This is a genomic window from Embleya sp. NPDC020630 (assembly GCF_044334985.1).
In the GTDB taxonomy this organism is placed as follows: Bacteria; Actinomycetota; Actinomycetes; order Streptomycetales; family Streptomycetaceae; genus Embleya.
On the sequence record NZ_JBIRUB010000006.1, the window covers coordinates 1 to 56184 of the forward strand.

Genomic DNA, 56184 nt, shown 5'->3' on the forward strand with positions numbered 1-56184 from the left:
CGCAGCGAACACCGGGAACGCGTCCAGCAGCTCCGCACCCATCCCCACCCACTGCGACCCCTGCCCCGGAAACACCAACACCGTCCGCCCCGAAGAGCGAGCCGAGCCCGATACCACGCCGGGAAGGGGCTTCTCCGCGCTCAACGCCGCCAACCCGGCGACCAGTTCGGCCCGGTCCGAGGCCAGTACGACGCCCCGGCGGGCCAGCAGCGATCGCGATGTGATCAGCGCCGACGCCAAGTCGGCCAACCCGAGCTCGGGTTCGTCCCCGACGAACCGCGCCAGTCGGGCCGCCTGCGCCCGCAGACCGTCACGGCCGTGCCCGGACAGCACGAAGGGGAGCAGCGCGCCCGTACGCGAATCGGGCGGTGGCACCGCCTGCACGCTCTCGGCCGCCGCCTGTTCGACGATCACGTGCGCGTTGGTCCCGCTGATCCCGAACGACGAGATCCCGGCCCTGCGCGGACGGCCCGCCTCGGGCCACTCCCGGGCCCGGGTCAGCAACTCCACCGCACCCGCCGACCAGTCGATGTGCGGGGACGGCTCGTCGGCGTGCAGGGTCTGCGGCAGTACGCCCGCACGCATCGCCATGACCATCTTGATCACCCCGGCCACACCCGCGGCGGCCTGGGCGTGGCCGATGTTCGACTTCAACGACCCCAGGTACAGCGGCTGTTCGCCGTCCCGGTCCCGGCCGTAGGTGGCGATCAGCGCGTGCGCCTCGATCGGGTCGCCGAGCGTGGTGCCGGTGCCGTGTGCCTCGACCGCGTCGACGTCGGCGGCCGAGAGTCCCGCGTTCGCCAGCGCCTGCCGGATGACCCGCTGTTGCGACGAACCGTTGGGCGCCGTCAGGCCGTTGCTCGCGCCGTCCTGGTTGATCGCCGTCCCGCGCACCGTCGCCAGCACCCGATGCCCGTGCCGCCGGGCGTCGGACAACCGCTCCACGAGCAGTACGCCGACGCCCTCGGACCAGCCGGTACCGTCCGCGGCAGCCGAGAACGCCTTGCACCGGCCGTCCGGCGCCAGCCCCCGCTGTCGACCGAACTCGACGAACATGCCCGGGGTCGACATCACCGTCACCCCGGCCGCCAACGCCATCGAGCACTCGCCGGCACGCAGGGCCTGCGCCGCGAGATGCAGGCCGACCAGCGACGACGAGCATGCCGTATCGACCGTGACGGCCGGGCCCTCGAAGCCGAACGTGTAGGCGAGCCGTCCGGACAGGACGCCGGCGGCGCTGCCGGTGAGTCGGTAGCCCTCGGAACCGTCGGCGGCGGCGTCGAGCCCGGCGCCGTAGTCCTGGCCCATCGCGCCGACGAACACCCCGGTCCGGCTGCCCTTCAAGGCCGCCGGGTCGATGCCGGCCCGCTCGAAGACCTCCCACGAGGTCTCCAGCAACAACCGCTGCTGCGGATCCATCGCGGACGCCTCGCGCGGCGAGATCCCGAAGAAGTCCGCGTCGAAGTCGGCGGCGCCGGCCAGGAAGCCGCCGTGTTGGACGTGGCCGGTGCTCCCGACGCCGGAATCCGGGTCGTGGAGCGCCGCCGGGTCCCATCCCCTGTCGTCGGGGAAGGGGGTGACGGCGTCGCCGCCCGCGGCCACGAGTCGCCACAGGTCCTCGGGAGAGGCGATGCCGCCGGGCAGGCGGCAGGCCATGCCGACGATGGCGATCGGGTCGGTGTCGGTCGGCTGTTCCGCCGCCGTGTCGAACGCGGGCCGCCGGTCGTCGGGGGCCGTGTCGAGGAGCAGGCCGGCCAGATGCCGTGCGACCGCGACCGGCGTGGGGTGGTCGTAGGCTAGCGTCGTGGGCAGCCGGAGCCCGGTGCCGGTGTTGATCCGGTTGCGCAGTTCGACGGCGCCCGGGGAGTCCAGGCCCAGGGCCCGGAACGTCTGCTCGCCGTCGGCCGCGTTCAGCGCGGGCCGGTCCAGCACCGTCGCAGCGTGCGCGAACACCAGTTCGCATACGGCCTGTTCCCGCTCCGCACGGGAGAGCCCGGCCACCCGATCGGCCCATGCGGACCGCGCCCGCCGAGGGGTCCCGGCGGGTGCGTCGGCCGTACCGCCGACCCTGAAGCGCTCGCGCTGGAACGCGTACGTGGGCAGGTCGACCCGCCGCGCTCCGGGCGCCCGGAGCGGGTTCCAGTCGACCGTGACGCCGCAGGCGTACGCCTGCGCGAGCGCGGTGCGGAAGCGCTCGGGGCCGCCCTGACCGCGGCGCAGCGTGCCGAGCGCCGCGGCGTCCGCGCCGGCGTCCTCGATCGTCTCCAGGACGCTGGTGGTGAGCACGGGGTGTGCGCTGGATTCGATGAAGACGTCGTGCCCTCGGCCCAGGAGGGTCCGGACGGCCTGCTCGAAGCGCACGGTCCGGCGCAGGTTGGCGTACCAGTACTCGGCGTCGAGGGTGGTGGTGTCCACCGGCGCACCGGTCACCGACGAGCAGAACGGGATGCGGGACGGGCGCGGCCGGATGTCCGTCAGGTCGCGGAGCAGCGCGGCGCGGATCCCGGTGACCTGGGTGGAGTGCGAGGCGTAGTCGATCGGGACCCGCCGGGCCCGAATCCCCCCGGCCGCGCAGGCGACGAGGAGTTCGTCGAGTACGTCCGGCTCGCCCGAGACGACGACGGACGCCGGGCTGTTGACCGCCGCCACCGACAAACGTCCGTCGAAGGGGGCGATCAGCGCGGTGATCCGCTCGGCCGAGACGCCCACCGAGACCATGCCGCCGCGGCCGGACAGGTCGAGGAGGATACGGCCGCGCAGCGCCACGACCTTCGCGCCGTCGGCGAGGGTGAGCGCGCCCGAGACGCACGCGGCGGCGATCTCGCCCTGGGAGTGGCCGAGCACGGCGGCGGGTCGTACGCCGAAGGAGGCCCACAACTTCGCGAGCGAGACCATGACCGCCCAGAGCACGGGTTGTACGACGTCGGCCCGCTCCAGCCAGTCGGCGGACGCCGAGCGCAGCGTCGAGACCACCGAACGGTCGACGTACGGCGCGAGCGCCGCGTCGCAGTCCGCGATCCGTGCCGCGAACACCGGTGCGGAGTCGAGGAGTCCGGCGGCCATGCCGAGCCATTGCGACCCCTGGCCGGGGAAGACCAGCACCGTGCGCCCGGCGGTTCGGGCCCGCCCGGACACCACACCCGGCACCGGCTCGCCGGCGGCGAGCGCCCGCAGACCCGCGACCGCGTCGGTGCGACCGGCGGCGATCACCACACCCCGGTGCTCGAACGCCGACCGCGTCGACAGGAGCGAGTGCGCGATGTCGGGCAGGCCGAGTTCCGGCCGGTCGCCGACGAAGCGGGCGAGCCGGGCCGCCTGGGCACGCAGCGCCTGGTCGGTATGGCCGGAGACGACCAGGGGCGACACGCCGGGGGCGACCGAAGCCGGGCCGCCGGCGGCGTGGGGCTCGGTCTCCGACCTGCTCTGGGGCGCGAACTCCGCCTCCGAGAGCACCACATGGCAATTGGTCCCACCCATGCCGAACGAACTCACCCCGGCGATCCGCGGCCCCGTCGACTCCACCGAATCCACGGAGTGCACCGGCCTCGGCCACGCCGTCGACTGCGTCGCCACCGCCAACCGCAGCTCGGCGAACGGGATCTCCGGATTCGGCTCCGCGTGGTTCAGACTCGCCGGAATCTCCCCATGGGAGATCACCAGCGCCGCCTTCACCAACCCGATCACCCCGGCCGCCGCCTCCAGGTGACCGACATTGGTCTTCACCGACCCCACCGGCAGCGCCCGGTCCGCATCGCGTCCGGCGCCGAGCACGGCGCCCAGCGCGGCGGCCTCGACCGGGTCGCCGAGCCTGGTTCCCGTTCCGTGCAACTCGACGTAGCCGACCCGGGCCGGGTCCACGTCCGCGTGCTCGTACGCCCGGCGCAGCACGTCCTGTTGCCCGCTCGCGTCGGGTGCGGTCAGTGTCCGGCCGCCCCCGTCGTTGTTGACGGCGCTGCCGCGCACGAGGCAGTGGATCCGGTCGCCGTCCGCGAGGGCGCGCCGCAGCGGCTTGAGCACCACGACGGCGCCGCCCTCGCCGCGGACGTAACCGTTGGCTCCGGCGGCGAAGGTGTGGCAGCGGCCGTCCGGGGACAGTGCGCCGAAACGCTCCAGGCGATCGGTGGATCGTGCGGTCAGGATCAGGTTGACCCCGCCGGCCAGGGCCGTCTCGGATTCGCCGGAGCGCAGGCTTTCGCAGGCCGTGTGCACGGCGACCAAAGACGAGGACTGGCCGGTGTCCACGGTCAGACTGGGGCCGCCGACGCGCAGGAAGTAGGAGACCCGGTTGGCGACCATGCTGCGGTGCTGACCCGTGACGGCATGCGCGGTGGCCGGGGTCGGATCCTCGGCCCCGAGCAGCAGCGCGTAGTCGTCGGAACCGGCGGCGACGAACACGCCGGTGCGGGTGCCGGCCAGGGTGTCGGCGACGATGCCCGCGTCCTCCAGTGCCTCCCAGCCCAGTTCGAGCATCAGCCGCTGATGGGGGTCCATCGTGGCGGCCTCGCGCTCGGAGATGCCGAAGAAGGCCGGGTCGAAGCCGTCGATCGAGGCGAGGAAGGATCCGCGACCCGACACCCCGCCGAGGCCCGGACGGTCCGCGGGCGGCGGTCCGATGGTGTCCCCGCCCGCGCGCAGCAGCCGCCACAGGTCCGCCGGACCGTGCACGCCGGGCAGCCGGCACGCCATGCCGACGACGGCGATCGGCTCGTGCCGGCGCGGACCGGAGTCCCGGTTCGCGGACGGGTCGTTGCCCGGGCGGTCCGCACGTACCATGTCAAGCCTTTCGGTTCTCGGCCGAGGTGGTCCGCGATCGGGGTCCGGCGACCGACCCGGTCGGGCACGCCGGCTCCCGCCGGAAAGGCGGTCTCACGGTCGACCAAGTCTTTGATCGCTCCCGTGGCCGGCAACACCCCTGTTTCCAACCCCTGCACACCCCGACGCCCGCCCCGCCGGGCAACGAACGCGCACTGGAACGGTTTTCGGGCCGCCGTCAGGCTTGCGTCGGGGATTCTCCAACGGCCCCGAGTTCCCTGTTAACGTGACCGATGCCAACCGTTTTGCGAGCCGGCGGATCCCGATGCGGGAGTCCGCGGCCGGTCGCACGGTCGGACCGGGACGTCGGTGCCACCGCGTGGCACCCGTCGACGTTTTCGTGTCCCCATCACTGGTGCGAAGGAAGGTACATGGAGACCATCGAGCGCCATCACCGTCAGCCGAGCATGTCCACCGAGTGCACGCCGCCCCCGTTCGCGGGAGCGCCACCCCGGCGACTACCCCATCGCCCGGAACCGGCCGGCGTCCGGTACGACGCGAGCGGCACATGAACGCGCGGGATCGTTCGCAAGCGAGCGCCGCACTGGCCGAACTCCTCGACGACGCGCTCGCGGGAAAAAGCGCGATCGCCGTCGTCGGCGGCTCCGTGGCCATGGGCAAGACCACACTGCTGGCCACGTTCAGCCATTCGGTACGAGCGGCCGGCGGCCTGGTCCGGTCGGCCGTGGGGTCCGAGGCGGAGGCCGGCGTCGTGCTCGGCGTGGTGGCCCAACTGCTGGGCGAGGCAACGCCGTCCGTCCCGGACGGCACGGGCGTGGACCGACTGCTCGCGATCGCCCGGGCGCATCTGGCGGCCTCGCCGCACGGGGCGTCGGGCAGGTTGTCCGCGGTGGACGTCGAGATCGTGGAGTCGTTGTGTGCGGTCCTGCTCGGTCCGGCCGGGCCACGTCCCCTCGCCGTCGTGGTCGACGACATCCATCATGCCGATCCGGCCTCGCTCGCGTGTCTGGCCTATCTGGCCCGCCGTATGCACACCGCCCCGCTGGTGGCGGTGTTCGGTCATGCCGACGGGACGAACGAGCAAAGTGCCGACTTCGTCGAGCAGTTGTTGCGGCTGCCGCACGTGCGCGGTGTGCGCCTGGCACCGCTCGACCCGGATCAGGTGCGGGTCGCGGCGACGGCGGCCGGGCTCGGCGCGGACCGGGCGGAGCAGGTCGCGGTTCGAGCGCAGCGGTTGAGCGGAGGCAACCCGCTGCTGCTCGACGGAATCCTCGACGATTTCCGGCGCGGCGAACACGCGTCGTCGCCGGGATACTCGCGAGCGATGCTCTCGTGCCTGCACCGGAGCCCGACGCCCACGGCGGCGGTGGCGCAGGCGCTGGCCGTCCTGGCCGGTCCGGAGTCGATCGGCCGGCTCCTGGGTCTGGCGGCGGATGCGGTGGCGCGGTGTCTGAGCGTGCTCGACGCCTCGGGTGTGCTGGAACGGGGCCGGTTCCGGCATCCGGTGGCGGCAGCGGCGGTCCTGGCGGACCTGGGCCCCGAAGGCACGGCCGCGCTGCACCGGGGCGCGGCGGAACTGACGTACGCGGACGGCGCGGACGCGACCGTGGTGGCCGAGCATCTGCTCGCGGGCCGTGGAGTGCGGGCGCCCTGGGCGGTGCGCGTACTGGACGACGCCGCGTCGTCCGCGCTGGCCGAGGGCCAAGGTGCCCGGGCCGTCGACTGTCTGCGTCTGGCCTGTGCGTTGAGCGAGGACGGGGGCGAACTGGCCCGGACCACGGTGGCGCTGCTCCGGGTGGAGCGGCGGATGGAACCCGGGATTCCGGATCGACGGATTCCGGCTCTGCTTCGGGCGGTAGGTACCGGTGGCCCGACGGGCGGCCCGGACAACGGTCCGGACAGTGGTGAAATCCTGGCCGTGGTCCGGGCGTTGGTGTGGGCTGGGCACTTCGAGGCAGCCGGCGAGGTGGTACGGAGCCTGGCCGCATCGGGTCGGGTGTCAACCCCCGAGGCGGCGCCGGAGTTGCGCGCCGCCCGGATGTGGATCCGTTGCGCGTATCCTCCACTGCTCGAACTGCTGCCCGAGGTCGAGGAGTTCGACACGGCGTCGGCCGGCCTGCCCGGCACGACCGAAAGTCGGCGTCACCACGACGCCGCAGCGGTGCTCGACTCGGTGCTGACCAGGGGTTTCAGCGACGGCGCGGTGCATACCGCCGAAAGGATTTTGCACGGTGTCCGGCTGCACGGCACCGATCTGGACACCGTCGAGTGCGCGCTGCTCGCGCTGACCTACGCCGAGCGTCCCGCGTCGGCGCTGCCGTACTGCGACGAACTGATCGCCGCCGCGCTGCAGCGGGGCGAATCGGGCAGCCAGGCCCGGCTGCACGCGGTGCGCGCGGAGATCTGCGTCCGTCTCGGCGACCTTCCCGGGGCCGCGCTGCACGCGACCACGGCGTTCGACCTGGTCCCGATCGGCGCGTGGGGCGCGGCGGTCGGCGCGCCGCTGTCCTGCCTGTTGAACGCGCTCACCTCGATGGGTCGTCGGGACGAGGCGGCCGAACTGCTGTACCTGCCGGTCCCGGAGCGTATGCTCCACAGCCGCCCCGGCCTGCACTACCTGCACGCGCGGGGTCGGTACGGCATGGCCGTCGGGGACTGGGAGGGTGCGCTGGCGGATTTCCGGGGCTGTGGCGAGTTGATGGTCCGCTGGGGCATGGACGTGCCGGGGCTGATCGCGTGGCGCAACGACGCCGGCGAGGCGTGGTTGCGAATGGGCGAGCGGGACCGGGCCCGGGCCGTCTTGGAGGAGGAGGCGAGCCGCAGCGAGCACGGTGGTTCGCCGCGCACTCGCGGCGCGACGTTGCGCCTGTTGGCGGCGACCCACGAACCGCACCGGCGGCCGGCCCTGTTGCGCCAGGCCGTCGACGCGTTGCAGGAGAGCGGAGACCGCTACGAGTTGGCCCGCGCGCTGGCCGACCTCACCGACATGTACAACGCGGTCGGCGAGACCCGGCGGGCCCGGGTGATCGGCTCCCAGGCCAGAATCATCGCGGACACGTGCCGGGCGGAGCCACTGAGCAGGCTGCTTCCCGCCGACCGGGACCGTCCCGACGCCGAGTCCAAGGCCCCATCGGCGCTGCTCACCGACGCGGAGCAGCGCGTCGCCGACCTGGTGGCGCTCGGCCACACGAACAGCGAGATCGCCAAACTCCTCTACATCACGGTCAGTACGGTCGAACAACATCTGACGCGTATGTACCGCAAGGTCGGCGTCAACGACCGCGCGCAACTGGCCTCGGCTCTGTTCACCGGACCACATACGCAGGCAATCGGCGCCTGAGCCGGCAACACGGGCCACCGACGCGGCGGCGCTGTCGCCGAGTGCCCGACCGCTTCCGTACGGTGACCGAATCGGGCGTGCGCCGGTGCCGTTTCCCGTCTGCCTCACGGGGCAGCCATGGACCATAAGGCAAACATCGTTTCATGGCATTCGCACGATATGACCGCTGCTGTGTCGTCGTGCGAGCGTCGGCGGGAGGCAGGCATGTTCAGAGCCATCGGTGACGTCCTGGGCAAGATCGGGAGCGCCATCGCGACCGTTGTCACGTTGCCGTTCCGCGCCCTGGCCCGCCTGTTCGGCGGCGCCTCGGACTCCGCCCACGGGCGGCACTGAGCCGCCGCCGGCACGCCCATCCGCCGCCGAGCACCGCGCACGCCCCGATCGTCACCAGCCCACCCGCGAGGAACGTGCCGCGCACGCCGGCGAACGGCAGGATCAGGCCGCCGAGCGCGGCGCCGGCCGCGATACCGGCGTTGTAGGCACCGGAGTTCGCCGCGAGTGCGATGTCGGTACGCCCCGGGGCGCACAACAACATCGCGTTTTGCGCCGCCATGAACACCGGTCCGAGCGCACCACCCATCAGCACCAGGGACACCACCGCCGCCACCGGATGGGCACCGAAGGCGTACAGCCCGAGCAGGCCCACCGCCTGCGTGCCCATCGCCGAGGCGAGCGCGGCATACGGAAAACGGTCGAGCAGTGCCCCGGTGATGCCCACCCCGACCAGACACGCGACCCCGAACACCACCAGGAGCATGCCGACCGTGCTCGGCGCGAACCCGCTCACCTCGCCCAGGAACTTCACGATGTAGGTGAATCCAGCGAACGCCCCGCAGGCGGACAGGGTCCCGGCCGCGAGCACGATCGCGAACCGGCGGGCGTCGGGAGCGGTTCCGTAGGCGGCCTGCTCCTCCTCCGGCCGCGAGGTCGGCAGCAGTACGGCGATCGTCACCAGGGAGGCGAGCCCCAGACCCGCCGGCACGGCCACCGGTACCTGCCAGCCGCTGTGCCGACCCAGCCAGGTTCCGGCGGGAACACCGAGTACGAGGGCGAGCGACCCGGCGACGGACAACGCCCCGAGCACCCGCCCGCGCACCTCGACCGCGAACAGACCCACCGCGACCGGCGCCATCACCGCCCAGAACAGCGCCTGGGCGAGCGCGGTCGACAATCGCGCCCCGAGCAGCAGCCCGTACGAGGCCGCCGACGCCGCGACCAGACTGGACACGACGAGCGCGGCCAGCACACCCGTGAGCACGTGCCGCCGGGGCACCGCCCTGACGACGTGCGCGAGCGGCACCGAGGCCACGGCCACGGTCAGGCCGTAGCCGGTGACCAGGAGGCCGACCGCCGGCACCGACACGTGCAGCCCGTCGGCGATCAGCTCCAGGAGGCCCACCGGCAGGTTCTCCGCCGTGTTGAAGGTGAAGGCGGCGAGCATCAGCGCCGCGAGTATCGCCGTCCTGTGCCACGGAGCCGGTCGTACCGCGCCGCCACGGGTTGCTTCCGACCCTGCTCGCGTGCGTGCCGTGACACCGTCCATGGCGCCACTCCACCCGGCGCGCCGACCGCGCCGCAACCGAAATTCGCTCGGGCGGACGGGCCGACGCGTGCGCGTCAGGGCCTCGTGACGGCTTCGGGTACGTCGGTCTCGCCCGCGTCGGCGGCGTGCTCCCGCGCCCCGAAGAGCTTCCGCGCGATGACCGTGGTGCCGGGTGCGTCGCGCCCGCCCGGGCCGGGAAGCACCTCGACCGCCTCGTCGACGAGCCTTTCGCCGCAGTGATCGCACGTGACCGTGGGTGTGCACGGCCGTCCGCAGGTCTTGTGCACCAGCCGCATCGGGACCCCGTCCACGGCCAGGTGCCGGTCGCCCCAGGCCAGGAGGCTCAGGACGACGCCGTAGAGGTCACGGCCCGCGTCCGTGAGGTGGTACTCGTGGCGCACGGGGCGCTGTTGGTAGGGCTCCCGGACCACGAGTCCGGCGGCCTGTAGGCGGTCCAGGCGATCGGCCAGGACGTTCGTGGCGATGTCGAGATCGCGACGCAGTTCGTCGAAACGCGCCAACCCCAGGAACAGGTCACGCAGGACCAGCAGCGCCCACGGATCCGCGATCAGGGCGGCGGTACGGGCCACCGAGCAGGACATGTCCGCGAATCGGTCTTTGTTCACCCAGGTCAGGCTAGTGCCTTGTATTCGGCAAGTCACTGCGCCTACGGTGACTTGCAGAAGACAAGTCACTGGTTCGAGGCCGGAGGCCGGCATGTACCACACGATCGTGCGCGCGAAAACGCGAAAGGTCTGGGCCCGCATGGCCCGGGGCGACTACCGGGCGGCGGTGGACATGGCCGCGCCGACGGTGCGTTTTCGCTTCGTCGGCGACGCCGCGCCCGCCGCGGAACTGGTCGGCCGGGACGCGTTCGAGCATTGGTTCGCCGACCTGTACACGCTCCTGCCCGGTCTGCGGCTTCGGCTGACCGACGTGGTGGCCAAGGGGTGGCCGTGGAAGACGACGGTCGTGGTCCGGCTGGCCGTCAGCGCGACCCTGGCCGACGGCAGTCGCTACGAGAACGAGGGCATCCAGTGGGTCACCCTGCGGTGGGGCCGCATGGTCGACGACTACGTCCTGGAGGACACGGCCCGCCTCGCCGCCGCGATCGAGCGCCAACGCCACGCCGTCACCCAGGGGGCGGCCGGCCGCTGACCGGAGCGGGCGCGGGGAACCCGACCGCCCGCGCGTCGTCGACACGCCGGCCGCGCCCGGACTACCGGGGCGCGGTGGCGTCGAGACGCCACCATGGGGTCATGGCCACACGCGGGAAGCCGACTCCCCAGGACGCCGGCGTCGACGAGGACACGATCGTCGACGAGCTGTACGGCCTCGCCCCCGACGAGTTCGTCGCCGCCCGCGACGCACACGCCCACACCGCCCGGGCCGCCGGGGATCGGGCCCTGGCCGGCCGGATCGGCGACCTGCGGCGCCCCGTGCTTGCGGCCTGGCTCGCGAACCTCCTGGCCCGCGAACACCGCGACGAAATCGACGCCTTCCTGCGGCTGGGCGCCGCGATGCGCGACGCGCAGGAGCAGTTGCACGGCCCCGAACTGCGCGAACTCTCCCGCCAACGCCACCGCGTGATCGACGCGCTCCAACAGCAGGCCCTCGCCCTCGCCGCCGCCCACGGCCACCCCACCGTCGGCGACACCACCCTCCGCGGCCTCCAGGTCACCCTGAACGCGGCCCTGGCCGACCCCGAAGCCGCACAACGCCTCGCCGCCGGCCGACTCACCACCCCACTGCACCCCGAGGACACCTTCGCCTCCGCGCCGGCGGGCCGAACGACCGAGCAGGGCAGCGCCACTCCGCCCGCCGGGGCGCGGAAGGCAGGGAAGCCCACCAAGACCACCAAGGGTGCCAAGGCCCCGAAGGCCGCCAAGTCCGCGAAGGCCGCGGAGGGCATCCACGCCGCCGAAGAGCGCGCCGCCCGCGAACGCGCCCGCGAACAATACGAATCCGAACTCGCCCACGCCCGCTCCACCGTCGAGGCCGCGGAGAAATCCGCCCGAGAGGCGACCCGCGCGGCCCGGGAACGCCGTACGGCCGCCGAAAGAGCCCGAGCCCGCCACACCGAAGCCCTCGCCGACGCCGAGGCTCTGGCCGCCCGCCTCGAAGAGGCCCGCACCACGGCCACCCGCCTCGGCACCGCGGCCGACAAGGCCGAAGCCGAACGGGAACGCGCGGACCAGGCAGCCCAAGACGCCTCGACCGCGGCCCGATCAGCCCGCGACACCCTCGACCACGTCACCGCCTCGCGCCCCGACTGAGCCCCGATCACCCATCAAGGAATCGCGACAACTCCTCGGCCACGAAGCGCGGGTTCTCCTCGACCAGCCAATGCCCCGCGTTCGGCACATCCACCGCCCGGACAATGTCCGTCATCCGTGGCGCCACCGTGCCCCGGATCGCGTCGAGTTGCCCCTGCGCGGTCATCAGCAGCGTCGGAACCCGCACCGGTGCCGCCGCCACGGTGTCGCGGACGTCCTTCTCCAAAGCGCGATACAGCTCGAAGCCCCCCGACAGGACACCGGGCCGGCTATAGGTGCGCGCATACTCCTCGACCTCCGCGTCGCTGAACGGGGATCGATCCGAGCTGCCTCCGAACGCCGAGCCTCCGAAGGCGACTTGGGGATAGAACAGCGCCAGGTACGCCCGGACGTCATTGCCCACCACCGCCTCGGGAACCCGCCGCTGGGAGTGAAACGCGATGTGCCAACTCAGCGTTCGATACGTGGGCGCGTCGATCGCGGGCCCGGGCAGCGGCAGATCGAGGTAGCCGAGCCGCGCGGTGTCGCCGGGGAACTGCCCGGCGTATTGGAACGCCACCGCGGCCCCGAAGTCGTGCCCGACGACGCGGGCGTCACGCACGCCGAGCCGATCGGCGATCAGCGTGTGGACGTACCGCGCCAGGGTGGCCTTGTCGTATCCGGTCGGCGATCCGGTGCTGTCGCCCAGTCCGGGCAGGTCCACGGCGTACACGGTGTGGCGTTTGGCGAGTTCCGGCATGATCGGCCACCAGCCGTACCAGGTCTGCGGCCACCCGTGTATCAACACCACCGGCGTACCGCTCCCACCGGTCACATAGTGCATACGGACGCCGTCGACATCGGCGAACTCATGCCGAAACGTGCCCTCGAAGCCGCGATCACCCCGAGTCGCGGCGGCGTAGGAGGGCACATCGTCCCCGCTCGACGCCGAACAGCCCGCGAGGCCGACCGTGAGCAGGAGCGCAAGTGCGAAGGCCACCACCACCCGCCCGGATCGAAGAAGGCGGCGCGGCAACAACCCTGGTCCGAAATTCATGTCTTCCTGCCCTCGGGACGGGGAATCACCGGCCGTCCGCGAAACCCGCCCGACGGCACCCGGTGACTACGGGAACCGAACGGGGCCGGCAACCACCGGCCCGTTCGACGCACCCCAGCCTCGCCGGCCCACACCACGGCGGCACGAAATCTTGCGGTTATGGCAAGTCCGGCCGATACGAGGGCGGTAACCCCGGTGCACGATCGTGGTGCCTCCGATCTCGGAAGCGGGGCACCACGATCGGCGTGGGTCAGGACTGGCGACGCTCGATGTCGACGGACTGGATGACGATGTCCGTGAGCGGGCGGTCGTTCCGGCCCGTCGGGGCCTTCGCGATGGCGTCGACGACCTCCCGGCCCCCGACCACCTCGCCGAAGATCGTGTGCCGGTTCGTGAGGTGCGACGTCGGGGCGACGGTGATGAAGAACTGGGAGCCATTGGTTCCCGGTCCGGCATTGGCCATCGCCAACAGGTACGGCCGGTCGAACTTCAGGGCGGGGTGGAACTCGTCCTTGAACTCGTATCCCGGCCCGCCCATACCCGTCCCCTGGGGATCGCCGCCCTGGATCATGAAGCCGCCGATCACCCTATGGAATATCGTTCCGTTGTACAGCGCTCCCTTACCGGGCGCACCGGTCGACGGTTCACGCCACTGGCGAGTGCCGTCGGCCAGTCCGACGAAGTTGGCGACGGTTTCCGGCGCCTGCTCGGGGAACAGTCGCACGACGACCTGCCCGAGCGTCGTGTTCAACGTGGCAATCAGTTCTTCGGCCATCGGTATTCCGTCCTTTCGTGCGTACCCCGTGCGGGCCGCCCGCCACATCGAAGCACGCAAACACCCACCGGAGACCCCGGCGACGCCGCAACGACAACGGTTTCCGGCAAAAACCCCGGTCCTCCACCCGACCCACACACGAACAACCCACCCACACAGGGCAAATCCCCCTTCGCGGCGATTGCCTGGGCGGGATCGAACTCGACTGCCACGGCCTCTTCAACGAAGACGGGCCCCAACCCCCCGGACGGCTCCCGAGCGCCACGACCCTGACCACTCGGTGGTGACCGGGGACCCGCCGCCCCCGGCCACCCGCTCGCGCACGCGTCAGCCCAATGCCTCCGCCAGGACCGTCGCGGTCTCGGCGAGCAGCGGTTCATCGGCCGGCGCCGCCGCGTCGTCCTTTGTGGACAGCACCGCCATCACGATCGGCCCCCGCCCCGGCGGCCGGACGATACCCACGTCGTTGGTGGTGCCGTAGCCACCGGTGCCGGTCTTGTCCGCGACGACCCAGTCCCCCGGAAGCCCTGCCCGCAGTCGTTTGCCACCGGTCGTGTTGGCCCGCAGCCATCCGGTCAACCGCTCGCGGTCCCGCGCGTCGAGCGCACCACCCAGCGCGAGCCGCGCGTAGGTCCGGCCGAGCGCACGCGGACTCGACGTATCCGTCACCCGCCCCGGCTCCGCCGAATTCAGCGCGGGCTCCCACCGGTCGAGCCGGGTCACCGCGTCCCCGACGGACCGACAGAATGCGGTGACCGCGCCCGGCCCGCCGAGCCGGCGCAGCAGCAGATTCGCCGCCCCGTTGTCGCTGTAGGCGATGGCGGCGGCGCACAGGTCCGCGACGATCATGCCGTCGGCCAGGTTCTCGGGCCGCCCCGTGATCGGCGCATACCCGGCCTCGGTGACGTCCTTCTCGGTATACCGGATGCGCCTGGCCAGGAACTCCCCGTCCCGATCGAGGTCGCGCAGCACGGCGGCCACCGCGATGGTCTTGAACGACGAACACATCGGGAACAGTTCATCCGCGCGATGGACCACGGCCCGCCCCGAAACCGCATCACACGCGAACACCCCGAGCCGTGCCGCATGCGCCCGCTCCAGCGCCCGCAGCCGCCCGACGACCTCCCGGTCGTCCACACCCCGCGCGACGGCGCTCCCCGCACCCGGAACAACAACGGCAAGGACCCCCGCGGCAACCCCACCGAGAACCCCACGCCGACTCGGACCGAACTCCACAAGCATCTCCCTCGCCTCGAACACCAACCGGCGGACAGGCCACCGACCTTCCCGCCTGCCCTCCCCCAGGATCCGTCACACCCGCCGACGCCGGCGCGTCCGCGGCGAATGCGGGCGCGGCCAAGGAGCCGGCGGCCAGGGTCGGCACGAGAGCTGAGGCAAGGATCGGGGTACGGGTACGCATCGGCTCTTCCCAGGGTCGGAGGGACATCGCCGATTCAGTCTGCGAGGCCCGCCGTCCGCGCGAATCGTCGGCGCGGAGGACGCCGAACCTGGTCCATCCTGGCCGCAACGCCCGCGCCCCAGAACATCGTTGCCGGGGTTCCCCCTACGGGTCCGCGCCCCGCGTGCTCACCGTCGACCGTCGATGCGGTACCGCGCCCAAAACGGCGTCAGGTCCCGCGAAGTGGCCGCCTTGGCCGCTTTCTTGAACGCCGCGGTGGTGGAGATCCCGTACCGGTGGGCGGTGACGTAGTCGCGCAGCAGGGTCTCCATCGCGGGTTCGCCGATCAGCCGTCGCAGTTCGTGCAGCGCGCACTTCCCGTAGTCGTAGACCACCGTCTCGTAGCGCTTCGGGTGCGCGTCCCAGTACCGCATCGAGTTGGTGATCCGCTCCGTCGGCGCGGCCCAGGACAGTTCGCTCCCACACCCCTCCCCCGTCTTCCCGAGCGCGAGATCCGTCGCGTATTCGGCGAAAGACTCGTCGAGCCACGGGTCGCCGTACTCGTCGTTGCCGACGATCCCGTACCACCACTGGTGGGCCAGTTCGTGCACGAGCGCCGTGGGCCGCACGCGGTCCAGGACGAAGCCCGGATACTCCATGCCGCTGAACCACAGATCGTCGTCCAGGACCACGTCCAGTTCGGTGTACGGGTACGCGCCGAAGCGCCCGGCATGGGCATCGACGGCCGTCCGCGCGACGTCCAACATGGCCCGGACGTCGGCCGAATCGACGCCGGCGTCCGCATACACGTTGATCTCGACGCCGGTCGCGGACGCCCCGGAGACCCCGGTGAACGGCCCCGCCGCCCAGGCGAAGTCCCGCACGTCGCGGGCCGTCGCGGTGGTGACGGTACGCCCGGGTGCGCCCGGACGGTCGACCGAGGTGCCGGTGGCCGGCACCCGCAGGTTCGACGGGTGCTCGAGCGTGACGTCGAAGTCGGCGGCGAGCGAGTAGAAGGACTCACCCGTGTTCGTGTACGGGTCCAGGTGCCGGCCCGTCCCGTCCCGAACCGCCAGCACCGGCAGCGCGTTGCCGAGGAAGGCGTGGTCGCCGTCGTGGCCGAACCGGTCGATACCGGCCGGGACCCGGATCCGCAGCCGGAAGCCGATCGTGGCGCCCTCCCCGCGGCGCAGGGGCTTGCCCAACACGATCCGCAGGGCCGTGCAGCCGACCGACAGGCCCGCCGGGACACCACCGGTGACCTCGGAGACCTCGATCGGCGGCGCGGAACACGTACCGTGCGCGTTGCCCCACAACCGCAGGTACACCTCACCGAGCGGAGCGGCCGACACGTTGGTGAACCCCACCCGCTCGTGGCCGGTCCACCCGCTCCCCGAGGCGTCACCGGCCAACTCGACCGTGTACCGGGGCGCCGCCGGCGTGCGCACCGACTCCGCCCGCGACGCCGCCAACGCTCGTGCCCCATCCGGGTGCACCGACCCGGAGCCGGCCAAGCCTCCCGCGACGAACGCGGCCAAGGCGACAAGCGCGGCCACGGCAATCCTCATCGAGCCCCCGTCCCCATCCCTGTCCCGTTCGGAGCAACCACGTTCGGCGGCGGGTGGCCGAGCCTGCGCCCGACCACCCGCCGATGCGGCAACGCCCCGGTCAGCTCACGCCCTTGCCGGTGCGCTCGCGGTGCCGGGACACCGCCCGGTGCAGCGCCGCGTCGACTTCGGGCAGGTATTCCGCGATGTCCCGGCCCTGCGCGTACTCCACGTACTCCACCGTGGCCACGGTGTGCAGCCCCTGGACGAGGAACGTGTACTCCCGTCCCTCCTCCAGCATCAGCACGATGGGCTTGTCGAAGGCGCTGGCCCAGCCCATCTCGATGTGGGTGCCCGGCGAGGCGGGGAAGCCCGGGAGCGCGACGAAGACGTCGGCCTTGCGGATCTCGTCCTGGTCGAGTCCGGTGCACTGGTCCGGGCGCATCAGCTCGGCCCCCCACGCCTCGCGGCGATGCGCGTTGTGCACGGCGAGTCCGCGTGCCTCGAAGTGTCGGATCAGGACGTCGAAGGGCGCCCGTGCGTCCTCCGGCATCTCGCCGGTGGCCGGGTCCAGGAGTTGGATGAACGGCCCGGCCAGGAACAGCGAACCCACGTCGAGGCCGCACAGTCGGTCGGTCGAGGGGGCGATGGTCATGCGGCTGCCTCCGAAATGAGATCGTGGGAACGGAACGACGCGGTCAGGTCTTGCGGAAACACTGGATGTACGCCTGGCCGCTGGTGCCGTACGTGTACTCGGTGCCCTCGTACGCCTGGTATGGATGCGACTCGACCCGGATGCTGCGGAAGTGCGGCAGGTATTGCCACCGCAGTTCCGGCCGGGTGCTGAAGAAGGGGATGAACACCCCGCCGGGGCGCAGCGCTCGAACGACCTCGGGCATGGTCCTCGCCCACAGCGCCTCGTCCTTCCACACCTCCATGTCCAGGGCGGGGTCGAAGAACATGCCGTCGATGCTCTCCGACGGCAGTTCGAAGACGCGTTGGAAGAAGTCGCCGCGCTCGATGGCGAGGTTGTCGGGCAGCGTCGGGTGCTTGCGCCGGAACAACTCCTCGACCTCGTCGAAGAGTTCGAGCACGGTGTGGCTGCGGGTGGCCGGGTTGCCGGCGATCCGCAGCGCGGACAGCCCGAGACCGAGGCCGACTTCGTAGAAGTCCCGGCCGTATTCGCACAACATGTCGGCACTGGCCCACATCAGGTCGCGCTCCCAGGCCTGCATGGCCTGTTCGCCACCGATGCTCAGGGTCACCTCGCCGTTCTGCTCGACGAGTTCGATCTCGGGCTTGTCTCGGGTTTCCATGGCATCCGTCCTTTGTGATGACGAGGGAAAGGGGGTTCGGGGGCGGGCGGATCCTCAGGTCCGGCGCGGCACGACCCCGAAGTGGCGGCGTGCCGTCGAGACGGCGAGGTCCTGCACGGCGAAGACCGTGAAGTAGTAGGCCTGCGGAGCGGTTTCGGCGGCGAACCGGACCCGGAAGGCGACGTCCTGGGCTCGGTCGTCCACGGCCCGGACCCGGACGCCGGCCGGTACCACGGTCGTGTCCTCACGCAGGTACGTGGGCACGAACAGGCCCAGTCGTACCGGTCCCGGCCGGGCGGCCGTGAGCACCGCACGCACCTCCAACTCCCCGCCCTGCGCCACCTCGTCCGCCGCATAGGCCAGCAGGGACGGGGCGTCGGGCACCCGGAAGGTGACGTCGCCGCACCGCATGCAGACCGCGCAGATCGTGTCCGAGACGTGCGGGAGCAGTCCGCGTCGGGTGAACTCCTGGGCGGGGCGTCCGCAGTGGCAGGTCACCTCGCGCACCTGCGGGTCGAGCGAGCTGCGGTCGCCGAAGTGCGCGGGGTAGCTCATGATCTCGTTCTCGGGGTTCGCCACGACCTGTTCGGTGATCACGTGGTCCAGCGACTGGAGGTCGGCCGTGAGCGAGGAGCGGATCTCCTCGGGCGACTGGTCGGCAAGATGCGTCGGCCGGGCGAGCCACAGGTCCACCTTGCGCGCGAGTTTGACCAGCCTCGGGCGCAACGCGTGGTTGTGCGGGAGCAGTTCCGAGGTGAGCAGAGTGGTCAGGCGTCGTCCGACGGTGAGCACGAGCGGGTCGGGGCGGTGCTCGGAAGGGGTCGGCGCGGGCACGTCTCGGGGGGTACGGGGCAGCCCGAAGCGCATGAACGCCGGATAGGGGTGTGAGCCGGCGAGGCCGGCGTTCAGGGTGTCCACGGAGTCCGCGCCGGCCAGCGCCGCGCGCATCCACGCGACGTTCTCCGGCCGGTCGGAGTCGTGCACGGAGACGGCGGAGACGACCGTGCGGGCCGGTCCGTCGAGGGCGTTGAGCAGCAGCTGATACCGGGGGTCGTACAGCGCGAGGTCGGCCAGCGGGCCGCTGTTGCAGGCGCTGAGCACCACCTCGGCCGCCTCCACGCGGTTGAGCGGTACCAGCTTGTCCTCGGGCTTGTAGCAGGGCAGCCCGTACGCGCAGCGCGGCCCGAGCAGGCCGGCCCGGGCCGGGACGGCCGCGTTCAGGCCGCAGATCGTGAACTCGCCGAGGTTGACGCTGTCGTCCTTGCCGTGTCCCTGGAACGCCACTCGCTGCCAGCGTGTGCCCAGGATCTCGGCCTGGATGTCGACACGTTCGAAGTCGCGGTCGTCGAACACCCGGACCCCGGACGGGTGCGGCGGGCGGTCGGTGTCGGTGAACAGGCCGATCGCGTCGACCCCGGCGGCCGGTGTCGAGGTGTACTGCTTGGCCACGTTCCAGGCCACCGAGGCCGCGTCGCGTCCGCTCAGCAGGGTGAGGCCGGGCTCGCGGCCGCGATAGGTGGTCAGCAGCAGGCCGCGGATCGGGTCCAGGTTGAGCCGGTCGTAGCAGCCGACGAGCAGCAGTGTCCCGGGGTGTCGACGCCGGAACGCCTCGGCGGTGCCGCAGAGTTCGTGCTCGGTCACCCAGGTGCGGGCGAGCGGGCGGGCGAGCGCGAACAGGCCGTCGGGCAGGTCCTCCGCCCCGAGCAGGATGCCCACGTCGAGGGGTTCGGGGAGTGCGATCCCGGCGTACAGGCGCGAGGCCAGCTCGACGGCGTGCCCCAGGTCCGGGCGTTCCGCGCACGCCACGGGTACGGGGGTGTGCGCGGGCGCGGCCAGGAACTCGGCCACCGCCTGAGGCAGTCGGTCGACGCCGACCACGGCGAACAGCGCGCCGACGGGCGTCGGATCCGGGCGGTCGGGTGCTGCGGCGACAACGGGAGCGTTCATGACGGGTGACCTCGTGTGTGATGGGGATTGGCCCGGTCGGGCACGGGACGAACCGGGCTGGGGCGAGTGGGGCTTCGCGGGCGGTCGACGGCCGTCGCGGGGCCGGAGCGGTCGAAGCGGGCGGTCAAGTCGCGCACCGTGCACGGGCCTCGGCCTCGGGGACGAGCAACCTGCGCCCCGCGAACGCCAGTCCCGCCCCCGTCAGAGCCACACCGAACGCGACCGTGAACACGCCGCGCGGGCCGATGGGGTCCATCAGCAGACCACCGACCTGTTGACCCACCGCGTCCCCCAGGACCGTTGCCAGCGACGCCCACGTGAACGCCTGTGCCAGCAGCCGCCGGTCCGCGAGGGCGCCGACGAGGGTCATCTCGCCGGCCGACACCAGTGCCATCGGCATGCTCCCGACGACCAGGGCGATGCCCAGGGTCACCGGGGAGGTGGTGGGCACGGTCAGCCCGGTTCCGATCGCGTACGCGAGCACCAGTCGGGGAAAGCGCACGTGCATCGCGACCCGCGACGGGGCGCGTCCCAGCCACAGCGCGCCCAGTGCGCTGCCGACCCCCCAGCAGGCGTACACGACTCCCGTGCCGTCGCTCGATCCGTGCGCGGACACCGAGGCCGGAATGGCCAGCGTCATCAGGCCGATCGGGACGGCACTCGCGGCCATCACGCCCATCAGCACGAGCATCGACGGATCGCGCAGGGGGTGGCGCGGCGCGGCGCGGCCGTCGCGCCCCTCCGAGCCGGGATCGGTCGCCGCCTCCGGGTTCGTGGGCACGCGCACGCAGGCCAGGCCGAGGGCGCCCGCGCCGCCGACGACGGCGACCACGGTCAGCGCGGTTCCGGCGGATCCGCACACCATCAGGGCCGCGAGCATCAGCGGTGCACCGATGACCAGGATCTCGGTGAGCAGGGCCTCCCACAGGTAGGCGGTCTCCCGTTGCGCGTCGTCGAGCGGCATGCGCGCCCACAGCGCCCGCATGCACGCGTTCGTCGGCGGCAGCGCGATGCCCGAGGCAACGGCCAGGACGGGCTGCGCCCAGGAGCCGGGTCGGGTGGCCCACACCAGCGCGGCGAGCGTGGCCGGATAGGCGAGGCCGGTCACGATCAGCACGCCTCGGCGGCCGTCGCGGTCGAGCAGGCGGGCGATCAGCGGGCTGCCGAGGGCCATGCCGACCGTATACAGCGCGGCGATCAGCCCGGCCTGCGGGTAACTCCCGCCCTGCTCGCGGATCGTCAGCACCATGGCCAGCGACATCAGGTAGACGGGCAGCCGGGCGACGACGCTCCACCAGGCCACGCCGGCGACGCCCGGGCGGGTGAGCAGGGCACGGAAGCGGGCGAACAGCCCGCCGCCGGGCCCGGAGGCCGCCGCCGGCGCCGAGTCCGCGGCGACCGGGCCCGGGTCGACGATCGGGCCGGTGTCGGTGTCGGCGTCCTCCCGGCGCGGAGCGGCGGTCATCCGGACACCGGATCGGGTTCGCGGACCGGGGCCACCTCGATCGTGAAGGCGTCCAGGACCGCCCGCATGCGCTCTTCGACCTGCCCGATCGACTCGCCCACGACGTGGACGTGTCCCGAGGCGTTGTGCGACGCGCGGCGGGCCGTCACCGTGTCGCCGACCCCGGCCCGCACGACCGCGTCGACCACACCCGGCAGGCGCAGGAGTTCGTCCGCCGAGGTGACCCGGCGCACCGTTCCCGATCCGGGCAGCGGCAGCAGCAGATCGCCGGCGCACCGGCGTTCGCGGTAGTCCAGGCGGGGGCGGCGCCCCAGGTACACGTCCAGCGTGGCCGCGAAGACGTCGAATCCGTAGGCGTGTCCGTGGTTGGCGGGGATCTCGCAGCCGGCCAACCGGATCCCGATCTCGCCGGCGTGGACCTGCCCGTCGACCACGAAGAACTCCATGTGGGCGTATCCGTGGTCGATGCCCATGCCGGTGACGATGCGCTGGAGCAGTGCGGGCAGGTCCACGGCCGGGCCCTCGTCCGTGCCGACGCTGATGTTGGCGTTCATCGCGCCGTCGACGATGGCCAGCGGGCGGTAGGGCATCGCGCTGGGCCAGGCGCTCAGCACCTCGCCGTCGTGGATGAGCGCGCACACCTCCCATTCGGTGCCGCCGAGGTACTGCTCGACCATGAAGTCGCGGGTGGTGAGGTCGATGTCGCGCACCGCGTCCCGATCGCGCAGCAGGTGGGTGTCGACGCACGCGAACGAGTCCACCGGCTTGAGCACGAGTGGCCATCCGTGTTCGGCGGCGAACCGCTCCACGTCCGCCGCCGACCGCACGCGGCCGAAGGCGGCGGTACGCAGGCCGAGTTCGCGAAACCGCCGCTTCATCGCGGCCTTGTCGCGCACCCAGGCCACCTGGTGTTCGCCTAGGTGGGGCAGCCCGGCCAGGGCGGCGAAGCGCTGTGCGACGTGCTGGCGCGGCTCGGAGGGGTTGCAGAATCGGGTGGGCGGTGTGGGCAGTTCGCAGGCCCACTCCCGGTAGCGCCGGGCCTCCTCCGCCAAGGGCACACCTTCGCGAACCCAGAACGCGGGCAGGTGCGCGGTCTCGCGCAGGTAGTCCTCCCGCAGATCGCCACGCAACTCGGCGAACCGCAGCAGGACCAGACTCTCGGGCAACGCCCGCGCCGCATAGCGGGTGAACGACGAGGCACGATCGTCCACCATCAGCAGCGCGGGCGCCCGCCCCGCGCTCACACCGCCTCCAGGACGCGCCGGATCGCCTTGACCGCGGCGACCTGTTCCGCCTCCGGCAATTCCGGTGCCAGCGGTACACACAGCGTGCGATCCAACCGGTCGCGGGTGCGCGCGAATCCGTCGTGGCTGAGCATGAGCGGGCCTTCGGGGGCGTGGTTCCACGGGAAGCCGTCGGCGTACAGCGAGCGGCGGCCGGTGAGTACCGGGTGCTCCGGCAACAGGTACTTGTTCAGCGTCCAGTTGGCGATGCCCTCGGCGGTCAGCGCGGTCACGGCGGCGTCGCGCAGCGCGCGGTCGCGGCAGCGAAAGCGCAGGCTGACCTTCGCGTCGCCCTCCGCGCGCGGCCGTACCTCCAGGTCCGCACGGTCCGGCAGGTCCCGCATCGCGATGGCGTACATGCGCTCCAGCCCCTCGAGGAGTTCGTCGAGGTGGCGGAACTGCTGGCACTGGACCGCGGCGACCTGCTCGCCCGTGACGAAGTTCTCCCCGTAGTAGGCGTCTTCGTTCCAGGTGGGATAGCGCCCGGGTACCCGCGCCGAGCCGTGGTCGTGGTAGCAGCGCATCGCCGCCCACGCCTGCTCGTCGTTGCTGACCACCAACCCGCCCTCGCCCGAGGTGAGCACCTTGTTGTGGTGGAAGCTGAAGGTCCCCGCGTAGCCTGCGGTCCCGACCGAACGGCCGTCCGGGAAACGGGCGCCGAGGGATTGGGCGCAGTCCTCGATGAGGTACGGCACCCCCTCGGGCAGCGTGGCCACCGCGCCCTCCATGTGGGCCACGATCACCCGTTCGGCGTCGGACGGCAGCAGCGTGGGGTCCAGCGACAACGAGTCGTCGGCGTCGACCAGGACCGGGATCAGCCCGCAGGACAACACGGCCCCGGCCACCGCCACGAACGTGACGGCCGGCATGTATACCCGGTCGCCGACGCGCGGGCGGGTGGCGATCAGCGCGAGCCGCAGTGCCTCGGTGCAGTTGTGTACGGCCAACGTGCGGGCCACGCCAAGGCGTTCGCAGGTGACACGCTCCAACCGCGAGGCCATGCTCTCGGTTTCGGTCTGGTAGCGGAACAACACCTGGTGGTCGATCACCTCGCGCAGTTCCGTCATGTCGGACCAGTCGAGCCAGTTCGCGCCATAGGGCAGGAAACGTTGTCCCAGTCGTTTGTCCAGGGTCATCGCGCGTCCGCCTCCGTGATCGGGTACACCGCGTTGTCGACGAGCATTTCCTCGCCCTTGTGGTTGCGCAGGCGCAGGCCGTCGGGGGTGACGGTGAAGTAGGGCCGCGCGATGGGGATCTTGCCGAGGCGGGTGGTCAGCACGTACTGCGGCACCCCGAAGCCGGTGATGTGGCCCTGGAGGCCCTCCATGATCTCCCAGCCCTTGGCCACGGAGGTCATGAAGTGCGAGACGCCGGTGACGTTGTCGCAGTGGTACAGGTAGTACGGGCGGACCCGGATGCGCAGCAGTTGTGTCATCAGCGTGCGCATGGTCGCGACGTCGTCGTTGATCCCGCGCAGCAGCACGGTCTGGTTCCCCACCGGGATGCCGTGGCGCAACATGCGGTCCACCGCCGCGCTCGCCTCCGGGGTGATCTCCTTGGGGTGGTTGAAGTGGGTGTTGACCCATACCGGGTGATACCGGGCCAGCATCTCGCACAGTTCGTCGGTGATGCGCTGCGGCAACAACACGGGGAATCGGCTGCCGATCCGGATGATCTCCACGCTCGGGATCGCCCGCAGTCCCGCGATGATCTCCTCGAGTCTGCCGTCCCGATAGGACAGCGGGTCCCCGCCGGTCAGCAACACGTCCCGGATCTCCGGGTGTTCGGCGATGTAGCGCAGATCCTCGTCGAAGGACTCGCCCTCGTCGTCGCGGAAGTAGGTGCCGTTGACGTCGGTGGTGTGGAACTTGCGCGTGCAGTGCCGGCAGTACACCGGGCATGCCTCGGTGACCAGCAGGATCACCCGGTCCGGATACTTGTGCACGACACGATTGGTCTTGCGGTAGAACGTGTCGCCGACGGGGTCGACCTCCGCGCCGGAGAACTCGACCAGTTCGCCGCCGGCGGGCACGGCCTGTTGCCGTACGGGACAGAGCGGGTCGTCGGGATCCATCAGCGAGGCGTAGTAGGGCGTCACGCTCCAGCGATATCGCCCCGCCACCCCGGCGATCGCCTGCTCCTCCTCGTGAGTGAGGTTGATCCACTGCCGGGCCTTGTCGACGTTGGTGATGCGTCGACGCATGTGCCAGTGCCAGTCGTTCCAGTCCGAGTCGGGGACATCGGGGCGCACGATCGTGGGGGCGGCGGCCTGGGTGTCGGTGTCGAGGGGGATGGCGGACATGGCGGCTCCAGGGTTGACGGACCTTCGGCGACGCGAGGCGTTCGGTCGGGGTGCGCGGGGCGGGGCCCGGCCGGGTGGTGGTGACGCGGGCGCTCAGCGGGGGCGGTGCGGCCGGATGGAGACCCGACGGAAAGCCTGGTCGGGTGCCGGGCTGCTCACAGTGGTGCGAGCGCGAGTTGGCGGAGTGTGCGGGCGACGCGTTGCGCGCCGCGCAGATCGTCCGGTTCGGGGTCGAGGACGTCCCACGGCACGGTGCCGTCGGACGATTCCCATACGGAGTCGTGCTCGACATCGTCGACGAGCGGAATCGGGACCAACTGCCGCACCCGCGTGCTCAGATCGCGCTGGGCCTCACCCAGGGCGGGCAGGAACGCGAGCGGCGCCCGCCGGGCCCGGGCCAGGCTGATGGCGCCCAACGTCGGTGCGGCCAGGAAGACTTCGGCCTCGGCGTGCAGCGCGTCCACGTCCACGTCGACCGCGCGGCTCACCCGTACTCGGCGGTCGTGGCCGAGCCCCGCCAGCGCGGCGCGGATCGGCTTCAGCCGCGTATCGCAGACCACGTCGCATCGACCGGTCCGGCGCAGCGCCGCGCGGACCAGTGCGGGCACCATCTCGGCGGTGAGGGTGTCCGCCTCGGCGGCCGGCACCCCCCACGCCGACAACAGCAGCAGGGTTCCGCCGCGTCGCCGGCCGCGCGCCGACCGGGCGGGCGCGAGCAGGCCGGTGGGTCGAGCCTCGTCGCCGGGCGCGGGGGCGGGCAACCATCCCGGCCGATGGACCCGATGCAGCACACCGTCGACGCGTGCGGATGGGTCGCCCGGGGGCCGGTGGCCCGACGTCAGGTGTACGACCGGCACGCCCGACGCGCGGAGTCGGCCCGTGGCGTCCTCGTCGTCGCAGACCAACACCACGTCCGGCGGCGGCTCGTCGGGCGCCTCCCGTACCGGCCGCAGGTCGCCGAGATGGGCGGCGATCCGACGCCGGGCGAGCAGCGAGTCCAGGTGCTCGTCGCGGGAGACCAGGAGGATCCGCCGCGCGGACTCGGCGGACGCCGGCGCGGAGCCCGGTCCGGGATCCGCGCCGGCCGTCCGTCGCGCGTCGGCCTCTTCCCGGGGAGTCAGTACTGCCATGCCGTCACCGTCCCCAACCGGGCGACGTCGTCGCTGTAGCCGGCCGCCGTGGTGGAGCAGCCGTTGCACACCAGGGGCCCGCGTTCGCGGTAGAAGTCGGCGTGCGCACGGAAGGCCGGGGTGTCCAGGTCGATCACACCCGCCTCACGCAGCGGCGCGCCGCCCGGCCCGTCGTCCCCTTCGCGATGCGGGATGCAGCTGCACGCGTACATCCGCCCGTACTTGCCGTCGATGTAGATGACGTCGTCGGCGACGTGACACTGCGGCAGCGACGCACGCGGGGTGACGGATTCGGCGAAGTAGCGTTCCTGTTCCGCCGGTTCGTCACCGTAGAAGCGTTTTCCCATCGGTACGAGCAGCACGTTCGGGTCCGCGTCGTAGACGCGGTCGCAGACGCGGCGCACGTCGTCGGGGTCGGGATAGGTGATGCTGCGGTCCAGTTTCAGCGCGGACAACTCCCACTGCCGCACTCCGGCGCGCGTCAACACCTCCTGGAGCAGCGGCATTTCGTGGTAGTTGTGCGGTCCGACCACGGTGTTGACCCGGGGCAGGACGCCGAGGTCGGCGGCGGCGCGCAGTCCGGCCAGGCCGTTGTCGAACATGCCGGGCGAGCGGCGGTAGACGTCGTGGGTCGCGGCGGACGCCCCGTCGAGGCTGACGATCACCTGGGCCAGGCCCGCCTCGGCCAGCCGCTCGGCCATTTTGGGCAACATCGAGCCGTTGGTGATCAGGGACATCTTCATACCGGCCGCTGCGCCGGAGCGCACCAGGTCCACCACATCCGGGTGCATGAGGGGTTCGCCGCCGGTGAAACGTACATAGGCCACGCCGGCCGCGCGGGCTTTCGGCAGCAGATCGGCGAAGTCTTCCCGCGAAAAGCGGAATGTGTCGCGCGACAATGCGAAGTCGCACATGAAGCAGTCGGCGTTGCAGGCTTCCAGGATCCGGACGAACAGATAACGATGACGCTCACGCACAGGGGACCCCTTCGGGCCGGTCGGAGGCGGGGCGGGCATGGGTATGGCGGGATGGGACGACGGATGAGGGTGTGTGGTGGTCAGGCGGCGCGGGGTACGCCCGGCAGGAGCGCGAGCAGGGCGTCGGCCACGTCCGCGGCGCCGTCGACACCGACGGTCGCGGTCAGCGCGCCCCAGTCGCCGGCCCCGGCGGCGGCGGCGCCGCGCAGCGCGGTCAGGATGGCGTCGCGCAGCACGACGGCCGTGCCGCGGCCCGCCGTGTCCGCAGCCGCCGCGGCGATTCCGGCGTAGATGCGCTCCAGGGCGTGGTCCTCGCCGCGAGTGCGCAGCGACAGCGCCTCCTCTTCGGCGAACACCGCCTTGGGCCAGGTGATTCGGGTCTGCGTACCGATCGCGCGGCTGTGGAAACGCCCGTTGAAGATCTGGCTGAGGTTCTGCGGCGGCAGGCACAGGGTGGGGACGCGCTGCCGGCCGGCTTCGAGGAGGGTGGTCAGGCCCGGGGAGGTCAGCAGCACGTCGCAGCCGGCGAGCCGATCCAGGAACTCGCCGTGTGCGAGCGCGCCCGTGGTCACGTGCGGCGGGGTGATCGACGCGTCCACGAGGCGTCCGGCGAGGTCGGCCGGCAGGTTGCCGGCGAGGTGTACCTCGTGCACCCCGTGGGCGGCGAGCGCTTCCAGGACGGCGGGAACGACGATGCGCGGATAGGCGGTCCAGTCGGCGAGCCGAGGTGCGCGCAGGCCGCCGAGACTGACCAGGGCGGTGCGGTGGAGACCGGCGGCGGAGGCCGCCCGTTCGGCGCGGGGCGGGATGCCGACGACGGCGCCCACCCAGCGCAGCGCTCGCACGGATGCCAGCACGTCCCGGCATTCGGGGGGCAGTTCGACGCATCTCTGGGCGCAGTAGACCGTCGCCTCCAGGGGCAGCGCCGCCCGGTCCCCCTCGCCCCACAGGAACGGCAGGCTGTCCACGAACACGGTCGGTACGCCGGCCGCCTCCGTCGCCTTCGCGACGGCGCCGTCCAGGACGACGACCGCGGCCACCGCCGCTTCCGCGCCGGCGACGGCGGCGACGGCGTCGCGGACGTCCTCGGTGTCGTCCGGCAGGTCGTACCAGCGTTCGATGCCGTGTTCGGACAACACGGGCCGGCCGAGCCCGGAGGCCAGGCCGACGAACCGCAGCGGCACCACCGAGCGTTCGCGCAAGGCCGCGAGGATCGCACCGAGTTTCCCCGAGCTGCCCCAGCCGAATTCCGCTCCGGAAACGATTACGGTTCGTGTACTGGAATCAGTGCGCAATTGAATCCGTCTCGACTTCCCGGTCGGCGGTTGGCGACATCAATCTAGGTCGCCACCCCGGAGCCATGCAACCAGTTAGTCGAGATTCCCCCGTATGCAGGAATGATATTTCCATCGGGAATTCAACGTTCCGAGAATACGGATCGCTTATATGAGAATCGGAATCGCTCGATGCGACACGGCTCGCCCACGGGCCGACTCCTGCGACCCCCGCCGGTCCTCCCGTCGCGATTCGGCCGCCCGTCGCCTGCCGCCCGGCCTTGTTGGCAAGGTGGTCAACAGCCTATTATCCATCTTGCCAATAGGAGGGTCATGACCGGACGACGCAGGCGCACGCCCGAGCAGGCGCGGGAAGAGATCCTGGAAGCCGCCACCGAACTCATCGCGCAACACGGCCCGGACGGTGTGGGGTTGCGCCGGGTCGCGGAGGCGGTCGGCGTGACGCACGGACTGGTGACGCACTACTTCGGCACCTACCGGGCCCTGGTCCGGGCGGTCCTGCAACGCGAGAACGAGCGCAAACGCGAACTCGTCCGCGAACGGATGCGCGCCGACGGGGGCGTGCCCTTCGCGGGCGGCATGACGCGGGTCCTGTTCGACATCGTCGCGGACGAGCGCTACGTCCGGCTGTGGGCCTGGTCCCAACTGCACGACTGGGACGTCGAGACCCCCGGGGCGCACCTCTCCAACCTGGTCGACGCCGTGGAGGAGGGGGTGCGCAGCGTGCTTCCCCCGCCCCGGGGACCGGATCGGGCCCGGATCGAGATGGTCGTCCTCCTGGCCCTGTCCGGCTCGTACGGCTACGCGATGGGCCGACGGTACTGGCTCACCGACCTCGGCCGCGATCCCGACGACCCGGGCCACGACGAGGCCTTCCGCACCGCCCTGTCCGCAGTCCTCGCCACCCACCTCGAAGGATGACGTCATGACCGCCGACCCCGGACACGACAACCCCGAACACCTTGTGACCGACCCGAAGCAGGTGGTCCTCGCCGACGACGACGATCGACACCGGGCCGAGGAACGCCTGCGCACCGCCGTCGAGAACGGCCGGCTCGCCGTGGACCGACTGGGGCCCCGGCTCGACGAGGTATACGCGGCGCGCACCCGCGCCGAACTGGAGGCCGCCTGCCGCGGCCTCCCCGAACCGGGCCCCCGGGACACACTCGTGGTGGACCGGGCACCGACCTCCGGTCGCTTCATATCCGGGATCTTCGGCGGTTTCGAACGTAAGGGCGAGTGGGTCGTCCCATCCCGCCTGACCGTCTGGTCGATGTGGGGCGGCGGCCGACTGGACCTGTCCGAGGCCCGCTTCGGCAGCCGGGACACCGAGATCCGGGCCGTCTCGCTCTGGGGCGGCACCCGGATCCTGGTGCCGGACGACATCGAGGTCGAGGTCCGGGGGTTCGGCCTATTCGGCGTCGTGGACAAACGGGTCGCCCGCAAGCTCGACAAACCCGGCACACCACGCGTCGTGATCAGGGGTTTCGCCCTCTTCGGCGCCGTCGTCACCCGGAACAAGCAGGCCCCCGGATCCTCCCCGAAGAGCTGAACCGGCGAAGCCGTCCTCACCCACGCGCGGGCCCAACCACCGCTCCCAGCCCGGAAGTTCACGCTTCCGCGGCTACACCGAGAGCGGAACCGGGTGGATCTTGTCCGCCGGGTGGCCCGCGCGTTCGTGGATGCGTTGTACCGCGTCGGCCGTGGGGGAGTGCTCCAAGTACTTCCTCCATGGTCCACCCGCGCGTGGAACACCGCCCTCCAGCAGGGACCTTCGGTCACGTGAATCGACGTGTGAGGCGGGCGGGATACACGGGGTGGGCGCCTTGTGGGGAGAGGCAAGAACCAGGTGTGCCGTGCGGGGTTCGTGCGGCGATGGCGGGGATGACCAGGTCCTGTCCGGCGGATCTTGGTGGATCGGGCCGCGTCGTCCGGTGCCGTGCATCGGCGTGCCCAAGAAGCAGCCGGATAGTGGTTCCATTCGGCTTCTTCTCCGGTGCGGCGAGGTGCGGTGCCGGGCGGCGCGGCCCCGCCAAGATCCGCCGGACAGGGCTAGGCGACCCGGGTGGATGTGTGGTCGTCGTCGGGCAGGTGGATGTCGTCGACGGCCACGTTCACCTCGACCACTTCCAGGCCGGTCATGCGCTCGACCGTGGCGATGACGTTCCCGCGTACCGCCTGACCCAGTTCGGCGATCGGGACGCCGTACTCCACCACCAGGTTCAGGTCGAGGGCGCACTGGCGTTCGCCGACTTCCACGCTCACCCCGTGCGCCACGTTCGGCCGACCGCCCGGTACCCGCTGCCGCACCGCGTCCAGCGCTCGCGCCACCGAGCCGCCCAGGGCGTACACACCCTCGATCTCCCGGGCGGCCACACCGGTGATCTTCGCGATCACGCCGTCGGCGATCGCGGTGCGACCGCGCGTGCCCGCGGCCGTCGGCTCCACCGTTTGCGGCGAGCGGTCCGGCCCGCCCGGCGCGAGTCGCGCGCCGCCGGCGACCTCCGGCGCCACCGCCACCATGTCCGTCACGTTCTTCGACTCAGGCATCACACGCGACCCTTCTTCGGCTACGGCCAGGGCTACGGCTGTGGTTCCGGGCCCCGGTTCGGGCCCGCCGCCCACAGACTCCGTGACCGGCCGTCTGCCCGCGCCGGGCACACTCATTCCTGCCGGCGCGCCCGACCTACCTGGCGACCCACGGAACGCTGCCCGTGTTCCCCGTACGGCCGTTCTCGGTGCAGTGCGCGGGCGGCGTGGCGCCGTACACGTACTGGATGAAGTCGCGCAGGTCGTTGCGCCAGTAATCCCAACCGTGTTCACCGGGACCGGTGCAGTAGCGCGGCGTGAACGACGTACCGATGACCGCGCGCAGTTGGTCGTTCCACGTCTTGATGTCCGACTCCCCCTGCCCGCTGGGCATCCCCTGACCGTTCGCGCCACCGGAGTACATCGCGAACTTGCCCGAACCGCCCGCGTAGTCCGCGTACTTGCCCGCCGCGGCCATGCCCACCGGAGTAATCGCCGGCCAGTTCGCCTGGGGCCCGTAGACGGCTTCGGTTCGCTCCAACGGGGTACCGAACACACGGTAGTTCGGGTCGATCAGCCCATTCCAGGAGGTCGCCGCGCCATAGCCGAGCATCGAGTCGGCCACCCGGTTCAACGCCCGGTCGTCGGCGAGCGTGGTGCCGCCCGAGAAGGCCCCTACCGCCGAGAAGCGGTCCCGCAGATCGGCGGCGTAGCGCAGCGCGCCGAGTCCGCCCATCGACACACCCGCGATCGCGCGTCCCGAACGGTCGTCGATCGTGTTGAAGTTCGCGTCGATCCAGGGCACCAACTGCCGCATGTGGAAGGTCTCCCACATCGGCGCGAAGTTGCCCTGGGTGTGTCCGGCCCAGTCGGTGTACCAACCGGCCTTGCCGCCCTCGGGCATGACCACGATGCCCTTGAAAGTGCGCCGGTCGATCGTGTTCAGCACATCGCCCGCGTTCGCCTCGGACCACTGCTCGAAGTCGCCGAACCCGCCGTGCAGCAGATACAACACCGGGTACGCCTTGGCGGGATCGGTCGCGTAGTCGTCCGGCAGCCAGATGCGCACCTTGACCGGCACGGTGACCGGGTCGATCGACGGCGTACCGCCGCGCGCCTGCATGATCGCCGAGGTGGTCATCGTGGCGTCGTACATTCTGCGGTCGCTGAGCAGGTTCGAGTTCGTCCACTGGGTGAGCGTGATGCCGTGCGAGTTCGCCGCCGGCAGCGGCGGTGCGGGCGGCGGCGGGAACGCCTGCGCCCGGGTCGGCACGCCCACCACGGCCGCGATCAACGCCGCCGCGACCGCGCACACCATCGCCGCGCGGCGCACGCGACGGCGGGTACGCCCCAGTGCGCGGGGCGCACCCCGGGTGCCGCCCCGCCCCGGTGCGTGCGTCCCGTTCGTTCCGCCTTTGCTGCCTCTACCGTTTGTGCCGCCTGTGCCGTCTGTGCCGTCCACGAACACCCCCGATGGCTCTTCGCCGTCTCGATGTGCCCCCCACCCGGGCCCGACCTGGCGCAACCCTGGCCGACCCGGGACCGCCTGTCCTCCCGCACACGGTGGACATCGCGGGTAAACCTGCGCGGTAGCGCTCGGCCCGGCCTGCACCGACCGCGGTATGACCTCACCGCCCACGGCGCCCGACCCGGATGACAGAATCCGGTACATGACGCACCAGGATCGGACGGATTCCATACCCAATCTCGACCCGAACGGTCCGCTGATCGTCGTCGCGGCGGCCATCGTGCACGCGCGGCGGCTCATGGTGGTCAGCAAGAAGGCGGCGCCGGACCTGTTCTACCTGCCCGGCGGCAAGCCCGACCCCGGCGAGAACCCGCTACAGACGCTGCGCCGCGAACTGGACGAGGAACTGGGCGCGCAACTCGTGGCACCACGCTTCCTCGCCGGCTTCGACTCCGTCGCCGCCCTGGAGGGGGTGCCCATGCGACTCACCGTCTTCGAGACCCGCCTGGACCGCGACCCCGTACCGGCCGCCGAACTGGCCGACCTGCGCTGGACGTCCGGCCGGGACGACCACCTGCGCCTCGCCCCCGCGGTCACCGATCACATCCTCCCGCTGCTCCGCCGCACCGGCGCCCTCGCGGCCTGAGGCAATCGCCCACCCGTCACGGCACTCGTCCCCAAATTCGGTCGCGTCGCCCCCATACCGCGTGCCACCGTGGCGAATCGACACGAGGGAGGTCCGATGGCATCGGTCATCATCTGCGGTGCCGGCGTGGTGGGTCTGACCACGGCCCTGTTGCTCGCCCGCGACGGGCACGAGGTGACCGTGTACGAGGGCGACCCATCCCTCCCGCCCGAGGACCCCGCGCAGGCGTGGAGCGTGTGGCAGCGTCCGGGCGTGGCGCAGTTTCGTCAGCCGCACAACCTGCTGCCCAGGTTTCGGGGCGTACTCGCCGAGGAACTGCCCGATGTGATCGAGCGGCTCGTGGCGGCCGGCTGCTTCGAGGGCAGCGCACTGCATCCGCTGCCGCCGAGCATCACCGATTACGTCCCCCGGCCCGAGGACGACCGTTTCCGCTTCCTCACCGGCCGACGCCCGGTGGTCGAGGCGGTGTTCGCGGCGGCCGCGGTCGCCGCCGGCATCCGCGTGCATCGCGGCATCAGGATCGCCGGCCTGCTCATCGGCGCACCGGTGCTCGCGGACACCACCCACGTGACCGGCGTCCGCACCGCCGACGGTGCCGAGGCCCACGCCGACCTGGTGATCGACGCCACGGGCCGCCGCACCCGCTCGGCGCGTTGGCTCGCCGACGTCGGCGCACCGGAGCCGGCCGTCGACGCCGAGGACGGCGGATTCGCCTACTACACCCGCTACTTCACCGGCCCGCGGCAGCCGGTGCGACGCGGCGCGCCCTACACCGAGTACGACACGTTCGCCCTGCTGACCATTCCGGGCGACAACGACACCTGGTCCGTCACCGTCGTCACCACGTCGGGCGACGCGCCGCTCAAGGCGCTCCGCGATCCCGAGATCTTCACCCGGGTGGTCGCGGCCTGCCCGGCCCAGGCCCACTGGCTGGCCGGTACGCCCGTCACGGACATCGTGGTGATGGCCGGAATCCTCGACTGCCGCCGCCGGTTCGTGGTGGACGGGCGCCCGGTCGTCACCGGCTTCGCGGCCGTCGGCGACGCGTGGGCGTGCACCAACCCCACCGCCGCCCGCGGCCTCAGCGTCGGCCTGGTCCAGGCCCAACTGCTGCGCGACGTATTCCGCGAACACGGCGACTCCCCGGCCGAGTTCCCCCTGGCATGGGACGAGGCCACCGAACGCGTCGTCAGCCCGTACCACCAGGACCAACTCGTCGCCGACCGCGCCCGCGCCGCCGCGATGAACCCGGACCGCACCACCGAACCACCCGACGCACCAAGCCCGTTCGGCGCAGCCGCGTTCCACGACGCCGACCTCTTCCGCGCCCTCCTGGAAACCGCCACGTGCCTGGCTCTTCCCCAGGACATCCTCACCCGCCCGACCATCCAAGCCAAACTCCGAACCCCTCGCCCCACCTCCACCCCCACCCCACCCAATCCCACCCCCCAGCCCCTCACCCGTGCCCACCTGCTCCGACTACTCGCCGACTGACGCCGACCGGCCCGGGCAGCACACCGGTTGAAGAAATATGTAGACCGGTCTAGTCTCACACCCATGGGACAGAAGGGTGCCGACACGCGTGACCGACTGCTGGACGCGACCCGCGATCTGGTCGAGGCCGGCGGCTATTTCGGCGCGGGCCTCAATCAGGTGATCGCGGCCAGTGGCGCGCCGCGCGGGTCGCTCTACTTCCACTTCCCCGGCGGCAAGGACCAGATGGTCGGCGAGTCCGTCCGCCGAGCCGGTCGGTCGATCGGCGACGCGATGGGAGGGTTGGCCGAATCCGGCGCGTCCGCCGCCGAGGTCGTCGAGACCGTGCTGCGCCTGCTGGGCGACCGCCTGGAGGCGTCGGACTGGCTCAAGGGATGCCCCGTGGCCACCGTCGCACTGGAGACGGCCGCCACCAACGACACGCTCCAGCAAGCCTGTTCGCAGGTCTACACCTCCTGGGAGGCGATCCTGCGCGCCCGATTGGCCGACCATCCGGACGCCGACGACCTCGCCGTCACGATCCTGGCGCTCATCGAGGGCGCCCTCCTCCTGGCGAGGGCGCACCGCAGCCGAGACCCGCTCGACCGGGTCGCCCGCCGCATCACGACCCTCCTGAGCTGAACGCGGGCCGGATCCACTCCGGCCCACGCCTGTCCGCAAAATATGTAGATCGGTCTACCGATCTCCATGTCACCCAAGGAGCCCCATGGACGCCATCGTCTTCGGTGCGACCGGCTTCATCGGCCGTGCCCTCGTCGCCGAGTTGTTGGGCCGAGGCCAACACGTGGCCGCCGCCGTGCGCAGCGACACCCTCACCCCCTGGCTCGCCTCCCGAGGCGTCGACACCGGCGGCCTCGGCGTCGTCCGGGCCGACATCACCCGTCCGCTCACCGCGCTGCCCGAGGTGTCCGACGTCTACAACACCGCCGGGCGCTACGCCTTCGGCCTGGACGAGGCCGAGGCGCGCGCCGTCAACGTCACCGGTGCGCTCAACGTGCTCGAATGGGCCGCCTCCCTACCCGGGCTGCGCCGCCTGGTCCACGTCAGCGGATACCGGGTCAGCGCCCCCGACGGCACACCCGACTACACCGGATCCGGCGCGTACGAGGCGTCGAAGCTGGAGGCCGATCTCGCGATACGCGCCCGCGCCCGCGAGTCCGGCATCCCGCTGAGCATCGCCAATCCCGGCGTCGTCATCGGACCGGGCCAGTACATCGGCCTCGCGACCCTGGTCCGCGACCTGTGGCACGGCCGACTGCCCGCGCTGCCCGGCGGCCCCGACACCTTCGTGCCGATCGTCGCCCTCGACCACCTCGTCCGTTTCCTGGCCGAGATCCCGGCAGCGCCGGCAGGCGAACACCACTGGATCCTCGACGACACCACGCCCCCGCTACCCGAACTCGTCCGCACCATCGCCGACCACGCGGGCGTACCGGCCCCTCGGCGCAACATCCCCGTCGCCCTCCTGCGCCGACTGCCGCGCCGGCTCACCAACGCCGACCCCGAGACGTTGTCCTTCCTGTCCACCGACCGCTACCCCACCACCTCCGCCCACACGTTCGCCGCCCGCGTCGGCCTGGCGATGCCCCCGGTCGACGATGCCCTGCGCACCTGGACCGACGACCTGGTGGCCGCCCGCTTCGGCACCGCGACGCCCTGGGCGAGCCCGTACGGCTTCCACACCGTCGCCGGCAGCCCCACGTGGGTGATCGGCGAACGACACCACCCCGCCCACGTCCTCCTGCACGGCCTGCCGCTGAACGCCGACCTGTGGGCACCCGTCGCCGCCCACCTCACCGAACCGTTCCTGGCAGCCGACCTCCCCGGCCTGGGCCGCTCGGCCGCCGCACACTGCGTGGACGCCTGGCTCGCCGACCTGCTGCGCCCGGTCCGCACCCGCCCCGTCCTGGTCGCGCACTCGTCGGCCTGCGACCCGGCGCTGCGCTTCGCCGCCGCGCACCCGGAGCGCGTCGGCGCACTCGTTCTCGTCTCCCCGGCGTTCCTGCAACCTCCCGCCGCCCGCATCACCCGCTCCGGCGCGGCCGTCCCGAGGTTGCGCCGGATGTCTCCCGCCCGCCTGGCCGAGGCACTCGGCGTCCCGGAGGGCCCGGCGGTGACCGGTGCGGCGGCCGACCTGCGCCGCCCCGGCGCGGCGGGGCGCGTGGTCCGCGCCCTGCGCACCACCGTCGCCGAGCGCGAGCACTCCCGGGCCCTGTTGACCCGCGTCCGCGTCCCGGTCCGTATCCTCGTCGGCTCGACGGATCCACTCGTCGTCCCGGTCGACCACCCCGTGACCGAGATCGCCGGCGCCGGCCACTATCCGCAACTCGTCGCCCCGGCCGAGGTCGCCCGCCACCTCGCCGGCACGGCCGTGGAAGCGTGAAGCGGTGCCCGCCCCACCCGCTCGCAGACGCCGCGGGCGGGTTCAGCCCAGAGCCGGACGCCGACGCCCGTAGCGGGTCGCGGCCTCGAAGGCGGCGCCGATCCGCAGGGCCGCCAGGTCCGAGCGCGGCACGGTGACGATCTGGAGGCCCACGGGCAGGCCGTCGGGCGTGAACCCGGCCGGCACGGACAGGGCCGGCGCGCCCAGCAGGGTGACGAAGTACGCCGAGCGCATCCAGTCGAGGTAGGTGTGCTGGGCGACGCCCGCGACCGAGCGCGGGTATTCCAGCTCGGCGTCGAACGGCACGACCTGGCTGACCGGGGCCAGCAGGACGTCGTAGCGTTCGAAGAAGTCGATGCCGTCCGCGTACAGCCGGCTGTGCGCGATCGTCGCGCGCGCGAGGTCGGCCACGCCGAGTCGGCGGCCCTCCTCGATGTTCCACACCAGGCTCGGCTTGAGCGCGGCGCGCGAGGATTCGAGCACCTCGCCCAGCCCCACGTTGAACTCGTGGGCGCGCAGCGTGCGGAAGATCTCGTCGGCGTCGCGGAAGTCGGGACTGTCCCGCTCGACCCGACAGCCGAGGTCGGCGAACACCGCGACGGCGGGCTCCAAAACGGCGAGCACCTCCGGATCCACCGGTACGCTGCCGCCGAGGTCGGGCGCCCAGGCCACCCGCAGGCCGCGCGGGTCGAGGTCGAGGGGCGCCGCGAACGCCGAGCCGGGCGTCTCCAATGCGATCGGGTCGTGCCGATCGGGCCCGGCCATCGCCGAGAGCAACAGCGCGGTGTCGGCGACGGTGCGACCCATCGGACCGGCCACGGACAGCCGCTCCCAACTGTTGCCCGAGGGCGCCTTCGGCACCCGGCCCGGCGTGGGGCGCAGCCCGACGACGTTGCAAAACGACGCGGGGTTGCGCAACGAGCCGCCCATGTCGCTGCCGTCGGCGATCGGCTGCATGCCCGCCGCCAGGGCCGCCGCCGCGCCACCGCTGCTGCCGCCCGCCGAGCGGGTGTGCGCCCAGGGGTTGTGGGTGGTGCCGAAGACGGGGTTGAACGTGTGCGAGCCGGCGGCGAATTCGGGCACGTTGGTCTTCCCGATCCGGATCGCGCCGGCCGCCAGGATGCGGGCCACCAGGGGGTCGTCGAAGTCCGGGACGTAGTCGGCGTGCAACGGGGAGCCGTACGTGGTGCGCATGCCCCTGGTGTGGTGGGTGTCCTTGAACGCGATCGGCAGTCCGTGCAGCGGGCCGACGGCCTCGCCCCGCGCGAGCGCCGCGTCGGCCGCGCCCGCGGCGGCGAGGGCGCCTTCCGGGTCGAGGGTGACGATGGCGTTGATCGCGGGATCGACCGCCGCGATGCGGTCCAGGTGCGCCTGCACGACCTCGCGGCTGGACACCTCGCGCCGCCGGATGCGGCCGGCGAGGTCGGTCGCGTCGAGGTCGGGGATGTCGTCGGTCATGGGTGTCCTCACGCGGGCGTGCGGCGACGGCGGGCAACGAGGACGGTATCCGCGAACCGGCCGGGAGCACCACGATGCGGCCGACCCGGCCTGCGACGCGGCGCTCACCGGCCCGGGCCCGGCAGCGAGCGGGGGCGGGTTGCCGGGCCCGCTTCGAGGGTGAGTACCTGTTCGCGCAGGTCGTGGCCGAAGCCGCCCGGTGCTCGGCAGTCCAGGCGGGCCGAGGTGAGCACGCGAAGGGCGGACGTGCGCAGCACTCGGCGACCGGCCGCCTCCAACGCGTCGACCAGGGCGCGATCCTCGCCGACCACCAGCGGCGGGAATCCGCCGACCTCCAGGTACGCGTCGGCGGAGCAGCCGAGGTTGGCGCCGTGCACATGCGGCGAACGGCCGGCCCAGGAGTCGTACCGGGCGGTGAACGCCGCCGCGCTGCCCGGCGGGTGTGCGCTCCAATCGGCCACCCGCACGGTCCCGGCCACCGCGTCCCAGCCCCGGGCGGCCCAGGACAACTGCCGGGTGAGCCAGTTCGTGGGCACCCGGCTGTCCGCGTCGGTGGTCACCAACCACACGTCCGCCGGGTCGAGTCGGCTCCGGCCCAGTGCCTCGGCGAAGCCGGCCGCGCGGGCCGCGCCCGCAGCACCCGCATCGCACTCGACCACGTCGGCCCCCAGCGTCCGGGCGATCGCGGCGGTGCGGTCCAGGCATCGGTCGGCGGTCACCACGATGTTCGTCGCCACCCCGCGCATCGCCAGGCGACTGCGGGCGGCGTGCAACGCGGCCAGGCAGCCGGGGAGTTCGCCCTCCTCGTCCCGGGCCGGCACCACCACGATCACGCCACGCATCCGCCGGCCCGTACCCCCGGCGCTCACCGCAGCCCCTCGCGGGCCGCCGGGGACAGCGTGTCGGCGGGGGCGTCGGCACGGATCAGCACATCCAACAGGAAGTCGGGCTCACGGTGCTCCACCACCCGGACCAGGCCGGGCAACGCACGCACGGCGGCATGTACCCGCTCGGCGGAGAGCACGTGCTCCTCGGCCGCAGGCCGCCAGTGCACCGCGACGAGCGTGCCGCCGGGGGCCAGATCGGCGCGGACCCGGGCCAACACATCGGCCAGGCGCGCCGGTTCGAAGTAGTAGAGGAACTCGGAGAGCACCACGAGATCGAAGGGGACCGCGCCCGGAGCGTCGGCCCGCGTCGGCCACTGCTCGGGCAGACGCCGACACTCGACGGTGACGCCGGGCAGTTCGCGGGTACGCGCGCGCGCCTCGCGCACCGCGACCGACGCCAGGTCGCAGGCCAGCAGCCGATCACAGCGCCGGGCCAGCTCGGCCGTCAACACCCCGACCGAGCACGCCGGTTCGAACGCGCTGCGGTAGCGCTCCCGGGGCAGCGCGGCCAGGGTGAGTGCGTACTTGCGCCGGTCGTAGGCGCGTTCGCCCAACTGCCAGGGGTCCGCGGAGTCCGCGTACATCTCCTCGAACCGGCGCGACGTGGGAGGAATCCGGCTCACCGGAACAGCACCTCGAAGTCCCTTTCGAAATGCGCGAGTTCCTCCGGAGGCAAAATCACCCGGTCATCCGTGCCCGGCGCCGGCGGCGCGATCTGGCTCACGAAGCAGGCGATCGCCCGCCGCTTGCGCCGCGCACCGTCGTCGGTGAGGTCGATCCGCACGGCCCGCGCCCACGGCACACGCGGATCCTCGGGACCGGCCCAGTGCCACATCCAGACCGGATACTCGACCAGCGGTGTCCCGGCCGCCGCACACGCCGCCGCGGCGATCCGGCCGGCCGCCTCGTGGTCGGCGTGCAGATCACCGGACCACGGCGCGGCGCACAGCGCGTACCCGGCCAGCAGCTCGACCAGCGCCGCCCGGGCCGCGGCCTCGTGTGCGGCGACCCCGGTGTCGGGCAGACCCAGCCGCACGATCTCGACGGCCGGCCCACCCGCCGAGAGCACCGCGAGCGCGCGCGTACTCTCCCCGACCCGACGCGCCGCCAACTCGGCCGGGGGAATCGGGCCGTCCGGGTGCGAGGCCTCGCCATCGGTGAGCACGACCACCCGAACCCGCTCGCCGGCCGCCGATGTGCTCGCCACCAGGCCGCCCACGCCCAGGACCTCGTCGTCGGGATGTGCCGCGACCACCACGAGTCCGCCGGCCGTGGCCGGCGCGATCCGGGGCAACCCGTCCAGCCCGCGCCACCGGATCCAATCCCGCTCGGGCGTGCCCGGCGCCTGGATCGCGTTCACGGGTTCACACGTCGCGTCGACGAGGCGTCCGGGCCGCGCACCGAGATCGCGGCCGACCGTCGGCTCCGAACTCATCGGACGGTCGCCTTCGCTCGCTCGCCACCGGTGCGCCCGGTCCGCTCGGCCCGCCCAAGCGGCGCCGACGCCGCCGACGCCTGCGCCACGAGCGTGCCGAGCCGCGCCAGGTCCCGTTCGGCGTGGTGTTGGCGGATGTAGACGGTGAGATCGGCGACCGCCCGGGCGTGCTCACCGTCGTGGCACAGCGGGCCGGCGCCCAGCGCTCGCCCCACCCGCTCCAACACCTCCGTACAGGTGCGTTCGACCAGGGCGCGCAGCCGCAACGCACGCACCTCGGCGGTGCCGGCCCGGTCCGCCGGATCCGCGTCGATCTCCGCCGCGGCGGCGTACAGCGCCCGCTCCGCCGTATGCAGGGCAAGATCGACCGCACCCAGCTGCGCCAGGCCGTGTGCGTCCAACCGCCCGGCCCGCGCGGCGGCCGTCAACGGGCGGGCCACCGCACGGGCGCCACCGAACCAGCAGGCCGCGACGCCGGCGCCGCCGTGGTGGAACCCGGGCCGATCCAGGTAGGCGCCCACCGCGCCGAGCGGCCGGGCCGGCACCGCCGCCAATTCGACGTCCAGCGTCTGGCTGGCCGCCATGCCCACCGCTGGCCACGAGTCCGGCCTGGGCCGGTAGCCGACATGGTCGAGGTCGATCCGGAACAGCCTCGACCCCTCCCCCGTGTCCGCGGTGACCAGAGCGTGTGTACACATCAGCGCGCCCGAGCAGTAGCGCCGGACCCCGTCCAGCACCCACCCCCCGTCCCGAGCCGTCGCGACCAGCCTGCTCCCCGGCGGCTCCGCGGCCCACACGCCCCAGCGTGACCCCTCCGGCACGGGTTCGGCGTCCGGTGCCACCTCGGCGATGATCGCGAGAGCGTCCGTATGCCCCTCCGCCAGCCGCCCCAGCGCCAGGTCCCGCTCGGCCGTCGCGACCAACACCCGCCACCGCGCGTCGGTCGCGCCGGCCCCGGGCAGGGCGAGGTTCGCTCCCGGACCTGCCGCGAACTCGGCGAACCATCGGCCCACCCGATCCGTGTGCCCGCCCGGCGACCCGTCGCTCACGCCCATGCCGCCGCCCCGCGCGCCTCGCACGTCCCTTGGATTCGCATTCACCCCGGCTACCCCCGGGGTGGACCCCTCATGCCACCGGTCCCCGGTCCCATCGACACGGCGAGCCCGCCCCACCCCGGCCGGGATACCGCGCGGTTACCAACTCGTCGACGCGGCCCACCCGTTGGGTGGAGTGCGAGGTGTGGCTCGTGAGGTGCGCGATGCCGGGTGTGCGGTCGGGGTGGCCGGGCAGAGGTGGGTTGGAACCATCGGATCCGAGGACGTCGGACGCACGTCGACAAACGTGCCGCGACGCCGTCGCCGCACGTCCGACCCGGAGGTGCACGACGGAAGTGCACATCGGGCGCGCCTGTCGTGGTTCGGGCCCGCACCCCCGCGACAGATGTACGCACGCCGGCAACGGCACTCGCCGCCGGCAACGCACCGAGATCCGTCAGGATCGGCTGGAGTCCCGCGCATGAACACCCTTCCCCGCACACCCTCTTCCACCCCGGTCCGGATCCGCTTCCGGATCCTGCCGAACACTCCCGGCACGCCGGCGCGGGTCCGCGCCGAAGTGCGCGGCAGACTCCGCACATGGGGTTGGCCGGAGGAACGCGCGGACGACGTCGTCCAGGTCGTCTCCGAACTCCCGTGTCGTGGCCGACCGTAGGAGCAGCCGGCGCGCGTAGCGGCTCGCGCAGCCCTTCGCCCCGACGGCACACGCCGCCGCCGCGCCCGCGCCCGCGCCCGTCGGCCCGAGCATGCCCGCCCGCAGGGTGGCGAAGGCGCGGTTGAGCAGGCGTGGGTGAACGTCGAGCACGGCCCGGGGCGGGGCCACCCTTTGATCCCTTCCACCTCATGGCCCGCCCACACCCCGGGAAGGGGAGCGGGCGGGCGACGCCCGGCGGCACGGAACCGGCGGGAACGAGGCCCAGTACACGGGGCGCCATCCGGGGCGTCGCCGTATCACGCTGTCCGCCGGCCCGATGACACAGGGACATTTCCAGGGGAACACACGGCCGCCCAAACTTCGCGCCGACCCGCCGCGCGGAAATCCGCGGGGATCACCGCGGAACGTCGGCGAACACCGGGCTTCACCGAGGACCGCCGAAAATCGTCGGTAAAACCTGACCTCCCTCAGGAATGGGCGCCGAAGACGGGGGCACGCACGGAGCGGAGGTGCAAACCATGATTCCCCTTCTTCTCGTACTGCTTCTGGCCCTGATCCTCTTCGGCGCCGGATTCGCGCTCAAGGTGCTGTGGTGGGTCGCCGTAGCCGTCCTGGTCATCTGGCTGCTGGGCTTCCTGTTCCGCTCGACCGGCACCGGCGGGAGCCGAGGGCGCTGGTATCGCTGGTAATCCGAAATACGCGCCCCGACGGCGCGGCCTCCGGAAGGCGGGGCGAGGTGCGTTGCGTTCGAATTCCGAACATCCGCACCGGCGCACCCGCCTTTCCCGGCTCTCCCATGGATATCGGTATTCCCACGAGCCCCGTGAAGCACGGCACGGATTCGCGCCGGCGGGTATTTCCGGTCGGGGCGAATTCCCGTCGATCCGGGTCCGCCGTCCGCGCCGTGGCGCAGGCCACGAAAAAATCACCGTAGCGCCCGGTGCCGACACGAAGTCGGGGTAGCCGTGCGCCATGACAAACGTGACGCCCCTTGCCGCGGTGGGCATCGCCGCCGTGCTCCTGCTCGCCGTACTGCTCATCATCCCGGTCGTGGCCGGTGTCCGCCGCAGGCGCCACCCGCCGCCCCCGCCGCCGCACGGCGGGGTTGCGAGCGGCCCCGCGACACGCGACGACATCGGCAGGCGGGAACCCTCCGAGGTTCCTCGCGACGGCCACCGGCGCGGCCCGCACGAGCAGCCCGGCTTCGGCAATCTCGGCTCCCGCCCCGCCGACCCGGGCCAGGACGGCCGGGGCTGATGGTGGGGTACCGCCCGGTTTGACGGGACCGGTCTCGGGCCAGACTTCGGAAGTGAACGAGCGTGGGGTGGCGATCGAGGTCTTGCTGGTCGAGGACGATCCCGGGGACGTGCTGCTGACGCGGGAGGCATTCGCGGACAGCGTCCCCAGTTCCCTGCGCGTGGTGGGCGACGGTGTCGCGGCCCTGGACTTCCTGTACCGACGCGCGGGCTACGAGGACGCGCCCCGGCCGGACCTGATCCTGCTGGATCTCCAGTTGCCCCGGTTGGGCGGCCGCGAGGTGCTCGAACACCTGAAGGCCGATACCGACCTGCGCCGGATACCCGTGGTGGTACTCGCCTCCTCGTCTGCCGAGGAGGACATCCTGCGCAGCTACGACCTGCACGCCAACGCCTACGTGACCAAACCCGTGAACCTGGACGACTTCGTGGCGAGCGTCCGCGGAGTCGACGACTTCTTCCGCTCGATCGTGCGCCTGCCCGACCGGATGTGAGCACGGGGCAGCGCACCACACGGCCGCCGATGACGAATCGGCGCCGTGACCGTGCACCGTGAACCGTCAATCGAAAGGCCCGGCACCATGACCGAAAACGACCTGACCGACCGGCGCGTCCTGGCGATCGTCACCAACTACGGGGTCGAGCAGGACGAACTGGTCGTCCCCGTTCGGGAACTGCGCGAGTCCGGCGCGGAGGTGGCCATCGCGGCGCCCTCGGCGGAGCCGATCCGCACGCTCGTGAGTGACAAGGACCCGGGCGTGACCGTGGAACCCACGCTCGCCCTCACCGACGTGGACCCCGCCGGCTACGATCTGCTGCTCGTACCCGGCGGCACGCTCAACGCCGACTCGCTGCGGCTGAACGACACGGCGCTTGCGATCGTGCGCTCGTTCACCACGTCCGGCCGCCCCGTGGCCGCCATCTGCCACGGCCCGTGGTTGCTGGTCGAGGCCGACGTCGTCCGAGACCGCACGCTGACCTCGTATCCCTCGGTCGCGACGGACATCCGCAACGCGGGCGGTCGCTGGCTCGACGAGTCGGTGGTCCGCGACGACACGGGCGGCTTCGTCATGATCACCTCGCGCAACCCGGGCGACATCAAGGACTTCCTCGGCCAGATCGAAACGATCCTCGGCCGGTGAACGGCTGCCGGTAGCCGGTAGCCGACCGTCGCAACGCGAAACCGCCCCCGCCGACACTCGTCGTTCGGGGGCGGTTTCGCGTTGGCGCGAAGACGCGGCCGGGCGGCGCTCAGTTGCCGAGCGCCTGCTGGAGCTGCTTCTTGTTCATCGAGGAACGGCCTTTGATATTGCGGCGTTTGGCGTCCGCGTAGAGCTGGTCGTAGGTGGGGCCGGTGGACCCGGAGTGCGAGTGTTTGCCGCCTCGACGACTGGCGGGCATGTCTTTCAGCGACGTGCGGCTCGCGGTCTTGGACTCGCCCGCCTGGGCACGTTCCTTGTTCACCGTGCGGGCCGCGATCTCCTCGGCGCGCTTGGTGGATTCACCACGCTTCTTCGCACTGTCCTTGATGTGCTCGTACTGTCGTTCCCGCTTGGGACTCGATCCCCTGGGCATGGCGCCCCTCCTGTCTCACCGAGTGAAGATCGGACAACACGGCCCGTACCCGGCCTGTCCACGAGCATGCGGCCCGGCGCCGCGACCGCGGGTCCTCGGGTCAGCCGGTGCGGCGGCGCACGATCACCGCCGCGGCCAGGGCGAGGGCCGCCGTGCCGCACAGCGGGCCCGCGTGGTGGGCCGACCACTGTTGGAGGCCGCGGGCGTGGGACCGATCGTCGAAATCGCATCATGCGGTTGCCGAAGCCCGCGCGATCGTGTTCGGGATAGATCTCCGCCGCCGTCACCAGGGAGCCCGCCGCGGTGAGCAGCGCGAGGATGCGCTCGAACCGTCCGTGCCGCAGGGCAAATGTTGCGACTCCTCAAACTGCTGCGCGCCCTCCATCGCCCGCATCTCCCACGTGACCTGGTTCAGGTCCTGGTTGTTCAGGACGGCGACGACCAGGCGCGGGTCGCTCCATTCGCGGCGATACTTGCCCGCGGTGATCAGTTCGGCCATGCCGTTCATCTGCATCGCGCCGTCGCCGACCAGGGCGATCGCCGGTCGCTCCGGGTGGGCGAACTTGGCGCCGATCGCGTACGGCACGCCCGGTCCCATGGTGGCCAGGGTGCCGGAGAGCGAGCCGCGCATGTCGCCGCGCATCCGCAGGTGCCGGGCATACCAGTTGGCCGCCGAGCCGGAGTCGGCGGTGACGATCGCGTCGTGCGGGAGCAGCGCGTCGAGCGCGTGCACCACGTATTCCGGGTTGATCGGGTCCGCGTCCACCGCCGCCCGCCGCTGCATCACCTGCCACCACCGCGCCACGTTCGCCTCGATGCCCGAACGCCACGCGCCGTGCTTCTTGGCCCGTACCAGCGGCAGCAGTCGGCGCAGCGTCTCGCGGGCGTCGCCGATCAGGTTGATCTCGAACGGGTAGCGCAGCCCGATCATCGAGGGGTCGATGTCGATCTGCACCGCCCGGGCCCGGTCGTACTCCGGCAGGAACTGCGAATAGGGGAAGTTCGACCCGATCGAGATCAACGTGTCGCACTCGCGCATCATTTCGTACGAGGGCCGGGTGCCGAGCAGGCCGATGGAGCCGGTGACGTAGGGCAGTTCGTCGGAGAGCACGTCCTTGCCGAGCAGCGCCTTGGCCACGCCGGCGCCGAGCAGTTCGGCCAGTTCCTCGACCTCCGCCCGGGCGCCGCGCGCACCCTGGCCGACCAGGATGGCGACCTTCTCCCCGTCGTTGAGCAGATCCGCGGTGCGGCGCAGGTCCTCGTCGCCGGGTACCGGCGCGGACCAGGCCGTCCCGAGACTGGACGGCACCATCTTGAAGGCATGCCCGGGAGCGGTGTAGTCGAGGTCCTGGACGTCGCAGGGCACGATCACGGCGGTGACGGTGCGCCGCGCGGCGGCGATCCGGATCGCCTGCGGGGTTCGGGCTCGGCGCCCACCGGGTGGCGGACCCCGCCGTCGACGCGCCGCGAACCGCCTCCGCTCGGGCACTTCGGCTGCCGGTGGCGTGGTCCCTGGACGCGGTTCGCGAGTGTGTACTGCTGCCGCGGGTGGTCGCGGTCGGCGCGGCGTGAGTCGGGCGGCCGGTTCGAGCGGGTACGTCCGGCGCGGGCGGTCCGGCCGGCCACCGCCGCGTTCGTCCTGTCCGCCACGCCGGGTGCGTACGCGGTCGACCTCGACGACGCGGGCGTGCTCACCGTGCACACGCTGCCCCTGGGTCGTTCGCGCACCCGGCGGGTGATCACCGCCGGCGGGCGGGCGCGATGAACGCGTGGCTGATCGCGGTCGCCGTGCTGCTCGTGGGCGGACTGGCGCCGTGTCTGGTGGTCACCTCGTTCGGGAGCGTGCCGCGTCGCCTGGTCGGGCTGACCGTCGCCAACACCCTGACGGTGGTGATCCTGCTGCTGCTCGCCGAGGGCCTGCACCGCACCTCGTATCCGGTGGGCTGCGCGCTGGTGGTCGTGCTCGGCCGTTTCCTGGATCAGACGTTGCGGGTGCGGCCCGCCGACGGCGGAGCGGAGGGCCGATGACGTCCGGTTCGGTGTTTCCCTACCTGGTCGCCGTGTGGTTGTTCGCGATCGGCGTCTACGGCATGGTGACCAGCCGCGATCTGGTGCACGCGGTGGGCAGCCTCGCGGTGGCCCAGTCCTCGACCTGCGTCCTGCTGCCGACCATCGGCTATCGCGCCGGCGGCACCGCGCCGGTGTTCGCCGACGCCCCCACCGACTCTCGGGTGGTCGATCCGGTGGTGCAGGCGCTGGTGCTCACCGACATCGTGGTCGGCGCCACGGTCACCGCGCTGCTCCTGGCCCTGGTCGTGCAGTTGCACAAGCGGATGGGCACCGTGGACCCGGCCGCCGTGGCCGACGAGTTGCGCGGCTGAGCGCGTGGTCGGGGCGATCGCGCCACTGGCGGTGGCGGTCCCGCTGATCGGCGCCGCGTTGGTGTCGGCCGCCGGGCGGGTGTTGCCACGTCGGGTCGTGGACACGTTCACCGCGACGGTGGTGGCGGCCGTGGCGGGCGGATGCGTCGTCCTCGCGGTGCGCGCCGGCGACGGCCGGATCGTGTCCCGGCTCGGCGGGTGGGACGCCGTGCACGGCACGGGCATCGTGCTGGTCGCGGATCGTATGGGTGCCGCCGCCGCGGCGTTGGCGGCGATCGTGGTGGGCGCGGCGTTGGCCTTCTCCTGGCGCTACTTCGAGGAGGTGGAGGCGCATTTCCACGCGCTGATGTTGCTGTTCACGGCGGGCATGTGCGGATTCGCGCTGACCGGCGACCTGTTCGACGCCTTCGTCTTCTTCGAACTGATGAGCGTGGTGGCCTACGCGCTGACCGGCTATCGGGTGGAGGAGTCCCGGGCGGTGCACGGCGCGCTGAGGTGGGGCTGGGCAAGGCGCTCGCCGAGACCGCGGCCGGCGAGTCGGGCGCACTCTGGGCCCCGGCGCTGTTCGTCCTGGTGTCGGCGGTGACCGGCGCGGCCGTGCTCCGCGCCGGGCTGCGCGTCTTCGCGGGGGCCGGCCCACGCCCGAGCGACCGGAAGGAGGCGGACCGCACCGCCGGCGACGACAGCGACCCCGACACGGGCCGGCTGCTGCCGCGCACTCCCGCGACGATGCTCGCCGCGCCGCTGATCCTGCTCCTGGGCACCCTGGCCGTGGGGACATGGCCCGGTTTCCCCGACGTGGTCGGCCGCGCGGCCGAGGTGTTCACCGATCGGCCCGGCTACCTCGCCTCGGTACAGGGCGCGCCGCACGCTCCCCCGGCGGCGACGGCACCCGGCTGGACCGGCGAGGGCCTGCTCCTGGGCGCGGTGTCCACGGTGCTCGCGGCGGGCGGGGCCGCGGCGGCGGTATGGGGGCGGCGCCTCCACGGCGGGAGCGCCGACCGGGGCCGCACCGGCCTGCGCCGGCTCGACCGCGCCGCGGCCCCACTCCACCGCCTGCGCTCGGGCCACGTGGGTGACTACGTGGCCTATCTGGTCACCGGCATGGCGCTATTGGGCCTGCTCGTCCACCCCTGGACGACCGGCGGATAGCCCAGTTCGCGCCGGCGGCGGCCACGCGTCGTCTCAGCCCCGGAAGGAGCGCCGGGCAATGCGCTCGACGAGCCCGAGGGCGGTCTCGGGGTGCTCGCCCAGCCACCTGCCGACGCGGTCCCGAACCGCGTCGCGGACACAGGCGCGCACCAAGGAATTGCCCAACACTTGACCGGTGGAGCCCTCGAACTCGGGGCCGTCCAGCTTCACCGACACGACCGCGGTCAGGCCCACGCCGATCGGTCCATGTCGAGACCGGGGTCCGTCGCCGTCAGCAGCCCTTGCTCGCGCGCGTACGCGGTGAGCGCGGCCGTCAGCCCATCGCGAAAGCCCACCAGGTGTGTGCCGCCGATGGTGGGCCGACTGTTGGCGAAACCGCGAACGCACTCCTCGGTGGAGCCGCCCCAGCGCAGGGCCACCTCCAGCGTCCCCGCCATCCGCGCGGCCTCGCACTCGACATGGACGATGTCCGTGGAGGTGGCCGCCGGCGCCGAATCGTCGAGAAACGCGACGAAGTCCCCCGCCCCGCCCGGGAATCGATATCGCGTCGACCGGGGCTCGCCGGGGCCCCGACGGTCGGTCAGCGAGATGTGCAACTCCCGGTACAGGAAAGCCAGTTCTCGGCAGCGCTCGGCCAGGTCGTCGAACGATTGCTCCGTGGTGGTGAAGATCTCGGCATCGGGCCGGAAGGTGAGGGTGATCCCGCTCCCGGTCGCCGCCCCCGACTCGGTGAGCGGGGTGACGGCCTCGCCACGCGCGTACTCCTGTACCCAACGGACCCCGTCCCGCCGCACCTCGGCCGTCAGCCGGCTCGACAGGGCATTGACGATGGACAGCTCCGCACCGTACAGGAGCGCCACGTCGCGACGGCCGATGGGCCGCGCCCCGACCGACATCCGGGTCAACAGGCCTTCCAGGTCGGGCACTCCCGGCCCGTCGTCGGCGACGCACACGACGCCGTCGGGCAGGAGCGTGATGTCGACGGAGCCGCCGGCGCCGGCGCCGGCCAGTATCTCGTTCACCGCCCGGTCGACGACCTCGCACACCATGTGATTCAGGCCGCGTTCACCGGTCGAGCCGATGTACATCCCGGGCCGCGCCCGAATCGCCTCCGCCCCGTGGAGCAGCCGGATATGGATCGCGTCGTACGTGCCGGCGTCGTTGCTCACGATGTCCCCTTCGACAACTTGCGACAGGACCCCCAGCCTAGGCAAATTTCGGGAAAACACCAGGTCAGAGCCGGTATGCCGGCCGCGCGAGGGGCCGACTGCACGCCTCCCCGGAGGGGGCCGCCCCGACCCTCGCGAACCCCCGCCCGAGCACGCGTGCGGGTCCGCTCAGCCCCCGTACGAGGCCATTCTCGATGCCCTCCGGGTCACCGATTCTTTTTTCTGCCCGGCCCGTTCCGCGTGGGCGATCGGTGGCTCCCTCGAATTGCCCGGACGACCGGGCCCGTTGGTCGTCCGGGCAACGCGGGCGCTATGAGTGGTCGGCTGGTTCGGCCGGGTCGGCCGCTCGTCGCGTCGGTGGGAAGCCGGTACGGCGGGCGAGGGCGGTGGTCAGGACGGCCGCGGTGATGTCCGCGAACAACCCGAACGCCGCCTGGCACAGCGTGGCCAGGGTCAGCAGGGTGAGGGTCGCGGCGCGCAGTCGGCGGTCGGCGGTGAGGCCGGCGAACCAGACGCCGACCATCGAGCCGAGGCCGAAGACGAAGACGAAGAGCACGGTGCCGGTGCCGTTCGGATCCGCCCGCTCCAGGAAGGGTGCGATGTAGGTGTAGAGCACGTAGAAGCCGAGGACGATCGCCATCGAGGCGGTGTTGATCGCGGCGATCCCGGGTGTCCTGATCGTGGCCGTCAGCCCTCCGCCGCGCCGCGCCCGCTCACCCGGCAGTTGCGGCAACCACCGCAGTGCCGCGCCGAGCAGGGCCATGGCGGCCAGGGTGAGCAGGGCGAAGGTCCAGCGCCAGCCGATCAGGCCGCCGAGCGCGGTGCCGGCCGGGGTACCGAGCGAGAGCCCGACGGTCATGCCCGCCAGCGCGGTGGCGATCGCCTTGCCGCTGCGCTCCGGGGCCAGTCGTGCGGCGTACGCGGGCACCATGGCCCACAGCAGTCCGGCGAACACTCCCGAGACCACGCGGGCGCCGAGCGTCAGGGCGAACTCGCCGGACACCGCCGTCACGGCGTTGGTGCCGGCGAAGCCCAGGAGCAGCGCCACCAGCAGGGTGCGCCGCGGCACGATCAACGTCCGGGCCGTCATCGGTATCGCGGTCAGGGCGGCGGCCGGCGCGTAGACGGTGACCAGCAGCCCGGCGCGGGCCTCGCTCACGTGCAGATCGGCGCTCATGGCCGGCAGTACACCGGCCGGCAGGGCCTCGGTGAGGATGGTCACGAAGAGGCGGCGCCGGACAGTACGAGCAGCCCGCCGAGCGGCCATCGCGGCGTGCCCGGCACGGTGTCCGCCGCCGGGAGGGAATCCGTTGTCGAAGTCATGCCCGGACGGTAAAACCCTTACGTTTGCGTGAGGGTCAAGCGCGCACGGCGTCCGTGTGCTCCCGGTCCGTACGAGCCGCCGTGCGAGCGGCGCTCAGGTAGGCGTCGATGGCGTTGCGGTTGCGGGTGAGGCACCGGATACGGCGGTCGAGTTGTTCCCGCTCCGCCGCGACCTGATCGAGCATCCGCGCACACGGGATCTGCGGCAGCAGGTCGGCGGGGCCGTCGAGGTAGGGCAGGATGTCGCGGATGATCCGGGTGGGCGGCCCACAGTCGATCAGCCCGCGAATCTGCCGAACCACCTCGTCCGCTCCGGCGCAGTATTCGCGGTAGCCGTTGCCGCCGCGTGCGGGCCGGATCAGCCCCTCTTCCTCGGAGTAGCGCAACGCCCGCACACTGACCCCGGTCAGCCGGGACAACTCCCCGATCTTCATTCGATCCACCCCACGACGACTCCGTCGACCCTCACATCGACGTAAGGGTTCCGCCCTCACGCTACCGCCGGCACGTGGGGCGGCGGCGTCAGCGTGCCGCGATGAGGTCGATCACGAAGACGAGGGTGGCGTTCGGGCGCATCGTGCCGGGTGGGGTCGCGCCGTACGCCTTGTCGGGTGGGATCACCAACTGCACCCGGCTGCCGACACGTTGGCCGACCAGGCCCTCGTCCCAGCCCGGAATCAGCTGTCCCGTGCCGATGCCGAAGACGGCGTGCTCGCCGCGGGCCCACGAGGAGTCGAACACCGTGCGGTCGCTCTGGTACACGCCCACGTAGTCGACCGTGAGCTCTTGCCCGGCTCGGACCTCCGGGCCCGAACCGGGTTCGAGTACGCGGGTCACCAGCCCGCCGGCGCCCTTGCTGACGTCGAGGGCGCGGATGTCGGGTTCGGTGCGCGGTGGGGTGGTCGTGCCGGACGAGGACGTGGACGACGGCTGCCCCCCGCCGGGCGGGACGGAGGTGGGCGGGACGGACGCGGGTGGGCGAGTGGACGGCCCCGTCGTGGCGGTGCGCGTCGCGCCCGCCGTCGACGTGGGGGTACCCGCGGACCGGTTGCCGGCGTCGTCGTCGCGCGTGGCCAGGACGACCGCGACGGTGATCGCCGACACCGCGACCACCGAGCCGGCGGCCAGGAACGCCCGACGCCGCGCCCGGGCCGGCTTCTCCGGCGGCGGTGGCAGGAACCCCGGAAACCCATCGGGACGAGGCGGCCGAGCAGGCACGGGAGGCACGGGGTACGCACGAGGCGGCGGCGGCACCGGCGGCACCCCACCCTCCTCGCCCACACCCGCCGGCACGGGCACGGTACCGACCGACGCCTGCGGCACACCCTCGTCCATGGGCACGGTGACAGCCAAGGCCCCCGGCGCGCCCTCTTCCACCGGCTCGGTGACAGCCAAGGCCCCCGGCGCGCCCTCTTCCACGGGCACAGCGACGGCCGGCGCCGCCGCCTCCTCCCGGCCCCCGCCCGTGATCGCCTCGGCCACCGCCGGCGGCAACCACCATCCCGCGCCCGCTCCGGCCACGCCCGCGTCGATCGCCAGCTCGGCCAGCACCTCGGCGGCCGTCGGGCGCGCCGTCGGCGACTTGTCCAGGCACGCCGACACCAGCGGCGACAACACGGCGGGCACGCCGTCGAGATCGGGGGCGTCGTGCACGACGCGATAGAGCAGCGCCGGCACCGACCCGTGCCCGAACGGCCCGCTCCCACGCGCCGCGAACGCCAGTACCGCGCCGAGCGAGAACACGTCCGAAGGCTCGCCCACCTCACGGTCGGCGCACTGCTCGGGCGACATGAACCCCGGTGAACCGACCGTGCTGCCCGTGTGGGTGAGCACGCTCGCCTCGACCGCCCGCGAGATGCCGAAGTCGATCACCTTGGGCCCGTCGGCGGCCAGCATGACGTTGGACGGCTTCAGGTCGCGGTGGATCACGCCCACCGCGTGGATCGCCGCCAGCGCCTCGGCCAGCCCGGCCCCCAGCGCTCGCAACGGCCCCTCCGGCCACGGCCCGTACCTCGCCACCGCGTCGGACAGCGCCATGCCGTCGACGTACACCGTGGCCAGCCACGGGCTCGGCGCGTCCGGCGCCGCGTCGACCACCGCTGCCGTGAACGCCCCGCTCACCGCGCGGGCCGCCGCCACCTCGCGGGCGAACCGCCGCCGGAAGTCCGCGTGCTCGGCCAGGTCCGGCCGCACCACCTTGACCGCCACGGCCCGCCCCGACGCCGACCGCCCGAGATACACCCGGCCCATGCCGCCCTGGCCGAGCCGCCGCTCGATCCGGTACGGCCCGATCCACGCCGGATCGTCGCCCGTCGGCCCGCTCACGCCGTCCCCCACTCGCGTCCCCTCGCCACGTGCCGCCCCGACGACACCCGCCGCCCGCGCCGCGCCTCACCCGACCGGCCCCCGGCCCGGGTGTCCGCGATCATCCCACTCGTGGCCTCACCCGTGCGCCGTGTTTCCGTCAGCCCCCTCACCCCGAGGAAGCAACCCCGTCTCGATCGCGGTGACCACCGCATGGGTGCGGTCGCGGACGTCGAGTTTGGCGAAGATGCGGAGCAGGTGGGTCTTGACCGTGGCCTCCGCGATCACCAGTCGGGCGCCGATGTCCGCGTTGGACAGCCCGTCCGCCACCGCGTTCAGGACCTGGATCTCGCGGGAGGTGAGCACCACCGGGGCGGGTCGGCGCATCCGGGCGACCAGGCGCTCCGCGACCCTGGGCGCCAGTACGGTCTGACCCCGGGCCGCCGAGCGGATGGCGTCGACGAGTTGTTCGCGGGTGGCGTCCTTGAGCAGGTAGCCGATGGCGCCGGCCTCGACCGCGCTCTCGATCTCGGCGTCGGTGTCGTAGGTGGTCAGGATCAACACCCGGGTCCGCGTGCGCAGTCCCACGATGCGGGCGGTGGCGGCCACCCCGCCCAGGACCGGCATACGCAGGTCGAGCAGCGCCACATCCGGTTCGAGCCGCTCGACCAACTCGACGGCGGCCAACCCGTCGCCCGCCTCCCCGACGATCTCGATCGTGGGGTCCGCGGCCAGCAGCGCGACCACCCCCGCCCGCATCACCGAGTGGTCGTCGACCACGACGACACGCAGCGTGTCCCCGCTCGTGTCGCTGCTCATCTCGCGCTCTCCCGCCGGTAGTCGTGCACATCCGCCACATCCGCCCCGGCCGCGCCGTCGACGGGAATCATCGCCAGGATCCGGGTACCGTCCCCGACCGAGCTGGTGACGGTCAACTCGCCGCCCAGCTCGGCCAGTCGCCGGCGCATCCCGTCCAGGCCGAAGCCTCGGGCCTCGTCCACCACGAACCCCCGCCCGTCGTCGGTGATCTCCAGTTCCACACCGTCGGCGACCCGGGTGAGCACCACGCCCACCGTGCCGGCGTCCGCGTGTTTGCGGATGTTGGCCAGCGACTCCTGCGTGCAGCGCAGCAGCGCGATCCGGGTGCGCTGGTCACACTCGACGTCGGGCAGTTCGGCGTCGACCGTGATCCCCGTGTCCTGGGCGAAACGGTCCAGGGTCCGGCGCAGCACCCGGGCCGGCGACCCGGTGACCAGGCCGCTCTGCGGGGCCGCGCCGACCAGTACCCGGGCCTCGGCCAGGTTCTCCCGGGCGGTGCGCTCGATCGACGACAACTGCCGCGCGCTCGTGTCGGGATCGTTCGCCAGGCCCGAGCGCGCGGCCTCCGCGAGGACCACGATGGACGCGAACCCCTGGGCGAGGGTGTCGTGGATCTCCCGGGCCAACCGCTCCCGCTCCTCCGCGGCACCCCTGCGCAGATCGGCGTCGGCCAACCGCTCCCGGGCACCGGCGAGTTCGCTGTCCAGGGCCCGCACGCGAGCCCCGTTCTGCTCGATGTAGCGATGTACCGACAGGCCGACCGGCACGCTCACCGCGTACGCGATCAGGGTCGCCGTGGTGTTGCCGGTGAGCAGGTCCGGGCTCCAGCCCTGCGAGGCGACGCCGCCGAGCACGGTGCCGGCGGCGGCGACGCCGCTGCGCATGATGGCGGGATAGGGGGCGCGGGCGGCGAACCAGAAGTGCGGAAGACTCGCCACATACAACGACGCGCCGCCGTCGCGCACGTAGGCCAGCGCGGCCAGGCCGACGATCAGCACCGCCGGGAAGGCGCTCGGCCGCAGCACCCGATTCCCCGGGAACACCCGTACCACCAGGTAGCACAGGCCGAGCAGGATCGGCAGCCCGATCGCCCACAGCCGCCTCGCCCCAAGATCGCCCGCTCCGGCCAGGGCCATCGGGCAGAGCCCGAGCAGCACCCAGAACAGGATGTACCAGCGGTGCAGCGTCCACATCGGGAAATGCTCGGTGGACCGGGGCCGTTCGGACATGGCGCTCAGCCTACGTTTCGAGCCGGTCGAACCTCGGTGGCGGGGGTGCGGCGCCGGCCCCGGCGCAGCCCGATCGCCGGCCACCAGCTGCGTTCGCCCAGCAGGAGCATGGCGGCGGGCAGGATCATGATCCGGATCACGAACGCGTCCAGGAGCACGGCCACCGCGAGACTGAAGCCGAACTCCTTCATCTCGATCAGGTGCAGGCCGATGAAACTCGCGAACACGGTGACCATGACGAATGCGGCGCTGGTGACCACGCCCGCCGAGCTGCCGATCCCGTCGAGTACGGCCTGCCGGGTCGACACGCCGCGCTGCACGGCCTCGCGGATGCGACTGATCACGAACACCTGGTAGTCCATGGACAGTCCGAACAGGATCACGAACAGGAACAGCGGCACGCGGGAGCCGATCGAGCCGGTCGAGTCGAAGTCGAGCAGCGCCTCGGCCCAGCTTCCCTGGAAGACCAGGACGAGCAGCCCGAGCGCGGCGCCGGCCGACAGCAGGTTGAGCAGCATGCCGAGCAGGCCGAGCACCACCGAGCCGAACGCGATCACGGTGA

52 protein-coding genes and 3 pseudogenes (1 of these 55 only partly in view) are annotated in these 56184 nt (G+C 72.3%); 20 read left to right on the top strand and 35 right to left on the bottom strand.

The window, feature by feature from the left end:
• A partial coding sequence (locus ACH4XV_RS21320; protein WP_395792025.1) for a beta-ketoacyl synthase N-terminal-like domain-containing protein occupies window positions 1-4773 on the bottom strand: 4773 nt, incomplete at its 3' end.
• A gap of 547 nt (window positions 4774-5320) precedes the next feature.
• Between ACH4XV_RS21320 and ACH4XV_RS21325 the strand changes: the two genes are divergently transcribed.
• Both ACH4XV_RS21325 and ACH4XV_RS21330 read left to right on the top strand, forming a co-directional pair.
• Window positions 5321-8113: an AAA family ATPase gene (locus ACH4XV_RS21325; RefSeq protein WP_395792027.1), complete on the top strand. Its 2793-nt coding sequence runs from the start codon at window positions 5321-5323 to the stop codon at window positions 8111-8113.
• Window positions 8114-8317: 204 nt separating this feature from the next.
• Window positions 8318-8446: an LPFR motif small protein gene (locus tag ACH4XV_RS21330; protein WP_268812575.1), complete on the top strand. Its 129-nt coding sequence runs from the start codon at window positions 8318-8320 to the stop codon at window positions 8444-8446.
• On the opposite strand, the pseudogene ACH4XV_RS21335 reads toward ACH4XV_RS21330, so the two are convergent.
• Both ACH4XV_RS21335 and ACH4XV_RS21340 read right to left on the bottom strand, forming a co-directional pair.
• Window positions 8418-9554: pseudogene (locus ACH4XV_RS21335) on the bottom strand (MFS transporter); the annotation flags it as partial. The gene ACH4XV_RS21330 and the pseudogene ACH4XV_RS21335 overlap by 29 nt on opposite strands.
• 176 nt (window positions 9555-9730) lie before the next feature.
• Window positions 9731-10282 (bottom strand): winged helix-turn-helix transcriptional regulator, encoded by a 552-nt coding sequence (locus tag ACH4XV_RS21340; protein ID WP_395792029.1) that lies wholly within the window; start codon window positions 10280-10282, stop codon window positions 9731-9733.
• A gap of 91 nt (window positions 10283-10373) precedes the next feature.
• On the opposite strand from ACH4XV_RS21340, the gene ACH4XV_RS21345 reads away from it, so the two are divergent.
• Both ACH4XV_RS21345 and ACH4XV_RS21350 read left to right on the top strand, forming a co-directional pair.
• Window positions 10374-10814 (top strand): nuclear transport factor 2 family protein, encoded by a 441-nt coding sequence (locus ACH4XV_RS21345; RefSeq protein WP_395792031.1) that lies wholly within the window; start codon window positions 10374-10376, stop codon window positions 10812-10814.
• A 101-nt stretch (window positions 10815-10915) separates the two neighbouring features.
• Window positions 10916-11932 (top strand): hypothetical protein, encoded by a 1017-nt coding sequence (locus tag ACH4XV_RS21350; RefSeq protein WP_395792033.1) that lies wholly within the window; start codon window positions 10916-10918, stop codon window positions 11930-11932.
• A gap of 7 nt (window positions 11933-11939) precedes the next feature.
• On the opposite strand, the gene ACH4XV_RS21355 is transcribed toward ACH4XV_RS21350, so the two are convergent.
• From ACH4XV_RS21355 to ACH4XV_RS21420, 14 genes are all read right to left on the bottom strand, one after another.
• Window positions 11940-12968, bottom strand: coding sequence for an alpha/beta fold hydrolase (locus ACH4XV_RS21355; protein ID WP_395792035.1), 1029 nt, complete (start codon window positions 12966-12968; stop codon window positions 11940-11942).
• A 250-nt stretch (window positions 12969-13218) separates the two neighbouring features.
• Window positions 13219-13743: a peptidylprolyl isomerase gene (locus ACH4XV_RS21360; RefSeq protein WP_395792037.1), complete on the bottom strand. Its 525-nt coding sequence runs from the start codon at window positions 13741-13743 to the stop codon at window positions 13219-13221.
• A gap of 327 nt (window positions 13744-14070) precedes the next feature.
• Entirely contained in the window at window positions 14071-14985 is a 915-nt protein-coding gene (gene bla / locus ACH4XV_RS21365) for a class A beta-lactamase (RefSeq protein ID WP_395792039.1), read from the bottom strand.
• 345 nt (window positions 14986-15330) lie between these two features.
• Window positions 15331-16710, bottom strand: a complete 1380-nt coding sequence (locus tag ACH4XV_RS21370) for a M1 family metallopeptidase (RefSeq protein WP_395792041.1) — start codon at window positions 16708-16710, stop codon at window positions 15331-15333.
• 100 nt (window positions 16711-16810) lie between these two features.
• The gene (locus ACH4XV_RS21375) at window positions 16811-17344 is read right to left on the bottom strand and encodes a nucleoside 2-deoxyribosyltransferase (RefSeq protein WP_395792043.1); all 534 of its coding nucleotides are present in this window, start codon (window positions 17342-17344) and stop codon (window positions 16811-16813) included.
• A gap of 43 nt (window positions 17345-17387) precedes the next feature.
• Complete coding sequence (locus tag ACH4XV_RS21380; RefSeq protein WP_395792045.1) at window positions 17388-18005, bottom strand: class I SAM-dependent methyltransferase; 618 nt, start codon at window positions 18003-18005, stop codon at window positions 17388-17390.
• A gap of 54 nt (window positions 18006-18059) precedes the next feature.
• A complete protein-coding gene (locus ACH4XV_RS21385; protein ID WP_395792047.1) occupies window positions 18060-19952 on the bottom strand; it encodes a hypothetical protein in 1893 nt (630 codons plus the stop codon).
• A 124-nt stretch (window positions 19953-20076) separates the two neighbouring features.
• Window positions 20077-21417, bottom strand: a complete 1341-nt coding sequence (locus tag ACH4XV_RS21390) for an MFS transporter (protein ID WP_395792049.1) — start codon at window positions 21415-21417, stop codon at window positions 20077-20079.
• Entirely contained in the window at window positions 21414-22661 is a 1248-nt protein-coding gene (locus ACH4XV_RS21395; RefSeq protein WP_395792051.1) for an ATP-dependent carboxylate-amine ligase, read from the bottom strand. The genes ACH4XV_RS21390 and ACH4XV_RS21395 overlap by 4 nt, the downstream gene beginning before the upstream one ends.
• Window positions 22658-23836, bottom strand: coding sequence for a DegT/DnrJ/EryC1/StrS family aminotransferase (locus ACH4XV_RS21400; RefSeq protein WP_395792053.1), 1179 nt, complete (start codon window positions 23834-23836; stop codon window positions 22658-22660). Before ACH4XV_RS21400 ends, ACH4XV_RS21395 begins: the two co-directional genes overlap by 4 nt.
• Window positions 23833-25002 carry an arginine 2,3-aminomutase gene (gene blsG, locus ACH4XV_RS21405; RefSeq protein WP_395792055.1) on the bottom strand — a complete coding sequence of 390 codons (1170 nt, stop codon included), beginning with the start codon at window positions 25000-25002 and terminating at the stop codon, window positions 23833-23835. The genes ACH4XV_RS21400 and blsG overlap by 4 nt, the downstream gene beginning before the upstream one ends.
• 155 nt (window positions 25003-25157) lie before the next feature.
• Complete coding sequence (blsF, locus tag ACH4XV_RS21410) at window positions 25158-26132, bottom strand: CGA synthase-related protein (RefSeq protein WP_395792057.1); 975 nt, start codon at window positions 26130-26132, stop codon at window positions 25158-25160.
• Window positions 26120-27109, bottom strand: coding sequence for a cytosylglucuronate decarboxylase (gene blsE, locus ACH4XV_RS21415; RefSeq protein ID WP_395792059.1), 990 nt, complete (start codon window positions 27107-27109; stop codon window positions 26120-26122). The genes blsF and blsE overlap by 13 nt, the downstream gene beginning before the upstream one ends.
• Window positions 27110-27189: 80 nt before the next feature.
• On the bottom strand, window positions 27190-28404 hold the full coding sequence (locus ACH4XV_RS21420) for a hydroxymethylcytosylglucuronate/cytosylglucuronate synthase (RefSeq protein WP_395792061.1): 1215 nt from the start codon (window positions 28402-28404) through the stop codon (window positions 27190-27192).
• 312 nt (window positions 28405-28716) lie between these two features.
• On the opposite strand from ACH4XV_RS21420, the gene ACH4XV_RS21425 reads away from it, so the two are divergent.
• Both ACH4XV_RS21425 and ACH4XV_RS21430 read left to right on the top strand, forming a co-directional pair.
• Window positions 28717-29325, top strand: coding sequence for a TetR/AcrR family transcriptional regulator (locus tag ACH4XV_RS21425; protein WP_395792063.1), 609 nt, complete (start codon window positions 28717-28719; stop codon window positions 29323-29325).
• Between the two features lie 4 nt (window positions 29326-29329).
• Window positions 29330-29956, top strand: coding sequence for a DUF1707 domain-containing protein (locus tag ACH4XV_RS21430; RefSeq protein ID WP_395792065.1), 627 nt, complete (start codon window positions 29330-29332; stop codon window positions 29954-29956).
• 72 nt (window positions 29957-30028) lie between these two features.
• Here ACH4XV_RS21430 and ACH4XV_RS21435 read toward each other — a convergent pair.
• The 3 genes and pseudogenes from ACH4XV_RS21435 to ACH4XV_RS21445 form a co-directional block, all read right to left on the bottom strand.
• A pseudogene (locus ACH4XV_RS21435) lies at window positions 30029-30112 on the bottom strand (DUF4242 domain-containing protein); the annotation flags it as partial.
• Between the two features lie 344 nt (window positions 30113-30456).
• Window positions 30457-30954, bottom strand: coding sequence for an Asp23/Gls24 family envelope stress response protein (locus tag ACH4XV_RS21440; protein ID WP_395792067.1), 498 nt, complete (start codon window positions 30952-30954; stop codon window positions 30457-30459).
• Between the two features lie 136 nt (window positions 30955-31090).
• Window positions 31091-32266 (bottom strand): alpha/beta hydrolase, encoded by a 1176-nt coding sequence (locus ACH4XV_RS21445; protein ID WP_395792069.1) that lies wholly within the window; start codon window positions 32264-32266, stop codon window positions 31091-31093.
• A gap of 337 nt (window positions 32267-32603) precedes the next feature.
• On the opposite strand from ACH4XV_RS21445, the gene ACH4XV_RS21450 reads away from it, so the two are divergent.
• The 4 genes from ACH4XV_RS21450 (at window position 32604) to ACH4XV_RS21465 (ending at window position 36924) form a co-directional block, all read left to right on the top strand.
• Window positions 32604-33047: an NUDIX domain-containing protein gene (locus ACH4XV_RS21450; protein WP_395792071.1), complete on the top strand. Its 444-nt coding sequence runs from the start codon at window positions 32604-32606 to the stop codon at window positions 33045-33047.
• A 96-nt stretch (window positions 33048-33143) separates the two neighbouring features.
• Window positions 33144-34541: an NAD(P)/FAD-dependent oxidoreductase gene (locus ACH4XV_RS21455; protein WP_395792073.1), complete on the top strand. Its 1398-nt coding sequence runs from the start codon at window positions 33144-33146 to the stop codon at window positions 34539-34541.
• A gap of 63 nt (window positions 34542-34604) precedes the next feature.
• A complete protein-coding gene (locus ACH4XV_RS21460; RefSeq protein ID WP_395792075.1) occupies window positions 34605-35162 on the top strand; it encodes a TetR/AcrR family transcriptional regulator in 558 nt (185 codons plus the stop codon).
• Between the two features lie 85 nt (window positions 35163-35247).
• Complete coding sequence (locus ACH4XV_RS21465; protein ID WP_395792077.1) at window positions 35248-36924, top strand: alpha/beta fold hydrolase; 1677 nt, start codon at window positions 35248-35250, stop codon at window positions 36922-36924.
• 42 nt (window positions 36925-36966) lie between these two features.
• On the opposite strand, the gene ACH4XV_RS21470 is transcribed toward ACH4XV_RS21465, so the two are convergent.
• From ACH4XV_RS21470 to ACH4XV_RS21490, 5 genes are all read right to left on the bottom strand, one after another.
• A complete protein-coding gene (locus ACH4XV_RS21470; protein WP_395792079.1) occupies window positions 36967-38382 on the bottom strand; it encodes an amidase in 1416 nt (471 codons plus the stop codon).
• Between the two features lie 104 nt (window positions 38383-38486).
• The gene (locus tag ACH4XV_RS21475) at window positions 38487-39251 is read right to left on the bottom strand and encodes a glycosyltransferase (RefSeq protein ID WP_395792081.1); all 765 of its coding nucleotides are present in this window, start codon (window positions 39249-39251) and stop codon (window positions 38487-38489) included.
• Window positions 39248-39892 carry an SAM-dependent methyltransferase gene (locus tag ACH4XV_RS21480; protein ID WP_395792083.1) on the bottom strand — a complete coding sequence of 215 codons (645 nt, stop codon included), beginning with the start codon at window positions 39890-39892 and terminating at the stop codon, window positions 39248-39250. Before ACH4XV_RS21480 ends, ACH4XV_RS21475 begins: the two co-directional genes overlap by 4 nt.
• Window positions 39889-40704, bottom strand: coding sequence for a PIG-L deacetylase family protein (locus ACH4XV_RS21485; protein WP_395792085.1), 816 nt, complete (start codon window positions 40702-40704; stop codon window positions 39889-39891). Before ACH4XV_RS21485 ends, ACH4XV_RS21480 begins: the two co-directional genes overlap by 4 nt.
• Entirely contained in the window at window positions 40701-41759 is a 1059-nt protein-coding gene (locus ACH4XV_RS21490) for an acyl-CoA dehydrogenase (protein ID WP_395792920.1), read from the bottom strand. Before ACH4XV_RS21490 ends, ACH4XV_RS21485 begins: the two co-directional genes overlap by 4 nt.
• 460 nt (window positions 41760-42219) lie before the next feature.
• On the opposite strand from ACH4XV_RS21490, the gene ACH4XV_RS21495 reads away from it, so the two are divergent.
• From ACH4XV_RS21495 to ACH4XV_RS21515, 5 genes are all read left to right on the top strand, one after another.
• Window positions 42220-42414, top strand: a complete 195-nt coding sequence (locus ACH4XV_RS21495) for a hypothetical protein (protein ID WP_395792087.1) — start codon at window positions 42220-42222, stop codon at window positions 42412-42414.
• A gap of 518 nt (window positions 42415-42932) precedes the next feature.
• Window positions 42933-43103: a hydrophobic protein gene (locus tag ACH4XV_RS21500; protein ID WP_380002322.1), complete on the top strand. Its 171-nt coding sequence runs from the start codon at window positions 42933-42935 to the stop codon at window positions 43101-43103.
• A gap of 283 nt (window positions 43104-43386) precedes the next feature.
• Complete coding sequence (locus ACH4XV_RS21505) at window positions 43387-43671, top strand: DUF6479 family protein (protein ID WP_395792089.1); 285 nt, start codon at window positions 43387-43389, stop codon at window positions 43669-43671.
• A 52-nt stretch (window positions 43672-43723) separates the two neighbouring features.
• Entirely contained in the window at window positions 43724-44164 is a 441-nt protein-coding gene (locus tag ACH4XV_RS21510; RefSeq protein WP_395792091.1) for a response regulator, read from the top strand.
• A gap of 87 nt (window positions 44165-44251) precedes the next feature.
• Window positions 44252-44812, top strand: coding sequence for a type 1 glutamine amidotransferase domain-containing protein (locus ACH4XV_RS21515; RefSeq protein ID WP_395792093.1), 561 nt, complete (start codon window positions 44252-44254; stop codon window positions 44810-44812).
• A 109-nt stretch (window positions 44813-44921) separates the two neighbouring features.
• Here the strand turns inward: ACH4XV_RS21515 and ACH4XV_RS21520 are convergent, their stop codons facing one another.
• Together ACH4XV_RS21520 and ACH4XV_RS21525 are read right to left on the bottom strand one after the other, a co-directional pair.
• Window positions 44922-45245, bottom strand: coding sequence for a plasmid stabilization protein (locus tag ACH4XV_RS21520; protein WP_380002326.1), 324 nt, complete (start codon window positions 45243-45245; stop codon window positions 44922-44924).
• A 343-nt stretch (window positions 45246-45588) separates the two neighbouring features.
• Window positions 45589-46659 (bottom strand): annotated as a pseudogene (locus tag ACH4XV_RS21525) (thiamine pyrophosphate-dependent enzyme); the annotation flags it as partial.
• A gap of 117 nt (window positions 46660-46776) precedes the next feature.
• Between ACH4XV_RS21525 and ACH4XV_RS21530 the strand changes: the two are divergent.
• Genes ACH4XV_RS21530 through ACH4XV_RS21550 form a run of 5 tightly spaced genes read left to right on the top strand, consistent with a single transcriptional unit; the run spans window position 46777 to window position 48778 of the window.
• On the top strand, window positions 46777-47010 hold the full coding sequence (locus ACH4XV_RS21530) for a hypothetical protein (protein ID WP_395792095.1): 234 nt from the start codon (window positions 46777-46779) through the stop codon (window positions 47008-47010).
• The gene (locus ACH4XV_RS21535; RefSeq protein ID WP_395792097.1) at window positions 47007-47273 is read left to right on the top strand and encodes a hypothetical protein; all 267 of its coding nucleotides are present in this window, start codon (window positions 47007-47009) and stop codon (window positions 47271-47273) included. Before ACH4XV_RS21530 ends, ACH4XV_RS21535 begins: the two co-directional genes overlap by 4 nt.
• Complete coding sequence (locus ACH4XV_RS21540; RefSeq protein WP_395792099.1) at window positions 47270-47626, top strand: sodium:proton antiporter; 357 nt, start codon at window positions 47270-47272, stop codon at window positions 47624-47626. Before ACH4XV_RS21535 ends, ACH4XV_RS21540 begins: the two co-directional genes overlap by 4 nt.
• A gap of 4 nt (window positions 47627-47630) precedes the next feature.
• Window positions 47631-48212 carry a hypothetical protein gene (locus tag ACH4XV_RS21545; RefSeq protein ID WP_395792101.1) on the top strand — a complete coding sequence of 194 codons (582 nt, stop codon included), beginning with the start codon at window positions 47631-47633 and terminating at the stop codon, window positions 48210-48212.
• Window positions 48122-48778 carry a hypothetical protein gene (locus ACH4XV_RS21550; RefSeq protein WP_395792103.1) on the top strand — a complete coding sequence of 219 codons (657 nt, stop codon included), beginning with the start codon at window positions 48122-48124 and terminating at the stop codon, window positions 48776-48778. Before ACH4XV_RS21545 ends, ACH4XV_RS21550 begins: the two co-directional genes overlap by 91 nt.
• Before the next feature lie 33 nt (window positions 48779-48811).
• Here ACH4XV_RS21550 and ACH4XV_RS21555 read toward each other — a convergent pair whose 3' ends face one another.
• The 8 genes from ACH4XV_RS21555 to ACH4XV_RS21590 form a co-directional block, all read right to left on the bottom strand.
• The gene (locus ACH4XV_RS21555; protein ID WP_395792105.1) at window positions 48812-49012 is read right to left on the bottom strand and encodes a hypothetical protein; all 201 of its coding nucleotides are present in this window, start codon (window positions 49010-49012) and stop codon (window positions 48812-48814) included.
• Window positions 49003-49947, bottom strand: coding sequence for a DNA gyrase subunit B (locus tag ACH4XV_RS21560; protein WP_395792107.1), 945 nt, complete (start codon window positions 49945-49947; stop codon window positions 49003-49005). Before ACH4XV_RS21560 ends, ACH4XV_RS21555 begins: the two co-directional genes overlap by 10 nt.
• Window positions 49948-50257: 310 nt before the next feature.
• The gene (locus ACH4XV_RS21565) at window positions 50258-51169 is read right to left on the bottom strand and encodes an MFS transporter (protein WP_395792109.1); all 912 of its coding nucleotides are present in this window, start codon (window positions 51167-51169) and stop codon (window positions 50258-50260) included.
• A 136-nt stretch (window positions 51170-51305) separates the two neighbouring features.
• Complete coding sequence (locus ACH4XV_RS21570) at window positions 51306-51704, bottom strand: MerR family transcriptional regulator (RefSeq protein ID WP_395792922.1); 399 nt, start codon at window positions 51702-51704, stop codon at window positions 51306-51308.
• Between the two features lie 88 nt (window positions 51705-51792).
• Window positions 51793-53595, bottom strand: a complete 1803-nt coding sequence (locus tag ACH4XV_RS21575; RefSeq protein ID WP_395792111.1) for an FKBP-type peptidyl-prolyl cis-trans isomerase — start codon at window positions 53593-53595, stop codon at window positions 51793-51795.
• A 117-nt stretch (window positions 53596-53712) separates the two neighbouring features.
• Window positions 53713-54393 (bottom strand): response regulator, encoded by a 681-nt coding sequence (locus tag ACH4XV_RS21580; protein ID WP_395792113.1) that lies wholly within the window; start codon window positions 54391-54393, stop codon window positions 53713-53715.
• Window positions 54390-55622 carry a sensor histidine kinase gene (locus ACH4XV_RS21585; protein ID WP_395792115.1) on the bottom strand — a complete coding sequence of 411 codons (1233 nt, stop codon included), beginning with the start codon at window positions 55620-55622 and terminating at the stop codon, window positions 54390-54392. The genes ACH4XV_RS21580 and ACH4XV_RS21585 overlap by 4 nt, the downstream gene beginning before the upstream one ends.
• A gap of 5 nt (window positions 55623-55627) precedes the next feature.
• On the bottom strand, window positions 55628-56184 hold the 3' end of the coding sequence (locus ACH4XV_RS21590; protein ID WP_395792117.1) for an MMPL family transporter. Its footprint extends 1657 nt past the window's final position; 557 of the gene's 2214 nt are visible here — the last part of the coding sequence; its start codon lies off the right edge, out of view; the stop codon is at window positions 55628-55630.

What these genes read in the sequence shown, in the direction of transcription:
- ACH4XV_RS21460 (WP_395792075.1), top strand. Translation starts at nt 34,605, where the DNA reads ATGGGACAGAAGGGTGCCGACACGCGTGACCGACTGCTGGACGCGACC.
- ACH4XV_RS21400 (WP_395792053.1), bottom strand. Translation starts at nt 23,836, where the DNA reads ATGACCCTGGACAAACGACTGGGACAACGTTTCCTGCCCTATGGCGCG.
- ACH4XV_RS21495 (WP_395792087.1), top strand. Translation starts at nt 42,220, where the DNA reads ATGAACACCCTTCCCCGCACACCCTCTTCCACCCCGGTCCGGATCCGC.
- ACH4XV_RS21485 (WP_395792085.1), bottom strand. Translation starts at nt 40,704, where the DNA reads ATGAGTTCGGAGCCGACGGTCGGCCGCGATCTCGGTGCGCGGCCCGGA.
- ACH4XV_RS21440 (WP_395792067.1), bottom strand. Translation starts at nt 30,954, where the DNA reads ATGCCTGAGTCGAAGAACGTGACGGACATGGTGGCGGTGGCGCCGGAG.
- ACH4XV_RS21520 (WP_380002326.1), bottom strand. Translation starts at nt 45,245, where the DNA reads ATGCCCAGGGGATCGAGTCCCAAGCGGGAACGACAGTACGAGCACATC.
- ACH4XV_RS21360 (WP_395792037.1), bottom strand. Translation starts at nt 13,743, where the DNA reads ATGGCCGAAGAACTGATTGCCACGTTGAACACGACGCTCGGGCAGGTC.
- ACH4XV_RS21385 (WP_395792047.1), bottom strand. Translation starts at nt 19,952, where the DNA reads ATGAACGCTCCCGTTGTCGCCGCAGCACCCGACCGCCCGGATCCGACG.
- ACH4XV_RS21375 (WP_395792043.1), bottom strand. Translation starts at nt 17,344, where the DNA reads ATGACCATCGCCCCCTCGACCGACCGACTGTGCGGCCTCGACGTGGGT.
- ACH4XV_RS21325 (WP_395792027.1), top strand. Translation starts at nt 5,321, where the DNA reads ATGAACGCGCGGGATCGTTCGCAAGCGAGCGCCGCACTGGCCGAACTC.
- ACH4XV_RS21505 (WP_395792089.1), top strand. Translation starts at nt 43,387, where the DNA reads ATGACAAACGTGACGCCCCTTGCCGCGGTGGGCATCGCCGCCGTGCTC.
- ACH4XV_RS21345 (WP_395792031.1), top strand. Translation starts at nt 10,374, where the DNA reads ATGTACCACACGATCGTGCGCGCGAAAACGCGAAAGGTCTGGGCCCGC.
- ACH4XV_RS21500 (WP_380002322.1), top strand. Translation starts at nt 42,933, where the DNA reads ATGATTCCCCTTCTTCTCGTACTGCTTCTGGCCCTGATCCTCTTCGGC.
- ACH4XV_RS21465 (WP_395792077.1), top strand. Translation starts at nt 35,248, where the DNA reads ATGGACGCCATCGTCTTCGGTGCGACCGGCTTCATCGGCCGTGCCCTC.
- ACH4XV_RS21355 (WP_395792035.1), bottom strand. Translation starts at nt 12,968, where the DNA reads ATGAATTTCGGACCAGGGTTGTTGCCGCGCCGCCTTCTTCGATCCGGG.
- ACH4XV_RS21430 (WP_395792065.1), top strand. Translation starts at nt 29,330, where the DNA reads ATGACCGCCGACCCCGGACACGACAACCCCGAACACCTTGTGACCGAC.
- ACH4XV_RS21425 (WP_395792063.1), top strand. Translation starts at nt 28,717, where the DNA reads ATGACCGGACGACGCAGGCGCACGCCCGAGCAGGCGCGGGAAGAGATC.
- ACH4XV_RS21330 (WP_268812575.1), top strand. Translation starts at nt 8,318, where the DNA reads ATGTTCAGAGCCATCGGTGACGTCCTGGGCAAGATCGGGAGCGCCATC.
- ACH4XV_RS21535 (WP_395792097.1), top strand. Translation starts at nt 47,007, where the DNA reads ATGAACGCGTGGCTGATCGCGGTCGCCGTGCTGCTCGTGGGCGGACTG.
- ACH4XV_RS21470 (WP_395792079.1), bottom strand. Translation starts at nt 38,382, where the DNA reads ATGACCGACGACATCCCCGACCTCGACGCGACCGACCTCGCCGGCCGC.
- ACH4XV_RS21570 (WP_395792922.1), bottom strand. Translation starts at nt 51,704, where the DNA reads ATGAAGATCGGGGAGTTGTCCCGGCTGACCGGGGTCAGTGTGCGGGCG.
- ACH4XV_RS21540 (WP_395792099.1), top strand. Translation starts at nt 47,270, where the DNA reads ATGACGTCCGGTTCGGTGTTTCCCTACCTGGTCGCCGTGTGGTTGTTC.
- ACH4XV_RS21490 (WP_395792920.1), bottom strand. Translation starts at nt 41,759, where the DNA reads ATGGGCGTGAGCGACGGGTCGCCGGGCGGGCACACGGATCGGGTGGGC.
- ACH4XV_RS21390 (WP_395792049.1), bottom strand. Translation starts at nt 21,417, where the DNA reads ATGACCGCCGCTCCGCGCCGGGAGGACGCCGACACCGACACCGGCCCG.
- ACH4XV_RS21515 (WP_395792093.1), top strand. Translation starts at nt 44,252, where the DNA reads ATGACCGAAAACGACCTGACCGACCGGCGCGTCCTGGCGATCGTCACC.
- bla (WP_395792039.1), bottom strand. Translation starts at nt 14,985, where the DNA reads ATGCTTGTGGAGTTCGGTCCGAGTCGGCGTGGGGTTCTCGGTGGGGTT.
- blsF (WP_395792057.1), bottom strand. Translation starts at nt 26,132, where the DNA reads ATGGCAGTACTGACTCCCCGGGAAGAGGCCGACGCGCGACGGACGGCC.
- ACH4XV_RS21380 (WP_395792045.1), bottom strand. Translation starts at nt 18,005, where the DNA reads ATGGAAACCCGAGACAAGCCCGAGATCGAACTCGTCGAGCAGAACGGC.
- ACH4XV_RS21350 (WP_395792033.1), top strand. Translation starts at nt 10,916, where the DNA reads ATGGCCACACGCGGGAAGCCGACTCCCCAGGACGCCGGCGTCGACGAG.
- ACH4XV_RS21585 (WP_395792115.1), bottom strand. Translation starts at nt 55,622, where the DNA reads ATGTCCGAACGGCCCCGGTCCACCGAGCATTTCCCGATGTGGACGCTG.
- ACH4XV_RS21455 (WP_395792073.1), top strand. Translation starts at nt 33,144, where the DNA reads ATGGCATCGGTCATCATCTGCGGTGCCGGCGTGGTGGGTCTGACCACG.
- ACH4XV_RS21370 (WP_395792041.1), bottom strand. Translation starts at nt 16,710, where the DNA reads ATGAGGATTGCCGTGGCCGCGCTTGTCGCCTTGGCCGCGTTCGTCGCG.
- ACH4XV_RS21450 (WP_395792071.1), top strand. Translation starts at nt 32,604, where the DNA reads ATGACGCACCAGGATCGGACGGATTCCATACCCAATCTCGACCCGAAC.
- ACH4XV_RS21580 (WP_395792113.1), bottom strand. Translation starts at nt 54,393, where the DNA reads ATGAGCAGCGACACGAGCGGGGACACGCTGCGTGTCGTCGTGGTCGAC.
- blsG (WP_395792055.1), bottom strand. Translation starts at nt 25,002, where the DNA reads ATGTCCGCCATCCCCCTCGACACCGACACCCAGGCCGCCGCCCCCACG.